Source organism: Achromobacter sp. Marseille-Q0513 (genome assembly GCF_018195695.1).
Lineage (GTDB): Bacteria > Pseudomonadota > Gammaproteobacteria > Burkholderiales > Burkholderiaceae_B > Achromobacter.
This window is the reverse complement of the sequence record NZ_JAGTJY010000002.1, coordinates 57,672-113,085: the sequence shown is the minus strand read 5'-3', so window position 1 is coordinate 113,085 and position 55,414 is coordinate 57,672. Positions and strand designations below refer to the sequence as shown.

The following is a 55,414-nucleotide window of genomic DNA, read 5'->3' as shown; positions in this document are numbered from 1 at the left end:
ACCGCTTCCTGGCCGCGCAGTCGGGACCGGCGCGGGTGGACCTGGCGGCAACGCGCCGGGTGCTGGTGCGGCTGCAGCGCACGCTGGCGCCCGAGCCGGGCTCGGTGTTCCGCCTGCTGGCGCGTCCGCCGGCCTGGCTGCAGCCGCGCGACGTGCAGGAACTGCGGGAGTCGACGGAGGAATTCTCCGTCGTGCTGGGCGACATGGCGGGCCTGATCGAGCGCATCAGGCTGCTGCAGGAAGAGATCGCGGCGCGCCTGCAGGAGCAGAACAATCGCACGCTGTTCACGCTGACGCTGGTCACGGTCCTGGCGCTGCCCATCAACATCATGGCCGGCCTGTTCGGCATGAACGTGGGCGGCATTCCGCTGGCCGAGGACCGCGGCGGTTTCTGGATCATCTGCGCGCTGGTGGCGGTGTTCACCGCGGCGGTGGCCTGGGTGGCGCACCGCCGGCGCCTGAGCTGACGGCCCGTTAGAGCCGCCGGCAGACCGCCTCGGCGAACTGGCGCGTGCCGGCCGTGCCGCCGAGGTCGCGCGTGGCCACCTTGTCGGTGTTGATGGTGGCGGAGATGGCTTGCTTCAACCGCTGGGCGTCGCCGGCCCGGCCTACATGCTCCAGCATCATGGCGGCGGCCAGCATCAGCGAAATCGGATTGGCCACGCCCTTGCCCGCGATGTCAGGCGCCGAGCCGTGCACCGCCTCGAAGATGGCGGCGTCCCTGCCGAAGTTCGAGCCCGGCGCCATGCCCAGGCCGCCGACCAGGCCGGCCAGCTGGTCGGACAGGATGTCGCCGAACAGGTTGGTGCACAACAGCATGTCGAAGCGCCAGGGATTGAGTACGAGCTGCATGGCGCAGGCGTCCACGATCATGTCGTCCACCTCGACCCTGCCTTCGTACTCCTTGGCGACATGCTTGCAGGCCTCTAGGAACAGGCCGGTCAGCGCCTTGAGGATGTTGGCCTTGTGGACCACGGTGATCTTCTTGCGGCCATGCCGGACCGCGTACTCGAACGCGAAGCGGGCAATGCGCTCGCTGCCTTCGCGCGTATTCATGCCGGTGCAGACGGCCGCCGCGTGCGGGTCGTTGCCCTGCGGGATGTAGAACTCGTGCGCGACATAGAAGCCGCCCAGGTTTTCCCGGATCAGCACCAGGTCGATGTCTTCGTAGCGGCCGGGCACGATGGTGTTGACCGGGCGGACGTTGCCGAACAGCTCGAATTCCTCGCGCAGGCGCACATTGGATGAGCGAAAGCCCGTGCCGACGGGCGTGGTCAGCGGTCCTTTCAGCGCCAGCCGGCGCTCGCGGATGCTGGCCAGCGTGGCGGCGGGCAGCGGATCGCCCGCGCTGGCGACGCCGGCCATGCCGGCCTGCTGCACATCCCAGTCGAACGGGCTGCCCAGGGCGTCCAGCACCTGCACGGTGGCTTCGACGACTTCCGGGCCGATGCCGTCTCCGGGTATCAGGGTTGCGGGGATACGGGACGGAGAAGTCGGGTTCATGGCATCACCTTGGTAGTTCGACCGGAGCAGTCGTCCGGGCATTTTTACCATGGCGACACGGCGGCGAGGCCGCGTCCTGCCGGCCCGGCGGCTGGCCGGGAGGACGCGCTGCCGTTAAGTCAGACCTAAAGGTCAGTTGCATGGGGACTAAATCACAGCGGGGGCGCGGCTTCTTATAGTGATTGCTTCCGCAGTTTTCCGGAGTGTCCATTCCATGTCTGTTACAAACGCCGGCGCCAGCCCCGATCATCCCCGTTCCGACGCGGAGGACAGTTTTCCCCAGGCGGTGCTGTTCGACCTGCTGACCGCCTTGCTCGATTCCTGGACGGTCTGGAACACCGCAGCCGGTTCGGAGCCGCAGGGACGCGCGTGGCGCGCGGAGTACCTGCGCCGCACTTATGGCTGCGGCGCCTACCTGCCTTACGAGCAATTGGTGGCCGAGGCCGCCGAGGCGGTCGGCCTGCCCGCTTCCGCGCCCGCCGCGCTGGAGGCGAACTGGGGGCTGCTGCCTGCCTGGGACGGCGCGCGCGAGCTGCTGACGGCGCTGCGTCCGCATTGCCGGCTGGGCGTGGTCACCAACTGCTCCAGGGCGCTGGGACATCGCGCCGCCGCGCTGCTGGGCGTGGACTGGGACGTGGTCGTGACGTCGGAAGAGGCGGGCTACTACAAGCCGGACCCGCGGCCTTACCAACTGGCGCTGGCGCGGCTGGACGTGCAGCCCGGGCGCGCCGCCTTCGTCGCGGGCTCCGGCTACGATCTGTTCGGCACCAGCCGCGTGGGCCTGCGGACCTATTGGCACAACCGCGTCGGCCTGGCGCTGCCGCCCGGCGCGCCCGAGCCGGAACGCCAATCGCCGGGCCTGGCCGAGGCGCTGCCGTGGCTGGCGCGCTTTGGCGCCTGAAAGCCTGCCGGCGCACGGCATCGGCCGGCCGCCGTCGGTCGCAAGGACGAGAGCGGCCTCTACAAAATGTTGCGCGCGGCTCCGGCGCGCTTGCTAGCATGGATCAGCCGGAATCTTCCGGCGGATCCGACTGGTAAGTGGAGGTTGTCATGAACTCAAGAACAATGTTCAACCGTATCGCTGTCGTCGTTGTTTCGGGAGGGCTGCTGGCGGGCTGCGCCACGCAGCAGCAGAACAATACCGCCATAGGCGCGGGCGCGGGCGCGGCGGTGGGCGCGGGCCTGGGCGCCCTGATCGGCAATGGCAAGGGCGCCGCGATCGGCGCGGGTATCGGCGCCGTGGCGGGCGGCCTGGTCGGCTACAACTGGAAGGTCGTGAAGGACGATGTGCAGAAGTCCGGCGCGTCCTCGCTGGGAATCGACGTGGTCGAAATGCCCGACGGCAGCCTCAAGGTCAACATCCCCAGCAATGTCTCGTTCGATACCGACAAGACCCAGCTCAAGCCGGCGCTGCTGCCCGTGCTGGATTCTGTGGCGCGCTCGCTCAACCAGCACCAGGAGCTGCGCGCCAAGGTCGTCGGCCATACCGACAGCACCGGGGCGATGGCGCATAACCAGACCCTGTCGGTCAATCGGGCCAAGAGCGTGACCGACTACCTGGCGCGCCAGGGCGTGGCCGCCGGCCGCCTGTCGGTCGAGGGCCGCGGGCCGAACGATCCGATCGGCGACAATGCCACCGCCGAGGGGCGCGCGGCGAACCGGCGGGGGGAGATCTACCTGTACGCCGTCAAGCAATAGGCGCGACCGCGGTCCGGCGAGCGAGGCGGCGGGCGCGGGGCGCCGCCGCCTTGATTCATTTGATAGCCAGGAGTCCACCATGAGCATGTTTCCGCCCGCGCGCATCGGCGCCCAGATCGCGGTGGCCGCGTTGAGCGGCTGGCAGGCCGTCGCCGAGCGCGACGCCATCGAGAAGCGCTATCGCTTTGCCAACTTCAATGCCGCATTCGCCTTCATGGCGCGCGCCGCCATGTTCGCGGAAAAGCTGGACCATCATCCTGAATGGACCAACGTCTACAACCGGGTGGATGTGCTGCTGACCACGCATGACGCCGGCGGGGTCACCGAGCTGGATGTGCGCATGGCGCAGTTCATGGACGAGGCGGCGCAGCAACTGGGCGCCACGGCGCCGAAGGCGGCGTGAAGGGCCGGCTCCTGGCGGAGCCGGAATGGGCGCGGGAGCCGCGCCCGGCGGGGACGATCAGTTGCGTACGTAATAGATGCGCATGGCCTGCTGCTTCTGCGCGCCGTCCATCACGCGCAGCACCACGACCTTGGGCGTGAAGCCGTCGGGCAGCTTGAGCTGGCCGAGCGCGTAGTCGTAGCGGTCCACGTTCAGCGTCGGGCCTTCCGGCGTGATGGTGGCGACGCGGCCGTTGGGGTAGCTGCCATCGATGGAGAAGGTCAGGGTGCCCTTGAACGGCGCGCCCTGGCGCTCTTCGCGCATCACCAGCACCTGGAAGTCGAGCAGGCCGGGCGCGCGCTTGAACGTGGCCGAGCGGATGCCCAGGTTGCCGCCGCGCGGATCGGCCGGCATGGCGTCCTGGAACAGCACCAGTTCCTTGTTCAGCGCGTCGATCTTGCTGCGGGCCTCGGCCAGGTCGGACGTGAGCTTTTCATGGCCGGTCTTGTTGGCATCGCGCTGCTGGGTGGTTTCTTCCAGCTGGGATTGCAGGCGCTGGCGTTCCAGGTTGGCGGCGCTGAGCTCGCTGTGCAGCTGTTCGGATTGTTCCACCGTCAGGCGCTGCGGGCCGTAGTTGGTCTGCAGGAAAAGCACGCCGCCGGCGCCCAGGCCGATGCCCACCAGAAGCAGCACCAGCCAGCGCGGCATGCGCCGCGTGCGTTGGCCCGGCTGATAGACGGAGGGCTTGAATACGGCCCGTTGCGATTTTCCAAACATCCCCAAATTCCTAGAAAAACTCTGCGACGTATGCGGCAGACGCGCCCGAGGCGCGCCAAAGCGTCAGAGGATACCCCGCCAGCGAGGGTGGTTGGGCGCGCGGACAAGCCTGGTTGCGCACCTTGATATTGTGAAATATGTGGACATCAGCAGGGCTTGCCGCCGAGTTCGGCGTCCAGTTCGGCCAGCCGTTCCGGCGTGCCGACGTCGGTCCACCTGCCCGTGTGGCGCGCGCCGCGCACCGCGTTGCGCGCCATGGCCTGGCGCAGCAGGGGCGCCATCCGGGCTGCCGTGCCGCGGGCCAGGCCGGCGAACAAGCCAGGATGGTAGACGCCGATGCCGGAGAAGGTCAAACGCGAGCCGTCGCCATCATGGACCCGTCCGTCCGGCTCCAGCACGAAATCGCCGCCGGGGTGGTGCTGGGGATTGTCCACCAGCAGCAGCCAGGCGCTGTCCGGCTGCAGGTCGGCGGCCAGGGCGTGGGCGGCGTCCGGCTGCCAGTCGCACCAGACGTCGCCGTTGACCACCAGGAAGGGCGCGTCGCCCAGCAGCGGCAGCGCCTGGGCGATGCCGCCGGCGGTTTCCAGCGCAGTCTGTTCGGGCGAATAGCGTATGCGCACGCCGTAGTTCGATCCGTCGCCCAGGGCCTGTTCGATTTCGTGGCCCAGCCAGGCGTGGTTGATGACGATGTCCCGGATGCCGGCGGCGGCCAGGCGCCGCAGGTGCCAGACGATCAGGGGCTGGCCGCCGGCCGGCAGCAGGGGCTTGGGCAGCCGGTCGGTCAGCGGGCGCATGCGCTCGCCGCGGCCGGCGGCCAGGATCATGGCCCGCATCAGAAGGTATACCCGACTTTGGCTTCGCGGCCGTCCAGCGTGTCCAGCAGGCGCAGCAGGGGGGTGAACACGCCGTAGCGCTGCGCCACCTGCCGGACATAGCCGTTCACGCGGGGCATGTGATCCAGGTAGTGCTTCTTGCCGTCGCGGTGGTTCAGGCGCGCGAACACGCCCAGGATGCGCAGGTTGCGCTGCAGGCCCATCCATTCATAGGCGCGGTGGAATTCGGCGAAGTCGGCATCCACCGGCAGGCCGGCGGCGCGCGCCATTTCCCAGTAGCGGATCGCCCAGTCCAGCTGCTGGGGCTCTTCCCACGTGGTGCGGGCGTCGGTCACCAGCGAGGCCAGGTCATAGGTGATGGGGCCCGCCAGCGCGTCCTGGAAATCGATGATGCCGGGATTGGGGCCATATTGGGGCTGGTCGCAGACCATGAGATTGGGCGAGTGGTAGTCGCGATGGACCAGGACCGTGGGCTGTCCCCCGTTGCTGGCGGACAGCAGGGCGAAGATCTTGTCCAGCGCGCTGCTCATCTTGTCGTCCAGCGTCACGCCGTGATGCCGGCTCACGTACCATTCCGGAAAGAGTTTGAGCTCCTCCGCCAGCCGGGCCGTGTCGTAGGGCGCCAGGCCGGTGACCGGCGCCTGCTGCATCTTGACCAGGGCGGCCAGGGCTTCGCGGTACAGCGTCTGCAGCTCGCGGTCGCCGATGCCGGCGCGGATGCGCTCGACGTAGTTCTGCTGGCCCAGGTCGGACAGCAGCAGCAGCCCCTGGCCGAGGTCCTGCTCCAGCACGGCAGGCACGTTCAGGCCAACGCCGCGCAGCAGCCCGCCCACATGCAGGAACGGGCGGCAGTCTTCGTGCTCGGGCGGGGCATCCATGACGATCAGCGTCCGGTCGCCCGCGTCCAGCCTGAAATAACGGCGGAAGCTGGCGTCGGCGGAAGCCGGGCGCAGGGTGTCCACGGCCAGGTTCAGGGAGGCGGGCAGGCCGGTCAGCCAGTTGCGGATCTGCGTCAGGCGGGGGTCTAGAGGGGTTTTCAAGAAAGATCCGTGTGGGAAGGACGATATTGCGGAATTTTGCGTCCGGCGCACATAAGTCTGGGCGCATGGCGCGGCTTCTCTATAATACCGGGTCATTTCCGTTGGCTTTGGCTCCCTGCGAGCGCCAGTGCCGGCTTCTTCCATCGTCGATAAGGGCTTTTTTCACTCGTGCGCAAGGTTCGGTGGTTGATCCTATCTGCTGTCAGCGTTGCCGGGGCCGCTCAGGCCCAGGGCAGCCAAGGGACGGCCGCGTCAGAAACGCCCGCCGCTTCGGCGCCCGTGCTGCGCACGTCCCCCGGCCTGCGGCTGCACAGCCTGCCGGACGGCAATATTCCCGCATATCTCGAAGCCGATTCAATCGACGGCGATCCAGATTCCGACCTGACCCTGACCGGCAATGCGCAGGTGCGCCGCATCGACGGCGTCATCAAGGGCGACCGCATCAACTATCGCAAGGACAGTGGCGAGGTCGACGTCGAGGGCAGCGCGCGCATGATGCGCGACGGCACCCTGGTGACGGGTCCGCGGGCCAAGTTCAACGTCGACAAGTACACGGGCGAGATCGAGAAGCCGAATTTCTGGATGGGCGCCACCGGCGGCTTCGCCGTCGCCGAACACGCGGACATCTTCAGCAAGTCGCAGATGCGGCTGCACACCGTGACCTACAGCGGCTGCAACTGCGAGAAGCCGTCGTGGTACATCAAGGCCACCACGGTCGACGTCGACTTCGACGAGAACGAAGGCGTGGCGCGCAACGGCGTGCTGTATTTCAAGGACGTGCCGATCCTGGCCTCGCCCTACATGACCTTCCCGGTCAAGAAGGAACGCAAGTCGGGCTTCCTGATGCCCACGTATGGCACGACCAGCCAGAGCGGTCTGGATATTTCGCTGCCGTACTACTTCAACCTGGCGCCGAACTATGACATGACGCTGGTGCCGCGCTATTTCTCGAAGCGCGGGATGCAGCTGGGCGGCGAGTTCCGGTATATGGGCTCTGGTTACGGCGGCGCGATGATCGGTACCTATCTTCCCAGCGATCAATTGAGGGACCGCGATCGTTGGATGTTCCGTTGGGCACATCAGCAGATCCTCGGCAACGGTTTCTACACCGACTGGGACTACGCCAAGGTCTCGGATGACAACTACTTCCGAGACATTTCCCAGCTCGGATTGAACCAGGCGTCCACGACGCTGTTGCCACAACGCGGGCGGATAGGCTGGAGCTCGAATTATTGGAGTGCCTACGCACAGGTCTACAAGTACCAGACATTGCAGGATCCAGATGCGCCGCTTGCGCCGCCTTATGACAAAGTGCCCGAGTTTTATTTGCGTGGCGCCCGTTATGACTGGGGTGGCTTCGATGTGGACTGGACGTCCACCGCCGTTCGTTTCCGTAGACCTTTGCTCGGCGCTACTCGCTATGGCCCGGACGGTGACCGTCTACAATCCTATCCGACGGTTTCGTATCCGATTGTCCGGCCCGGCTGGTTCATTGTTCCCAAGGCAGGCGTGAATTTCACGCAGTACCAGACGAATTGGTATCGCACCGATTGGGCCTACATGCCTGGTTCGTCGAATTATGCGCGCAATGCTTCGCGCACCGTGCCGATATTCTCTCTGGACGCGGGCCTGGTGTTCGACCGAGAGACTACGCTGTTCGGCAAATCGTCCATTCAGACACTGGAGCCGCGGCTGTATTACCTGCGAGTGCCGTACCGCGACCAGAGTCATTTGCCGGTCTACGACACCTCGCTCGCCGATTTCAGTTTTTCCCAGGCATTCGAAGAGAACATCTACACTGGTGGCTGGGATCGGATCGCCGATGCGAATCAGCTGACCGCGGCTTTGACCACGCGTTGGCTTGATGCGGAGACGGGTTTCGAGCGCCTGTCGCTGTCTGCCGCACAGCGTATCTATTTCTCGGATCAAAGGGTCATCCTGCCTGGCGAGACGCCGCGCAAGAATGTGCGTTCGGATTTCCTGGTCGCGGCCAGCGCAGCCCTAACGGACACGCTTTCGACCGACGTGGCTGCCCAGTACAACCCCTATGACAGCAAATGGTCGCGCGCCTTGATGAGCGCTCGCTGGTCGCCGCAGCGCTTGACCACGGTTGCCCTGGCGTATCGTTATCAGCGCGATCCCTTGCCCAACGTCAATTACCAGCCTCAGGGCCAGAACCAGATCAGCCTGGCGGTTCAATGGCCACTCACCAAGCGCTGGTATGGCGTGGGCCGCGTGGACTATTCCCTGCGTTCGGGTCCCAACTCGACGATCGCCGATTACAACGACTCCCCCCGCGTCACCCAGGCCATTGCCGGCCTGGAATACAAGGGCGACTGCTGCTGGGTAGGCCGCGTGGTCTATCAGCGTTACGCGGTGTCGGCCAAGGACGCCAACTCCGCCGTGTTCTTCCAGCTTGAGCTGACCGGTCTGGGCGCCCTGGGCACCGACCCGATGAACCTGCTGAACAGAAGTATCCCCGGCTACAGCCGCATTACCCCGCCTGTGCCGAACGGGACCACATTTGAAAGGTATGAATGATGCGTAGGTTGCACTCCTTGCGCCGCCTGTCCGGCAGCGCTCTGCTGTTGGCCCTTTGCGCCGGCTTGCCGGCCGCTCATGCGGCGGAGCCCGCCGGCAAGGGCGGCGGCAAGCCCGCCGCCGCGCAAAAAAGCGCGGCGCCCGCGCAGTCCGAGCAGTTCGTCGACGGCATTGCCGCCGTGGTCGACAAGGACGTGATCACGCTGCGCGAACTGCATGATGCGTCGCTGCGCATCGCCGGCGACCTGAAGGCGCGCGGCATCCAGGTGCCTGACGGCCAGACCTTGCAGCACCAGGTGCTGCAGCGGCTCATCATGGAACGCGTGCAGCGCCACGAGGCCGATCGCATGGGCATCCGCGTGGATGACGCCCAGGTGGATCAGGCCACCCAGGCCATCGCGGCGCGCAACAAGATCGGCGTGGAGCAGCTGCGCAAGGAAATCGAAAAATCGGGCGTGTCCTGGGACAACTACCGCAAGTCCCTGCGCGACGAAATCCGCATGGACCGCCTGCGCCAGCGCGCCGTCGATTCCACCATCGTGATTTCGGACGCGGAAGTCGATGCCTTCCTGCGCGACCAGCGCCGCAACCCGGCGTTCGCCGCGCAGGCGCAGGCCGAGCCTCAGCCTCAGCCGCAGGCGCAGCCGGAACCCGCGCCCGAGCAGGCGGCGGCGCCCAGCGGGCCGATGCTGTACGCGCTCGCGCAGATCCTGGTGCGCGTGCCTGAAGGCTCGTCGCCTGAGCAGCTGACTGTGTTGCGCAAGAAGGCCGAGGGCCTGCTGGCCCGCGCCAAGCGCGGCGACGATTTCGCCAGCCTCGCGGCCGCGTCCTCCGACGGTCCCGAGGCGCTGCAGGGCGGCGTCATGGGCGTGCGTCCGCTGGACGGCTGGCCCGACCTGTTCGTCAAGGCGGTCGGCAATCTGCAGAAGGGCCAGGTCAGCGCCCTGATCCAGAGCGGCAACGGTTTCCACATCATCAAGGTGCTGGACCGCGGCACGGCGCAGCCGGCCCCGGCCCGCACCGCCCGCGCGCCCGCGCCGGCCCCGGCGCCGCAGCCCAAGCCCCAGCCGCAGCACGCGCAGCAGCCGGCATCCATGCAGGTCACGCAGACCCGCGCGCGCCACATCCTGATCAAGACGTCCACGGTCATGAGCGACCAGCTGGCGCGTCAGCGCCTGGAGCAGGTGCGCCAGCGCCTGGTGGCGGGCGATGCCAAGTTCGAGGACATGGCGCGTCAATATTCGCAGGACTCGACCGCGCCGCAGGGCGGCGAGCTGGGTTGGCTGAATCCCGGCGAAACCGTGCCGCCTTTCGAGGCTGCGATGAACGCGCTGCAGCCCGGCGAGCTCAGCCAGCCGGTGCAATCGCCGTTCGGCTGGCACCTGATCCAGGTCGAAGAGCGACGCCAGCATGACGCGACCGACGAAATGGCGCGCATGAAGGCCCGCCAGATCCTGTTCGAGCGTCGCGCCCAGCCCGCCTTCGAGGATTGGCTGGACCAGTTGCGCGCCCAGGCCTACGTGGATAACCGCCTGGAAAAGCAACAACGCATCCAACAGAACAACCGCTAGGCCGCTCATGTCTCAACACCAGGCGCGCAAGCGCTTTGGCCAGAACTTCCTGACCGACGACAGCGTCGTCGAGTCCATCGTCCGGGCGGTCGCGCCCGCCCGTGGCGATGCGGTGGTTGAAATCGGGCCCGGCCTGTCCGCGCTCACCCGGCCGCTGCTGGAGCGGCTGGATCGTCTCACCGTGGTCGAGATCGATCGCGATCTGGCCGCGCGGCTGCGCAAGCAGTTCGAGGCCGACCGCCTGACGGTGGTCGAGGCCGACGCGCTGACCGTGGATTTCGCGCAGTTCGGCCCTGGACTGCGCGTGGTCGGCAATCTGCCGTACAACATCTCCAGCCCGCTGCTGTTCCACCTCATGGCCTCGGCCGACCACATCCGCGACCAGCATTTCATGCTGCAGCGGGAAGTGATCGATCGCATGGTGGCCGAGCCCGGTTCCAGCGACTACAGCCGCCTGTCGGTGATGCTGCAATCGCGCTACCGCATGCACAAGCTGTTCGACGTGCCGCCCGAGGCCTTCGACCCGCCGCCCAAGGTGGTGTCGGCAGTCGTGCGCATGATGCCCTTGCCCGGGGATCGCTTGCGTCCCGTCAGCGCCAAGACGTTCGAGACGGTGGTGGCGCGGGCGTTTTCCCAGCGCCGCAAGATGCTGCGCCGCGTGCTGGCGGACTGGGCGCCGCAGGTGCCCTGGGAAGCGCTGGACATCGCGCCCACGGCGCGCGCCGAGGACGTGTCGGTGGACCGGTACATCCGCCTGGCCGATGCGCTGGTCGCGGCGGGCGTGCTGCAGGCCGGCTGAGCGCCAGGCCGTTTCTTCGCGGCCACTTCCCGAAGGCTCGCCTGCCGCTGGCGCGGCAGGCTGGCGCCGTGTGCTACAGCATGCGCTTCTGCGCGGCCATCCATAGCTGCATCACGTCGCGCGCGCGATCGTGCAGCAGGCGTTCGGCGTCGTTGAGCGCCTGCTGCAGCGTGATGGGGCCGGGCGCGAGGCTGAACGCCGCGCTGATGCCGCAGGCGTGCAGGGCCTCGTAGCCTTCGCCCAGCGAGCCGGCCAAAGCCACCACGGGCACGCCTGCCTGCCGGGCGATCCGGGCGACGCCGGCCGGCGTCTTGCCGCGCAGCGTCTGCGCATCCATCCGGCCTTCGCCGGTGAACACCAGCGTGGCGCCTTCCACGACTTGCGCCAGTCCGCCCAGCTCGGCCACGATCTCCACGCCGGGGCGAAAGCGTGCGTCCAGGAAGGCCTTGGCCGCGAAGCCCAGGCCGCCCGCGGCGCCCGCGCCGGGCGCATCGCGATGGTCGGCCTCCAGGCTGCGCGCGCAGATGTCGGCAAAGCGTGCCAGCGCCTGGTCCAGCTCCCGCACCTGTTCGGGCGTCGCGCCTTTCTGCGGACCGAACACGTGCGACGCGCCCTGCGGGCCGCAGAGCGGATTGTCCACGTCGCAGGCTACGTCGATGCGCACGCCGGCCAGCCTGGAGTCGAGTCCGCGGATATCGATGGCGGCGATCCGCGCCAGCGCGCCGCCGCCGGGCGGCAGGCTGTGTCCCTCGGCATCCAGCAGCCGCGCGCCTAGCGCGGTCAGCATGCCGGCGCCGGCGTCGTTGGTGGCGGAGCCGCCCAGCCCCAGGATGATATGGCGCGCTCCAGCATCGAGCGCGGCCAGGATCAGCTCGCCCACGCCGTGGCTGCTGGCGCGCATCGGGTCGCGGCGCGCGGGCGCGATCAGTTCCAGGCCGGAAGCGGCGGCCATTTCGATGACGGCCGTGCCGTCGGCCAGCATGCCCCAGGCCGCGTCGACCTTGTGGCCCAGCGCATCGTTCACGGTCTGCATGCGCGCCTCCCCCGAGGCGGCGGCGAGCACTGCCTCGACCGTGCCCTCGCCGCCATCGGCCATGGGCACGCATACGGTCTGTGCGCCAGGAAAGGCGGCTTTCACGCCGCGGGCGATGGCCTCGGCCGCGGCCGGCGCGGAAATGCTTTCCTTGAACGAGTCGGGGGCGATGACGATTTTCACGATGCGGACAGGCCTGGTCAGGATAGGTGGCGTTCATGATACCCGCGCTGTCGCATCGCGTCGTACCATAGCGTTTCCGTTGTTTCTTGCGAGATAGGATTCCCATGCCCGTACTGCGCCGCACCAAAATTGTCGCCACCCTGGGTCCGTCGACGTCGACGCCCGAGCGCATCGAGGCCCTGATCCGGGCCGGGCTGGACGTGGCTCGACTGAACTTCTCGCACGGCAGCGCCGACGATCACCGCGAACGCGCGCGCCTGGTGCGCGAGATCGCGGCGCGGCAGGGCCGCTACGTCGCGATCATGGGCGATCTGCAAGGACCGAAGATCCGCATCGCGCGCTTCACCGACAAGCTGGTGCAGCTGCAGGTGGGCCAGCCCTTCACGCTGTCGCGCGTCCATCCCAAGGAAGCGGGCACGGCCAGCATCGTCGGCATCGACTACCCGGAACTGGTGCAGGACTGCCGCGTGGGCGACGAGCTGCTGCTCGACGACGGCCGCGTGGTACTGGTGGTGGACAGCGTCGAGGGCGATGAGGTCCACACCACCGTCACGGTGGGCGGCCCGCTGTCCAACAACAAGGGCATCAACCGCCGCGGCGGCGGCCTGTCGGCGCCCAGCCTGACCGACAAGGATCGCGTCGATATCAAGCTCGCCGCCGAGATGGAACTGGACTACGTGGCGGTCTCGTTTCCGCGCTATGGCAGCGACATCGACGAGGCGCGGACCCTGCTGCACGCGGCCGGCAGCGATGCCTGGATCATCGCCAAGATCGAGCGCGCCGAGGCCGTGGCCGACGACGAAGCGCTGGACGCGCTGATCCGCGCCAGCGACGGCGTCATGGTGGCGCGCGGCGACCTGGGCGTGGAAGTGGGCGACGCCGAGCTGGTGGGCATCCAGAAGCGCATCATCCAGCACGCGCGCACGCTGAACAAGGTCGTGATCACCGCCACGCAGATGATGGAGTCCATGATCTCCAGTCCCATGCCCACGCGCGCCGAAGTCTCGGACGTGGCCAACGCCGTGCTCGACTACACCGACGCCGTGATGCTGTCGGCCGAGAGCGCCTCGGGCCAGTATCCGGTCGAGACGGTGCAGGCCATGGCGCGCGTCTGCCTGGGCGCGGAAAAGCACCCGACCTCGACCCAGTCGCACCATCGCCTGGGCGAGACCTTCACGCGCTGCGACGAGACCATCGCGCTGGCCGCCATGTATGCGGCCAACCACTTTCCCGGCGTCAAGGCCATCATCGCGCTGACCGAAAGCGGCCACACGCCGCTGATCATGTCGCGCATCCGTTCGGGCGTGCCGATCTATTGCTACAGCCCGCACAGCGTCACGCAGAACCGCGTGACGATGTTCCGCGGGGTCTACACGATTCCGTTCGCGCCGTCCGAGTACGAGCCCGCCGACCTGAGCAATGCGGCCATCGACGAACTGCGCAAGCGCAATCTGGTGCAGAGCGGCGATTGGGTCATTCTGACCAAGGGCGATTTCTACCGCGACAGCGGCGGCACCAACGGCATGAAGATCCTGCTGGTGGATTGACGCGGGTGGGGCGGGCCGCGTCAGACCGGGTCGCCTCAGGCCCGGCCGTGCAAGGCCGGGCCGGGCCTGGCTCGACAACGCCGCCGCCGGCCCGCCGGCGCGGCGCTCAACCGAAGAACCAGTAGCACACGCCGATCGCGGCCAGCACGCCGGCTGCGTCGGCCACCAGCGCGCAGGCCACGGCGTGGCGCGCGCGCAGGATGCCCACGGCGCCGAAGTACACCGCCAGCACGTAGAAGGTGGTCTCGGTGCTGCCCTGCACCACGGTGGCCAGCAGCGCGGGGAAGCTGTCCACGCCGAAGTGCGTCATGGTCTCCAGCATCAGCGCGCGCGCCGCGCTGCCGGAAAAGGGCTTGACCAGGGCGGTGGGCAGGGCATCCACGAAGCGCGCGTCCCAGCCCGCCTGCGCGGCCAGCCAGCGGATGCCGTCGAGCAGGAAGTCGAGCGCGCCCGAGGCCCGCAGCATGCCCACCGCGCACAGCATGGCCACCAGGTAGGGCAGCAGGTTCTTGGCGATGTCGAAGCCTTCCTTGGCGCCCTCGACGAAGGCCTCGTACACCGGCACCTTCTTCCAGGCGCCGGCCAGCAGGAACAGCAGCAGGATGCAGAACAGCGTCAGGTTGCCCAGCAGCGAGGACAGCGTGGCGATGGCGGCGGCCGTCATGCTGGCCAGCAGCGCCATGAAGCCGCCCAGCGCCAGCGCGGCGCCGCCCAGCCAGGCCAGCACCACCGGATCCGTCAGTTTCAGGCGCTGGCAGAACGCCACCGCCAGGAAGCCGGCCAGCGTGGAGGCGCAGGTGGCCAGCAGGATGGGCAGGAACACCAGCGTCGGATCGGCCGCGCCCTGCTGCGCGCGGAACATGAACAGCGACACCGGCAAGAGCGTCAGCGACGAGGCATTGAGCACCAGGAACAGGATCTGCGCGTTGCTGGCGGTGTCGGGCTTGGGATTGAGCGATTGCAGCTCGCGCATGGCGCGCAGGCCGATAGGCGTGGCCGCGTTGTCCAGCCCCAGGCCGTTGGCGGCGAAGTTCAGCGTGATCAGGCCGATGGCGGGATGGTTGCGCGGCACCTCGGGCATCAGGCGCGCGAATAGCGGACCCAGCAGCCGCGCCAGCCTTTCCACCAGGCCGGCTGCTTCAGCGATGCGCAGAAAGCCCAGCCATAGCGTCAGCGTGCCGAACAGCAGCACCATCACTTCCACCGACACGCGGGCCATGTCGAACAGGCTGGCGATCATGGCGCGGAAGACCTCGGCGTCGCCGATGGCGAGCCAGCGGTAGAACGCGGCCGCCGCGGCGGCGAGAAAGAAACTCAGCCAGAGTTTGTTCAGCATGTCTTGGGCCTGATGGTACGAAAAATGGGCCGCGCGGCGTCGGCCCTGCACGCCTGGGCGCAGGGCGCGGCTCGACTGGGCGCCCGGGCATTGTCGCAGAGTCGGACGGCCCACGCGTGGTCGCGCGCCCGCAATTCTGGTACTTTGACCCGATGCGCCCCTGGGCCAGCGGCCCCGGGACGACGACAGCAAAAGGGGAGCCCATGGATTTCAACGCCTGGCGCCGGCGCCGCGTTTCCGAACCTGCCTACCGTTGGGCGCGGCGCGCGCTGCCGCCCATGTCCGCGACCGAGCGCGAGGCCATCGAGGCCGGCGACACCTGGTGGGAGGCCGATCTCTTCAGCGGCAATCCAGACTGGCGCAAGTTGCTGGACGTGCCGGCCGCCACGCTGACGCCGGAAGAGCAGAAGTTCATCGACGGCCCCGTGGCGCAGCTGTGCGCCATGCTGGACGAATGGGACATCAGCTGGAACCGCCGCGACCTGCCGCCCGAGGTCTGGGCCTTCCTGAAGTCGCAGCGCTTCTTCGGCATGATCATCCCGCGCCGCTACGGCGGCCTGGGCTTCTCGCCCTACGCGCATTCCGAGGTGGTGCGCCGCATCTCCGCCTGCTCGGTCACGGCGGGCGTCACCGCGATGGTGCCCAACTCGCTCGGACCGGGCGAGCTGCTGATGCAGTTCGGCACGCCGGCGCAGCGCGACTACTGGCTGCCGCGCCTGGCTGACGGGCGCGAGATTCCCTGCTTCGGCCTGACCAGTCCCGAGGCCGGCTCGGACGCCGCGTCCATGACCGACACCGGCGTGGTCTGCCGCCAGGTGGTGGACGGGCGCGAGCTGATCGGCATCCGGCTGAACTGGCACAAGCGCTACATCACGCTGGGGCCGGTGGCCACGGTGCTGGGGCTGGCCTTCAAGCTGTCCGATCCCGACGGCATCCTGGGCGAGATGCGCGACATCGGCATCTCGGTGGCGCTGGTACCGGTCGATGCGCCGGGCGTGGAAATCGGCCGGCGCCATCTGCCCGCCATGCAGGCCTTCCAGAACGGCCCCAATCGTGGCCGCGACGTGTTCGTGCCGCTGGACGCGCTGATCGGCGGCGAGGAGCGCGCCGGCCACGGCTGGCAGATGCTGATGAGCGCGCTGGCGGCCGGACGCGGCATTTCACTGCCCTCGCTGTCGGCGGCGGCGGCCGCGCTGGGGGCTCACGCCACCGGCATGTACGCGCGCGTGCGCGAGCAGTTCGGCCTGCCGGTGGGACGCTTCGAGGGCGTGCAGGAAAAGCTGGCCAACCTGGCCGGCAACGCCTACCTGGTCGAGGCCGCGCGCCGCCTGACCTGCGCGGCGCTGAACCAGGGCGTCAAGCCGGCCGTGGTGTCCGGCATCATGAAGTATCACGCGACCGAGCGCATGCGCCAGTCGGTCAACGACGCCATGGACGTGCACGCGGGCCGGGGCGTGATCGACGGGCCGCGCAACTACCTGGGTTCGCTGTACCGCGCCGTGCCCATCGCCATCACGGTCGAGGGCGCCAACATCCTGACGCGCAACCTGATCATCTTCGGCCAGGGCGCCATCCGCGCGCATCCCTACCTGATGCCCGAGATGCTGGCGCTGGGCAATCCGGACGAAGAGCGCGGCATGGAGGTCTTCCACGACGTGTTCTGGCGTCATCTGCGGCACGCGGGCATGACGACCTTGCGCGCCATCGGGCGGGCCTGGACCGGCGGCATGCTGGCGCCCACGCCCACGGCGGGGCCGACGGCACGCCACTACCGCAGGCTGGGCCGCTACGCCGCGGGGTTCGCGCTGTTGGCCGACGCCGCGCTGGCCAGCCTGGGCGGCGCGCTCAAGCGCCGCGAGCTGATCTCCGCCCGGCTGGGCGACATCCTGTCCGAGCTGTACCTGCTGTCGGCCGTGCTCAAGCGCTGGGAAGACGAAGGCCGCAAGCACGACGACCTGCCGCTGGTGCGCTGGTGCATGGAGCAGGGCGCGGCGCGTATCGAGACGGCAATGGATCAGGTGCTGTCCAACCTGCCGGGTCGGGTGCTGGCCTGGGGGCTGCGGGCAGCCATCCTGCCCCTGCGGCTCGCCAAGGGGCCGGACGACGCCTTGACGCGCGAATGCGCCGAGCTGTTGCTCAAACCCTCGCCCACGCATGACCGCCTGGCGGCGGAACTGCAACGCGAGCCTGGGCCGGACCCGCTGGGTCAGCTGACGCGCGCGTTCGCACTGGCGGAAGCGGTGCAGCCGCTGCGCGACCGACTGCGCCAGTCAGGCCTGCGCGACTGGCGCGAAGCCCATCGGCAGGGCGCCATCACCGATGCGCAGGCGGCGCAGCTGGAGGCCGCCGAGGCATCGGCGGCCGAGGTGCTGCAGGTGGATGATTTCGCGCCGGAGGAACTGTCGCCCGGCGCGGGACGCGACAATGCGCAGCCCAGCGGCGATTGAGGCCGCCGTGTAGCGGCGTCCTCAATCGTCCTTGTTCGGGTCCATGCCGGGGAACAGGATCTCGGTGTAGCCGAACTTGCTGAAGTCCTGGATGCGGGACGGATACAAGCGCCCGATCAGGTGGTCGCATTCATGCTGCACCACGCGGGCGTGAAAGCCCTCGGCCTCGCGCTCGATCGGCTGGCCCTGCGGATCCAGGCCGGTGTAGCGGATATGGCGGTAGCGCGGCACCAGGCCGCGCAGGCCAGGCACCGACAGGCAGCCTTCCCAGCCGTCTTCCATCTCGTCGGACAGCGGCGTGATGACCGGATTGCACAGGATGGTCTGCGGCACCGCCGGCGCGTCGGGATAGCGCTCGTTGCGGTCGAAGCCGAAGATCACCAGCTGCAGGTCCACGCCAATCTGCGGCGCGGCCAGTCCCACGCCCTGGGCGGCGGCCATGGTCTCGAACATGTCCGCGACCAGCGCGCGCAGCTCGGGCGTGCCGAAATGCTCCACGGGCGCGGCCACGCGCAGCAGCCGAGGGTCGCCCATCTTCAGGATGGTGTGGATCATGGGCGTCAGTCCACTCGGCCTTTTTTCTGGATGAATTCGATCTTGTAGCCGTCGGGGTCTTCGACGAAGGCGATGACCGTCGTGCCGTGCTTCATCGGGCCGGCTTCGCGGGTGACCTTGCCGCCGCGTTCCTTGACCTTGTCACAGGCTTCGTAGGCATTGTCGACTTCCAGGGCGATGTGGCCGTAGCCGCTGCCCAGGTCGTACTTGTCGGTGTCCCAGTTGTGGGTCAGCTCGATGACGGCGCCTTCGGCCTCGTCCTGGTAGCCGACGAAGGCCAGCGTGAACTTGCCGTCCGGGTAGTCGTTGCGGCGCAGGACGCGCATGCCGAGCACGTTGGTGTAGAAGTCGATGGACTTGTCGAGGTTGCCGACTCGCAGCATGGTGTGTAGCAGGCGCATGTTGGTGTTTCCTATGCGGTCAGGGTGGAAGGGAGCACCGGCTTCTGGCCGGCGGCGGTCCCGCGGATGCCGAGTTCGGACAGCGCCTCGCCCATGGCCTGGACGGCTTGCCGCATCTGATCGGCCGAGAAGGCGCCGATGCAGCCGACACGGAACGAAGGCTGTTCGGTGTTCTTGAAATTGCTGAGCACGTAGCCGCGGCGCTTGAGCGCGTCGACGAAGGCCTGCAGGTCCCAGGCCGGCGTGTCCGGGGCCAGCACATTGACGACGATGGGGCCCTGCAGCGCCGGCGGCAGCCAGGGCGTCAGGCCGATCTCGCCCACGCCTTGGTACAGCGCGCGCATATTGGCCGTGTAGCGCGCCAGGCGGGCCTCGCGGCCTTCCTCATGATAGCGCGCCAGCGCGACGGCGAAGGCGGCCAGCGTGGGCGCGGGCGGGGTGAAGCGCGGCCCGGCATTGGGCTGCAGGCTTTGCTGATAGATGTCGGCCAGGTCCAGCGACCAGCTGCCGGCGCGGCCCTGCGCGGCTTCCAGGCTGTCGCGCCGCGCCACCACGAAGGCGGCGCCGGGCAGGCCCTCCAGGCACTTGTTGGCGGTCAGCGCCACCGCGTCCACGGCCGGCAGGTCCGACAGATCCAGCGGTAGCGCGCCGAAGGCCGAAACGGCGTCGACGATGACGCGCCGTCCCAGCGCCTGCGCGACGCGGGCGATGGCGGGAGCATCGTGGCAGATGCCGCTGCTGGTTTCGCTGTAGACCAGGGCCACGTGGCTGATCGTGGGGTCCTGTTCCAGGGCATGGGCCACGGCCTGAGGATCGATGCGGTCGCGCACGCCCACGTACAGCGGCACGGCCACGCGGCCGGCCTCGGCGGCGAGCCGCTGCAGGCGGCTGGCATAGGCGCCGGTGGACGGCACCAGCAGGCGTCCGCCCGGCGGCATCAGCGTGCGGATCGCGGCCTCGACGGCGAAGTGGCCGCAGCCGGGCAGGGCCAGCGCGGCATGTTCGTCGGGCCGCGCGCAGGCGGCGCGCAGCACGCCGGCGCAGACCTGGCGGTAGAGTTCGCGGAAATCGTTGTCCCAGGGCGCATAGTCCTGCGCCGCGGCGGCCCTCACCCGCGCGTCGGTGGTCACCGGGCCGGGAATCAGCAGCAGCATCGTCGTGTCTCCAAGGCGCCTCAGAATTGAGGCAGGGATGCCGGATCGTGGCGCCGCAGGATGTTCTTGGCGTCCTCGAAATCGGGCAGGATCTGGCCCACTTCGCGCCAGAAGTCCTGGCTGTGGTTCATTTCGCGCAGGTGGGCCAGCTCGTGCGCGATCACGTAGTCGATGATGGCCGGCGCGAAGTGGATCAGGCGCCAGTTCAGCATGATGTTGCCGTCGCTGGTGCACGAGCCCCAGCGGGTCGCGGCGGAAGACAGTCGCCAGCGGCGGATCTTCAGGCCGCTGATCTGCAGGAAATGCGCCAGGCGCGCGCCGAACCAGGCGCCGGCGCGCTGCTGCAGCCAGGCCTGGGCGGCGTCGCGGATGCGGCCCTGGTCGGCGTTGGCGGGCAGGGCCAGCCACAGCGTGTCGCCGTCCCGCGGGGCGTCGGCGTCGCCCGAGAGCGCGGCCTGGCGGCTGTCGCCGCCCACGCCGATGACGATGCGCCGGCCCAGGTAGGGCAGCTCGCCGCCGGCCTGCCAGCGCGTGTGCGCCATGGCCAGCTGCTGCTTGCGGGCGTGCCATTCGCGCAGCTTGTTCAGGATCCAGCGGGCTTTCTCGCGCACCGCGTCGTCGATCTGGCCCAGCGTGACCCAGTTGGGCGCGGTGACGCGCAGGCCGTCGTCGGTGATGACGAAGCCGATGCTGCGGCGGCGCGAGCGCAGCAGCACGAAGCCGATGGGCTGTTCGTCGGTGTTCACCTCGCGCCAGCGGGCGCCGGGCGGCAGCGGATCGGGGCTGGGCGTCGGCACGCGGGCCGAGGCATTCGGGGACAGTGTCAGCAGCGGTTCGCCCGAGTGGGCGGGGGACGGATCTGCAAGACGCGTCGGGGACGGCGCTTCAGGCGCGGGGCGCGGCCCGGGCGTCGCGCGCGGCGCGGCGTCCGCCGGCGGCGCGCCTTCCGGCGCGCCGGTTTCCCGCGAGTCGAACAGGAGTTCGAGCTGAGCGCTGCTAGACATACCTTTCAGGGTTGAGACGCCGCATTTCCCCTTCGATCCAGCCCTGGACCTTCTGGTTCAGTTCCTCGGGGGTGAGTCCCTGGGATTCTATCGCGGGTCCGATGGACAGCGTAACCAGTCCCGGACGCTTCACGAAGGCGTTGCGGCGCCAGCATTCGCCCGCGTTGTGAGCCACCGGGATGACCTTGGCGCCGGTGCGCGAGGCCAGCAGCGCGCCGCCCATCTTGAAGCGGCCGGCCTGGCCCGGCGGCACGCGCGTGCCTTCCGGGAAAAGCAGCGGCCAGCGGCCCTCGTCCATGCGCTTGCGACCCTGGGCGACGACCTGCTCGAAGGCGTCGCGGCCCTTGCTGCGGTCGATGGCGATCATGCGCAGCAGCGCCAGGCCCCAGCCGAAGAACGGCACCATGTGCAGTTCCTTCTTGTAGACGAAGCAGACTTCGCGCGGCATGTATGCGGGAAAGAACAGCGTTTCCCAGGCGGACTGGTGCTTGGACAGGATCACGGCCGGGCCCTCGGGCAGGTTTTCCCAGCCCTTCACCTGCCAGCGGATGCCGCAGATCACGCGCGCGCCCCAGATGGCCAGGCGCGGCCAGCCCACGGTGAGCTTGTAGCGCAGGTGCAGCGGCAGCGGCGCCCACAGCACGCAGGCGAAGGCGTAGGGAATGACCGTGACGATCAGGAAAATGGCGTAAAGCAGTGAACGGAGCCGGGCCATCGGGTCAGGCCTCTTTGTCTTGCAACAGCAGGTCGACCACGGCCGTCAGGTCGTCGCAGATGCGCGTGCCGGGCGGCAGGCCGCCCTTGGCCTGCGTCTTCGCGCCATTGCCGGTCAGCACCAGCCAGGGCGCGCAGCCGGCGGCCGAGGACGCCTGCAGGTCGCGCAGCGAATCGCCCACCGCCGGCACCGCGTTCAGGTCGACGTCGTAGCGCGCGCCGATCTGCTCGAACATGCCGGGCAGCGGCTTGCGGCAGACGCAGTTGTCGTCCGGCCCGTGAGGGCACAGGAAGACGGCGTCGATGCTGCCGCCGGCGGCTGCCAGCTCGCGCCGCATCTTGGCGTGGATGGCGTTGAGCGTGTCCATGTCGAACAGGCCGCGCGCCAGGCCCGACTGGTTGGTGGCGACCACCACCTTCCAGCCGGCCTGGGTCAGGCGGGCGATGGCCTGCAGGCTGCCGGGCAGGGCGATCCATTCGTCGGGACTTTTGACGAAGGCGTCGCTGTCCTGATTGATGACGCCGTCGCGGTCGAGGATGATCAGTTTCACTGTGCCAGCCTGGAAATGTCGGCCACCTGGTTCATCAGGCCATGCAGCTGGCCCAGCAGGGCCAGCCGGTTGGCGCGCACGGCCGGGTCCTCGGCCATGACCATGACGTCGGCGAAGAAGGCGTCCACCGGCTCGCGCGCCTGGGCCAGCGTGCGCAGGCTGGCGGCGAAGTCGCCGGTCGCGAACTGCGCCTCGGCCTGCGGGCGCAGCGTCGCGACCGAGGCGGCCAGCGCCTTTTCAGCGGGCTCGACCAGCGCGGCGTCGTTCACCTGGCCGATCTCGCCCTCGGCCTTCTTGAGCAGGTTGCCGATGCGCTTGTTGGCGGCGGCCAGGCTGGCGGCTTCCGGCATCTGCGCGAAGGCGGCCACGGCGCGCACGCGCTCGCCCACCTGGTGCAGCGGCGGCGTCAGCGCGATCACGGCTTCGACAGCGTTGCGGTCGGAATCGGCGATCAGCTGGTTGCGGTAGCGTTCGTAGATGAAGGCGCGCACCTCGGCCAGCGTGTCGGCGGGGATCTTGCCGGCCGGGAAGGTGCCGGCGGCCAGGTCGAGCAGGCCGTCCAGCGACAGCGGGCCGTCCTGGTTGATCTTCAGCCAGCCGCCGGCGGCCAGCTGCTCGAAGGCGCTGATCAGGCCCAGCGCGGCGCGGCGCAGGCCGAAGGGATCGCGCTCGCCGGTGGGCGCCAGGCCGATGGCCCAGATGCCGACCAGGGTTTCGGCGCGCTCGGCGATGAACAGCGTCGCGGCGGTCAGCGTGTCGGCGCTGACCGGGGCGTCGCAGCGGTTGCGGTATTGGGTGCGCAGCGCCTCGACCACGCTGGCCGGTTCGCCGTCGCCGGCCGCGTAGTACGCGCCCATGATGCCTTGCAGCTCGGGGAACTCGCCCACCATGTTCGAGCCCAGGTCGGCCTTGGCCAGCAGGGCGGCGCGGTCGGCGGCCGAGACGTCGCCGCCCAGCTGCTGCGCCACGCCCCGGGCGATGGCGCGCACGCGCTCGACGCGCTCGAGCTGGGTGCCCAGCTTGTTGTGGTAGACGATAGAGCCCAGCTGCTCGACGCGCGCGGCCAGCGGCGTCTTGCGGTCGGTGTTGAAGAAGAACTGCGCGTCGGCCAGGCGCGGACGCACCACGCGCTGGTTGCCTTCGACGATGTTCACCGGATTGGCCGTGAGCATGTTGCTCACGATCAGGAAACGGTGCGTCAGGCGGCCGCTGGCCGGGTCGAACAGCGGGAAGTACTTCTGGTTCAGGCGCATCGTCAGGATCAGGCATTCCTGCGGCACTTGCAGGAATTGCTCCTCGAACTCGCCCACGTAGACGGTGGGATGCTCGACCAGCGCGGTGACTTCGTCCAGCAGCGCGGCGACTTCCGGGTCGTCGCCCAGCGTGGCCGACAGGCGGCCGGCGTGGTCCAGCAGTTGGCGCTCGATGTCGGCGCGGCGGCCTTCGAACGAGGCCATGACGCGGCCCTTGTCGGCCAGCGTGGCGGCATAGGCGTCGGCGTCGGCTATCGCCACCGGGCCGTTGCTCATGAAGCGGTGGCCCAGCGTTTCGCGGCCGGCGGCCAGGCCCAGCGCGGTCACGGGCACCACGTCGGCGCCGTGCAGCGCGATCAGGCCGTGGGCCGGACGCACGAACTTGACGGTGGTCACGCCGTCGGCCAGTTGGTAGCGCATGACCTTGGGAATGGGCAGGCCGTCGATGGCGGCGGCGATGCCTTCCTGCAGGCCCGTGGCCAGCGCGGCGCCGGGGGCGGTGCCTCGGGCGACCAGGTAGTCCTGCTTGCCGTCGGATTCGCGTTCCAGCGTGGCCAGGTCGATGTTCTCCAGGCCCTTGGCGGCCAGCTTCTTCTGCAGCGCGGGCGTGGCCTTGCCGTCCTCGGTCAGGCCGATCTTCACCGGCATCAGCTTCTCGGCGTAGGCCTGGTCAGGGGCCTGCGCCAGCACGGCCGACAGGCGCACCGCCAGGCGGCGCGGCGTGGCATAGGCCTCTGCCGAGCAGCCTTCGGCCAGCAGGCCGTGGCGCGCCAGCGTGGCGCGCACGCCTTCGGCGTAGGCCTGGCCCAGCTTCTGCAGGGCCTTGGGGGGGAGTTCTTCGGTCAGCAGCTCGACCAGCAGGGGGCGGATGTTCGTCGTCATTTATGCAGTCTCCCCGGCGGCCTGGTCGCGGTCCAGCATGGGGAAGCCCAGCCGCTCGCGGGAGTCGTAGTAGGCCTGGGCGACAGCGCGCGACAGGTTGCGGATGCGGCCGATGTAGGCGGCGCGTTCGGTCACGCTGATCGCGCCGCGCGCGTCCAGCATGTTGAAGGTGTGCGCGGCCTTCAGCGTGGCCTCGTAGGCCGGCAGGGCCAGCGGCACGTCCATCAGGCGCTTGGCTTCGGCCTCGTAGTCGTTGAAATGCGCGAACAGCATCTGGGCCGAGGAATGCTCGAAGTTGTAGGTGGACTGCTCCACTTCATTCTGGTGGAACACGTCGCGGTACAGCACGCGGCGGCCGTTGGCGCCTTCGGTCCAGACCAGGTCGTACACGCTCTGCACGTCCTGCAGGTACATGGCCAGGCGTTCCAGGCCGTAGGTGATCTCGCCCGTGGTCGGCGTGCAATCCAGGCCGCCGACCTGTTGGAAATAGGTGAACTGGGTCACTTCCATGCCGTTCAGCCAGACTTCCCAGCCCAGGCCCCAGGCGCCCAGCGTGGGGTTTTCCCAGTCGTCCTCGACGAAGCGGATGTCGTGTTCGGTCGGGTCGATGCCCAGCGCCTTCAGCGAGCCGATATACAGGTCCAGGATTTCCGGGGGCGCGGGCTTGAGCACCACCTGGTACTGGTAATAGTGCTGCAGGCGGTTGGGGTTCTCGCCGTAGCGGCCGTCCTTGGGGCGGCGCGAGGGCTGCACATAGGCGGCGCGCCAGGGTTCCGGGCCGATGGCGCGCAGGAAGGTGGCGGTGTGCGAGGTGCCGGCGCCGACTTCCATGTCGTAGGGTTGCAGCAGGGCGCAACCCTGCTTGTCCCAGTATTCCTGGAGCGTAAGGATGATTTGCTGAAAAGTGAGCATAGGATTCTTGGAAATCGGCCGCGGGGCAGGGACTGCCCATGGCGTGGCAAACCGGGCATTTTAACGGGCCCGGGGCGGGGCCGGGCGCGTGGGCGGGAATGGGGCCGGATCAGGCGCCGCCGGGGCCGGCGCGCGCCTGGCGGACACCCCGGCCGGGCGCGCCTGCGCCGGCAAACCAATGGTCGTATGATTCCGGGTTGTACCCAAGTCTTATATAAAACTGGAACTCGATTCCGGCAGACCCGAAAAAAGGAGTTGTCCCATGTCCGACCTGATCACGGTGGAAGTCACCGACGGCATCCAGATCATCACGATCAACCGTCCCGAGGCCAAGAACGCCATCAACCTGGAAACGGCGCAGGCCATGGCGGCGGCGCTGGATCAGCTCGACAGCCGCGACGACGTGCGCATCGGCATCCTGACGGGCGGCGGCGGCACCTTCTCGTCGGGCATGGACCTCAAGGCCTTCGCCAAGTCCGGCCAGCGTCCCTATGTCGAGGGCCGCGGTTTCGCCGGCCTGACCGAGCGCCCGCCCAAGAAGCCGCTGATCGCGGCCGTGGAAGGCTACGCCCTGGCCGGCGGCTGCGAAATGGCGCTGGCGTCCGACCTGATCGTGGCCGCCAATAACGCCAAGTTCGGCCTGCCCGAGGTCAAGCGCGGCCTGGTGGCCGGCGCCGGCGGCATGCTGCGCCTGCCGCGCCGCCTGCCGTACCACATCGCCATGGAAGTGATCCTGACCGGCGACATGTTGCCCGCCGAGCGCGCCCATGCCTTCGGCCTGGTCAACCGCCTGACCGAGCCGGGCGGCGCCCTGGCCGGCGCGCTGGAGCTGGCCCGCGCCATCGTCGAGAACGGCCCGCTGTCGGTGCAGACCGCCAAGAGCATCGTGGCGCAATCGGGCGACTGGTCGCAGGACGAGATGTTCGACCGCCAGCGTCCGCTGACCGCGCATATCTTCACCTCGGCCGACGCCAAGGAAGGCGCCACCGCCTTCGCCGAGAAGCGCAAGCCGGTTTGGCAAGGTAAATAGGACATGCCCCCACGCCGCACTCGCTACGCGAGCTTGCTGCCCCCCGAGGGGGCTTTTTGCCTCGGGGCGGCCCAGCGGCAAAAATAGTGCTTTCCCCTTTCCGTGCAGCCGGTCGCCCCGGCCGCGTTTTCACGTTTTCCCTTTAGACAGCAAATTCGCCATGTCCGTCATCATCAAGGAAGAAGACCTGGTCCAGTCGATCGCCGACGGGATCCAGTTCATCAGCTACTACCATCCGGTGGACTACATCCGCCACCTGGCCCGCGCCTACGAGCGCGAGGAAAGCCCCGCCGCGCGCGACGCGATGGCGCAGATCCTGACCAACTCGCGCATGTGCGCCGAAGGCAAGCGTCCGCTGTGCCAGGACACCGGCATCGTCAATGTGTTCCTGAAGGTCGGCATGGACGTGCGCTTCGACACCAAGCGCAGCCTGCAGGAGCTCTGTGACGAAGGCGTGCGCCGCGGCTACCTGAACCCGGACAATCCGCTGCGCGCCTCGGTGCTGGACGATCCGCTGTTCGCCCGCAAGAACACCCGCGACAACACGCCCTGTATCCTGCACGTCGACCTGGTCCCCGGTGACAAGGTCGACGTGCAGATCGCGTCGAAGGGCGGCGGTTCCGAGAACAAGACCAAGTTCGTCATGCTCAACCCCAGCGACTCGCTGGTGGACTGGGTGCTCAAGACCGTGCCGACCATGGGCGCGGGCTGGTGCCCGCCCGGCATGCTGGGTATCGGCGTCGGCGGCACCGCTGAAAAAGCCATGCTGATGGCCAAGCAGTCGCTGATGGAAGACATCGACATGTACGAGCTGCTGGCGCGCGGCCCGCAGAACAAGCTGGAAGAGCTGCGCATCGAGCTGTACGAGAAGGTCAACGCGCTGGGCATCGGCGCCCAGGGCCTGGGCGGCCTGACCACGGTGCTGGACGTCAAGATCAACACCTTCCCGACCCACGCCGCCTCCAAGCCCGTGGCCATGATCCCGAACTGCGCCGCCACCCGCCACGCCCACTTCGTGCTGGACGGCTCGGGCCCGGCGCGCCTGGATCCGCCCTCGCTGTCCGAGTGGCCGGAAGTGCACTGGGCGCCGGACTACAACAAGTCCAAGCAGGTGGACCTGAACACGCTGACCAGGGAAGAGGTCGCCAGCTGGAAGCCGGGCCAGACCCTGCTGCTGTCGGGCAAGATGCTCACCGGCCGCGACGCCGCGCACAAGCGCATCCAGGACATGCTGGCCAAGGGCGAGCAACTGCCGGTGGACTTCACCAACCGCGTCATCTACTACGTGGGCCCGGTCGATCCGGTGCGCGACGAAGTGGTCGGCCCGGCCGGTCCCACCACCGCCACCCGCATGGACAAGTTCACCGAGATGATGCTGGCGCAGACCGGCCTGATCTCCATGATCGGCAAGTCCGAGCGCGGCCCGGTCGCCATCGAGGCGATCCGCAAGCACGGCTCGGCCTACCTCATGGCGGTGGGCGGCGCGGCCTATCTGGTGTCCAAGGCGATCCGCGAAGCCCGCGTGCTGGCCTTCGAGGACCTGGGCATGGAAGCCATCTACGAGTTCGACGTGAAGGACATGCCGGTGACCGTGGCGGTGGACGCCCAGGGCATCTCGGTCCACAACACCGGACCGAAGGAATGGCAGGCCAAGATCGGCAAGATCCCGGTCGCCGTGGCCTGACCCTTCCTGATCCCGCGCGGCCCGGCATCCGGGGCCGTGTGCCTTGCCCGATCCCCGCGCGGCGTCATGCCGCGCGGGGATTTTTCATTCATGGATCGCGTCGCCCGAGAATCGTGAGTCGCGCGCGAGCCGCCCATTGTGCGACGCCGGCATCCTCGCTCCGCAGCGTCGCTTGGTCAGCGCGAGGCCAGCGCCTGCTTGAAGGCCGCGATCTCATCCACGGACTTGCCCAGCACCTCGCGCAGCACTTCCTCGGTGTGCTGGCCCAGCAGCGGCGGCGCGCGGCGGTAGGCCACCGGCGTGTCGGAGAAGCGCAGCGGGCTGGCGGTGACCGCCGCGACGCCGCCCGCCGGATGCGGCAGGTCGCGGCGCAGCTGCCGAGCCACCGCCTGCGGATGCGCGAAGGCCTGGGCGATGTCGTTGATCGGACCGCAAGGCACGCCCGCCGCTTCCAGCTTGTCGATCCAGTCGTCGCGCCGGCCCTGCAGCATGATGGCCGACAGCAGCCCGACCAGCTCGTCCCGGTTGCGGATGCGCAGGCGGTTGGTGGCAAAGCGCGGATCGTCGCCCAGTTCCGGCGCGCCGATGGCGGCGCAGTAGGCGCGGTACTGCGATTCGTTGCCGGTGGCCACGATCAGATGGCCGTCGCGGGCGGCGAACACCTGGTAGGGCACCACGTTCTGGTGCGCGTTGCCCGCGCGCCTGGGCGCGACGCCGCTGTGGAAATAGTTGGAGTTCTGGTTGGCCAGCAGCGCCACGTGGCTGTCCAGCAGCGCGATATCCAGATGCTGGCCCAGGCCGCTGCGCTGGCGCTCCTGCAGCGCGGCCAGGATCGCCACGGTGGCGTACATGCCGGTGACGATGTCGGTGACGGCCACGCCGGCCTTCTGCGGTCCGCCGCCGGGCAGGTCGTCGCGCTCGCCGGTGATGCTCATCAGTCCGCCCAGCCCCTGGATCATGAAGTCGTAGCCGGGCCTCGCGGCGTAGGGACCGTCCTGGCCGAAGCCGGTGATCGAGCAATAGATGAGGCGTGGATTCAGCGCCTTCAGGCTGGCGTAGTCCAGCCCGTACTTGGCCAGGCCGCTCACCTTGAAGTTCTCGACCAGGATGTCGCTGGCCGTGGCCAGCTCGCGGATCAGCGCGGCGCCCGCGGGCGTTGCCATGTCGGCCTCGACCGAGCGCTTGTTGCGGTTGGCGCTCAGGTAATAGGCCGATTCCTCGGTGTCGCGACCCTGGCCGTCCTTCAGGAAGGGCGGTCCCCAGGCGCGCGTGTCGTCGCCGGTGGCCGGGCGCTCGATCTTGATCACGTCCGCGCCCAGGTCGGCAAGGTTCTGGGTGCACCAGGGGCCGGCCAGGATGCGCGACAGGTCCAGGACGCGGATGCCGTCCAACGGCGCGCAGCGCGCGGCCTGGCCGCCGGCGGACGCGTCGTGTGTTTCAGGATCCATGCGCCGGCTCATGCCCGCACCTCGGCGGTGCCATGGCTCATGACCACGACGCCGCGCTCCAGCGCGCGCGCCAGGAAGCGGAGCTGGCCGTCGGGCAGGCGCCAGATGTCGCATTGCAGCGTCTCGCCGGGATAGACCGGCGCCGAGAAGCGCGCGTTCAGGCTGGCCAGGCGCGAGGCGTCGTATCCGCAGCAGGCGCGGACGATGGCGTGCGCGGCGACGCCGTAAGTGCAGAGCCCGTGCAGGATGGGGCGCGGATAACCCGCACGCCGCGCCACCTCGGGATCGGCGTGCAGCGGATTGCGGTCCGCGTTGAGCCGGTAGAGCAGCGCCGCCTGCGGCGCGATGCGCAGTTCGCAGCGGTGGTCTGGCACGCCTTGCGGCGTGGCGGGCAGGGGAGCGGGGCCGTCGTCGCCGCCGCCGAAGCCGCCGTCGCCCCGGCAGAAGGTGGTCTGCGTCAGCGTGGCCAGGCAGGCGCCGGCCTCGTCGTGCAGCGTGCGCTCGGTGATCACCAGCGCGCCCTTGTCCGCGCCCTTGTCGACCACATGCGTGTTGCGGCTGCGGCCGACGATCACGCCGGAGGCCGGCAGCGGCGCGTGCATGGCCAGGCGCTGCTCGCCGTGCACGACCTTGACCCAGTCGATGCCGGCGCGCGGGTCGCGGACCCAGAAGCCGGGATAGCCCAGCACCACGCTCATGGTGGGAAAGGCCAGCAAGTCGCGCTCGTACACATAGCGCAGCTGGCGTTCGTCCTCGGGGTCCTGGCCCAGGCCGATGCCCAGGGCATACAGCATGGCGTCCTTCTCGTCGTAGCGCTGGCGCACCTCGTCGAAGCGCCAGTCCTTCACGGTTGCGTAGTCCAGCGGCATGGCGTCTCTCAGATGGGGTCCCAGTCGATCACGTCGGGCGAGCGTTCCAGCGCATAGAAATGCTTGCGCATCGCGGGCATGGCGATCTCGCCGATGCGTTCCGGCGTCCAGCCCTCGCCGTGGTGCACGCTGCGCAGCGGCCTGGGCTGGCTCATCAGCATGATCTCGTTGGCGCGCACGGCGAAGACCTGCGCGTTGACGGCGGCAGCGGCGTCGCTGGCCAGGTACACCGCCAGCGGCGCGACCTTGCCGGCCTCCATCTTCTTGAGTTTTGCCACGCGCGCCTTCTCGTCGTCGGTCTCGGCGGGGATGGAGCTGGTCATGCGGCTCCAGGCGAAGGGCGCGATGCAGTTCGAGCGCACGTTGTAGCGCGCCATGTCCAGCGCGATGGACTTGGACAGCGCCACCACGCCGAGCTTGGCCGCCGCGTAGTTGGCCTGGCCGAAATTGCCGATCAGGCCCGAGGTGGACGTCATGTGCACCAAGGCGCCGGATTCCTGCTCGCGGAAGTAGGGCGCGGCCGCGCGGCTCATGTAGAACGAGCCGTTCAGGTGGACCGCGATGACCTGCGCCCACTCGTCCTCGCTCATCTTGTGGAACACCCGGTCGCGCAGGTTGCCGGCATTGTTGATCACCGCGTCGATGCGGCCGAACGCGTCGACGGCGGCGCGCACCACGCGGCTGGCGCTGTCGTAGGCGGCCACGCTGTCGGTGCTGGCCACGGCCTGTCCGCCGGCCGCCGCGATCTCGCGCGCCACGGCCTGGGCCGGGCCGTCGCCGCCGCCTTCGCCGGCGAGCGAGACGCCGATGTCGTTGACCACGATCCTGGCGCCGGCCTGCGCCATCGCCAGCGCGATCTCGCGGCCGATGCCGCCGCCCGCGCCCGTCACCACCACCACCTTGCCTGACACGATGCCGCTCACTGGACTTCCCCTATTTGTGGAAAACAGTTCCGCATCCCAGCCCGGGTTTCCAGTCTGGTTCGCGGGTTTTCATCATGGTAGATTCGGCCGGGCATACACAGAATTCAAAATTAGAGATGCCCCCCTTCCGCGTGGTGGAACATGAGACATGACCTGACCGACCTGCGTTTATTCGTGAACGTGGGCGAAACCCTCAACCTGACGCGCGCCGCAGAGCGCACGTTCCTGTCGCTGCCCGCTGCCAGCGCGCGCGTCAAGAACATGGAAGAAGCGTTCAAGGCCCGGCTGCTGGTGCGCATGGCCACCGGCGTGGCGCTGACGCCGGCGGGCGAAGTGCTGCTCAAGCATGCCAATGCGGTCTTCCGGCAACTGGAATGCCTGAACGCCGACCTGCAGCCCTACGCCAGCGGCCTGAAGGGCCGCCTGCGCCTGCTGGCCAACACGACCGCCACCAATTCCTTCCTGGCCGATGCGCTGTCGACTTTCCTGGCCGAGAATCCCGACGTGGACGTCGAGCTCGAGGAAAAGATCTCCGGCGATATCGTGATCGCGATCCGCGCCGGCGCGGGCGACCTGGGCATCGTGGCCGGCAACATCGACGTCGAGGGGCTGGACGTGACGCCGCTGTTCCGCGACGAGCTCACGGTCGTGGCCGCGCTGGACCATCCGCTGGCCAGCCTGAAGTCCGCGCATTTCGCCGACCTGATCGACGCCTACCAGTTCGTCGGCATTCATCCCAACAGCGCCATCCAGGCGTTCCTGGAAGACATCGCCAGCGGCCTGGGCAAGCGCATCTGCCAGCGCGTCCACGTAGGCAGCTTCGAAGCGGTATGCCGGATGGTCGAGGCCGGCGCCGGCATCGCGGTGGTGCCGCGCGCCTGCGCCGCGCGCTACAGCCGGCCGGGCGCGCTGCACGTGCTCAAGCTCGACGATCCGTGGGCGCTGCGCGACCGCTTGCTGTGCCGTCAGCGCGGCCGCGACCTGCCCAGCTTCGCCGAGTGCTTCATCGGCCACCTGCAGCGCGCGGCGCAGGCGCAGTAGCGCGGGCGTGGGGTGTAAGTGGGTCCGATTCTCGACGGCGCCTGAAACGGCCTGTTGACCGGACTGCGCGTGTGCGCGAAGAGGGGCTTCCAGAAATGCGTAGCGGAGATTTCCGCCGATCGGAAAATAATAAATCCGCGCTGGATATCCGGCGACAAGAACGAGATCCTGGAGATTGCCGTGTTCAATCCTCAACGCCGCCGCGTCGTCGCGGGGCTGGGCGCCGCCTGCGCCGCCGCCGCATTCCCTGCCGTCCGCGCCGCGTCCGCCTGGCCCGGCCATGCCGTCACCTTCATCGTGCCGTTTCCCGCGGGCGGCCCGGTGGACGCCACGGCACGGTTCGCCACCCAGCCGCTGGGCCGGCTCTGGTCTGTGCCCACGGTGGTGGACAACAAGTCCGGCGCCGGCGGCATCGTGGGCGCGCAGTTCGCCGCGAAGGCGGAGCCCGATGGCTACAGTTTTTTCTTCGCCTCCATCCATCACGCCGTGCTGCCCAGCCTGCGCGACAACCTCAGCTACGACATCCAGCGGGATTTCGAGCCCGTGGGCATGGCGGCGGTGTTTCCCATCGTGCTCGTGGTGAACCCTGCGCTGCCGGTGCGCAGCGTGGGCGAGCTGGTCGCCTATGCCAAGGCCAATCCGGGCAAGCTGTCGTTCAGTTCGTCCGGCACCGGCGGCGGCACGCATCTGGCCGGCGAGTTGTTCAACGCCATGGCCGGAACCAGGATCCAGCACGTGCCGTATCGCGGCAGCGCGCCCGCCATGCAGGACCTGGTGGGCGGGCAGGTGCAGCTGATGTTCGCCGACGGGCCTTCGGCCGTGCCGCAGCTCAAGGCAGGCAAGGTGCGCGCGCTGGGCGTGGGCAATCCGCAGCGTTCGGCGTTGCTGCCGGACGTGCCCACCATCGCGGAATCCGGCTTGCCGGACTACGAGGCTTATTCGTGGAGCGGCATGATGGCGCCGCGCGGCACGCCGGCGGCCATCGTCGCCAAGGTGAACGCGGACCTGATACAGGTGTTGTCGGATCCCGCCACCGCCAGCAGCATGATCGCCGCGGGCGCCGAGCCCAAACCGGGCACGCCGCGGGCGTTCGGCGATTTCGTCGCGGCCGAGATCGGAAAGTGGCGCGAGGTGATCCGCAAGGCGGACATTCGCGTGGAATGAATGCGCCGCGAGCCGCGTCCAGCATGGACGGGGCTCGCGGCCCGGGCGACGCGGCGGTGGTTCAGGAACGGGCAGCGCGCATCAGTTGGCCTGGATGTTGGCGCTGCGTATCACGTCGGCCCACAAGGCATATTCCTTGTCGATGCGCTCCTGCAAGGCGCGCGAATCGCCGGCGTTGATGGTGTAGCCGCCGTCTGTCATTGCCTGGCGGAACGCGGAATCGCTCGAGACCTGGGCCAGCGCCTCGGTCAGCCGCTGGCGCACCGGGTCCGGCAGCTGCTTCGGGCCGACCAGCGCATACCAGCCCACCACCTCATAGTCCTTCAGGCCGGCCTCGATCATCGTGGGAACGTCGGGCAGCTCGGGATTGCGAGTGCGAGACGTGACGGCCAGCGCGCGCGCCTTGCCGCTCTTGATGAAGGGGATCGCGGTGCTGGTGATGTCGAACATGAAGGTGATCTTGCCGCTGATCACATCCACCATGGCGGGAGAATTGCCGCGATAGGGCACGTGCAGCATGGGCGCGTCGGCCTGCTTCTTCAACAGCTCGGCCGACAGGTGGTTCGAGGCGCCGATGCCGGCCGAGCCGAACGACACCGCGTCCGGATGCTTGCGCGCGTAGTCGACCAGCTCCGGCACGCTGGCGGCCGGCACCTGCGGGCCGATCAGCAGCACATTGGCATAGTCCACCACCAGGCCGACCAGCGAGAAGTCCTTGCGCGGATCGAACAGCGTGCTGCGCTGGACCAGCGGAGACATGGTCAGCGTCGGGCTGGCGGCGAAGCCCAGCACGTAGCCGTCGGGCGTGGCCTTGGCGGTGGCGTCCGAGGCGATCATGCCGCTGGCGCCGGCGCGGTTTTCCACGATCACGGGCTGTCCCAGCTTGTCGCCCAGGTATTTGGCGAAGACGCGCGCCGTGGTGTCCACGGGACCGCCAGGGGCATAGCCCACCAGCAGGCGGATGGGCCGGTCGGGATAGGCGCTCCAGGCCGGTGTCGCGGCCAAGGCCGCGACGGTGGCCGCGGCGGCGAACAGGGTCTTGAGGTTCACGCTGTGTCTCCTTGTGTGCGCCGGCCGGTCGCGCCGCGGAACAGGCTCCGCGGCTACGCCAGCCGGTCTTTCAGCGGCTGCTTCAGGATTTTTCCGCTGACTGTGGTGGGCAGGACATCGATGGGAATGATCTGCGCGGGCCGCTTGTAGGGCGCGAGCTGGGCGCGCAGGTGCAGCATCAGCAGGCGGGTGTCCAGCGCGGCGCCGGGCAGCGGCTCGACGAAGGCGACGACCTCCTCGTTGTGGTCTTCGGTCTGGCGTCCGACCACCGCCGACAGCCGCACGCCCGGAAAGGCGTTGATGACCGATTCCACCTCGATGGGATACACATTGAAGCCGGAACGGATGATCAGATCCTTGGTGCGTCCCGCGATGAACAGCGCGCCGTCGGCGTCCGCGTAGCCGATATCGCCGGTATCCAGCCAGCCGCCGGGCAACAGCGCGCGCGCCGTCTGCTCCGGATCGCGGTAGTAGCCCAGCATCACGCCGGGCCCCCGGATCAGGATGGCGCCGCGCTCGCCCGGTTCGGGCGTGGCGCGGTCCGGGCTGCCGATGCGCCATTCCACGCCGTCCACCGCATAGCCGCACGAGCAGTCCTGGCGCGGCCTGTCCATGTCGGTGATGAACATGGAGCCGGCGTATTCGGTGATGCCGTAGCCGTGGTGCATGGGCAGCCCGAAGTACCGTTCGGCGTCGCGCTTGAGCGTGGGATCCAGCGCGGCGCCGCCGGTATAGAGATATCGCAGGTTCGGCGCGCGCAGCTCGCCGCGCGGCGGCGCGGACGCCAGCAGTCGGCTGAACATCGTGGGCACGCCCTGCAGGATGCTGAGGCCGGGCTGGCGCAGCGCGCGGTACACGTCCTCGGTATCGAAGCGGCTGCGGACCACCAGGCTGGCGCCGGCGTGCAGCGTGGCCATCAATACCGTGGCGATGCCGAAGATGTGCGACAACGGCAGCGCGGCATAGCCGATGTCATGGGGCGTCAGCCGCCGCGATGCCGCCGAGATCCGCGCGAAATGCAGCAGGCCACGGTGCGGCACCATCACTCCCTTGGGCGCGCCGGTGGTGCCCGAGGTGTAGATCAGGGTGGCAACGGCGTCGGCCAGCTCGCCGGTTTCCGCCGCGGCCGGCTCGGATGCGTGGCCGACGTCCACGCCGACGCCCCAGGCAGGCAGTGCGACGGGCGTGGCGCCGGCGGTTTCGGCGTGGTCGCGGGCGGCGGACGAGACGCCGCTGGTATACAGCGTCAGCCGGGGCCGCGCGTGTTGGCGGATGCTGGCGACTTCGCGCGCCGACAGGCGCGCGTTCACGCCCACCTGCCAGGCGCCGGCCAGGCTGCAGGCGAACAGCGACACGACCATGGCGGCGCAGTTTTCGCCCACCAGCATGACGCGGTCGCCGCGCGTCACGCCCTGGCCGGCCAGCCAAGCCGCGGCTTCCTGTGCGCGCTGCCACAGCTGGCCGTAGCGGACTACGCCGCCGCCTTCCTCGTACAGGCAGACGGCGTCGGGCTGGCGCTGTGCTTGCCGGGCTAGGATGTCGTGGATGCGGTCGGGGGAGTCGGAATGGGGCATGGAATGTCGCGGGTTCAAAGCGTGGCCTGGGTGCCGAGGATGGCGGTGGATTGGCTGGACAGCGTGCCGCCGTTGCCATGCACCAGCGCCAGCGCGGCGCCGGACACCTGGCGCGCGCCGCATTCGCCGCGCAGCTGGCGCACCGCCTCGATCATGATGAATACGCCGTACATGCCGGGATGCACGCAGCACAGCCCGCCGCCGTTGGTGTTGACCGGCAGCCGGCCGCCCGGCGCGATGGCGCCGCCGGCGATGAAGTCGCGCGCCTCGCCCTTGGCGCAGAATCCCAGGTCTTCCAGGAACAGCAGGGTATTGATGGTGAAGGCGTCGTACAGCTCGACCACATCGATGTCGGCGGGCTTCAGCCCGGCCATCTCGAAGGCGCGCCGGCCCGACTCGGTGGCGGCGGTGACGGTCAGGTCGTCCATCGATGAGATCTGGCGATTCCAGACCGAGGTGGCGTTGCCCAGCACATACACCGGCGGCCGGGGCAGGTCGCGCGCGCGTTCGGCGCGCACCAGCACGTAGGCGCCGGCGCCGTCGGTCACCAGGCAGCAGTCGCGCGCGCTGAGCGGATCGGACACCATGCGCGCGGACAGGATCTGTTCCAGCGTGGCCGGTTCGCGCAGTTGGGCCTCGGGGTTGAGCTGGGCCCATTGATTGGCGGCCAGCGCCACCTGCGCCAGGTCTTCGCGGCGCGTGCCGTACTGGTGCATGTGGCGGGCAGCCGCCAGCGCGTAGGACGACAGCGGGCTCAGCGGCTCGTAGGGCGTCTCGTAGGGTTGCGGATCGAACTGCCTGCGCACCCGGCCGATCTCCGCGCGCGATAGCGCCGACGTGCGCTGCGTGCTGCCGTAGCAGACCAGTACCGCCTGGCACTGGCCCGAGGCCAGCGCGTGCAGCGCCGGCAGCAGATGGGCCACGAAGCTGGAGCCGCCCAGCATGGTGCTGTCGATGAAGGTGGGCCGTATGCCCAGATGCTCGATCACGGGCATGGCCCACATCGGCGCGGCCACGCTGGCGGTGCAGATGCCGTCGATATCGCGCATGGACAGGCCGGCATCGGCCACGGCGCGCTGCGCCGCCTGCACCAGGATTTCCATTTCGGTATAGCCCTGGGCCTGTCCCAGGCCGGCGTGGCCCACGCCGGCCACGGCCACCGCGCCTCGCAGATCGTGCAGTTTCATGTGGCCTCCTGTTGCGGCGCGAACACCAGCAGGCCCTGGCCGTTCTCGGACGCAATCCGGGCGCGCACGGACATGCCGATGCGTACCGCCTCCGGTGGCACGCCCTCGACGCGGCTCATCAGCCGCACGCCTTCCTTCAGGTCGACCAGCGCGACGTTGTAGTCGCCGCCGGCTTCGGGCTTGCGCCGCACCACGGTGGTCGAATAGACCACGCCGGCGCCGTCCGGCTCGAACCAGGACAGGCGGTCGGCGCCGCAATGGGGGCAGATCATGCGGGGATGGAACACGGCCCGTTCGCAGCCGTCGCAGCGCTGGATGAGGAAGATGCCCCGGTCCAGCGCCCGGCGGTGGAGGGCGTCGGCGCCGCAGTTGGCGGGCGGGCTGTCGATGGCGGTCATGAGGTCGGGACGAGAGCGTTGGACATGGCCGCTAGTGTCCGCAGCGTGGCGCGCTTCGGCCATTCTTCATTGCTGAAGCAGGGCTTTTGCGCGTCCGTAGGGCGACCCTCTCTGCCTGCGCGGAAGGCGGTCTTCGGCAGAGGCAGATTGCCGGGTCGCCAGCGCGCGTGGCTAGATACCGGAAAAGGAGACAGACATGAACCTGACCTGGACGCCCGAGCTGCGCCGCTTCCGCGAGGAGGTCGCGGCCTTCGCCGCCGCCAGCCTGCCGCCGGATATCCGCGACAAGGTGCTGCGCCATCAGCGGCTGGAACGCGACGACTACGTGTGCTGGCACCTGGTCCTGGCCGACCGGGGCTGGGGCGCGCCCACCTGGCCCGTCGAGCACGGCGGCACCGGCTGGAACGCGCTGCAACGGCTGATCTTCGAGGTCGAGTGCTTCAAGGCGGGCGCGCCGAGGCTGCTGCCTTTCGGCCTGTCCATGATCGGACCCGTGCTGATGAAGTACGGCAGCGCCGCGCAGCAGGCCGAGCTGCTGCCGCGCATCATCCGCGTGCAGGACTGGTGGTGCCAGGGCTATTCGGAGCCGGGCTCGGGTTCGGACCTGGCCTCGCTCTCGACCCGCGCCGAACGCGACGGCGGCGAATACGTGGTCAACGGCCAGAAGACCTGGACCACGCTGGCGCAATACGCCGACCGCATGTTCTGCCTGGTCCGGACCGATCCCGGGGCGCGCGCCCAGCGCGGCATTTCCATGCTGCTGCTGGACATGCGCGCGCCGGGCGTCAGCGTGCGCCCGATCCGCACGCTGGACGGCGGCTGCGACGTCAACGAAGTCTGGCTGGAAAACGTGCGCGTGCCGGCCTCCAATCTGGTGGGGGAAGAGAACCAGGGCTGGACCTACGCCAAGTACCTGCTCGGCCACGAGCGCACCGGCATCGCCGGGCTCGGGCATTGCCACCGCGAACTAGGCATCCTGAAGCGCATGGCGGGGCAGGCGGTTTCCCGGGGCCGTCCGTTGCTGCAGGACAGCCGCATGCGCGACCGCATCTCGCGCATCGAGGCCGACATCATGGCGCTGGAGATGCTGCTGCTGCGCGTGGCCGCCGGCGACGGCGGCGCGCCGGGCGCCGAGGCGTCGGTGCTGAAGATACGCGGCTCCGAAATCCAGCAGGACCTGGCCATGCTGCAGATGGAGGTGGCCGGCCCGGACTGCTGGCCCTACGACCCGGACTGGATGCTGGCGGGCGCGGACTGGCACGGGCCGGGGCCGGAGATGGCGGCCGCCGCCGGCGCGGGCTACGCCGACATGCGCAAGACCTCGATCTACGGCGGCACCACGGAAGTGCAGAAGGGCATCATCGCGCGCCACGCGCTGGGGCTGTGACATCCGGATGCCGGTCGCCGGATGCTCGTCAACGGCAGCCCGTCGCGGGCAGCCCGTCGCCCCCCTCCCACAAGGAAAACCACGCATGGATTTCATCTATACCGAAGAACAGCGCATGCTGGCCGACAGCCTGCGTCGACTGGTGGCGCAGGACTGGACACAGGCATTGCGCCGCAAGCGCCAGGAGGCGGGCGCGCTGGACGCAGGGGCGTGGGACGCGTTGGCCGGGCTTGGCGTGCTGGGCCTGAACATCGCCGAGGATTGCGGCGGTTTCGGCGAGCCGCCAGCCAGCCTGCTGCCGGTGCATCTTGAACTGGGGCGCGGACTGGTGTCCGAGCCGGTCATTCCCAGCGCCGTGATGGGCGCGGCCCTGGTGGCGGCTTGCGGCGAGGGCGCGCGCCGGCGCTGGCTGCCGGGCATCGCCTCGGGCGAGTGCATCGCCAGCGTGGCCTGGCAGGAGCCGGGCCGGCGCTATGACCCCGATCCCGCGAATTGCCGCGCGTCGCGCGACGGCCTGGGCTGGCGGCTGGACGGCGCCAAGCATCTGGTCTGGCACGGCGCGGCCGCCGCCGTCTGGCTGGTCTGCGCGCGTGGCGAGGATGGCGCGCCGCTGCTCCTGGCCGTGCCGGCGGGTATCGCCGGCGCGCGCGTGACCGACACGCCCACGCTGGACGGCGCGCGTTGCGCGCGGCTGGACTTCGACGGCGTCCGGCTGGACGCGGAAGCGCTATTGGCGCAGGGCGAGCCGGCGCGACAGGCGCTGGCCGAGTCCCTGCATTGGGGCACGGCCGCGCTGTGCGCGCATGCGGCCGGGGCGATGGAGCGCCTGCTGGAGATCACCGTCGACTATCTCAAGACCCGCAAGCAGTTCGGCCAGCCCTTGGCAAGCTTCCAGGCGCTGCAGCATCGCGTCGCCGAGATGTACGTGGCCAAGGAGCTGGCGCTGTCCATGGCCTATGTGGCGGCGGCCGCGTTGACCGAGGACGACCCGCTACAGCGCCGCCGCATGCTGGCGTCGGCCAAGCTGCAAACGGCGCGCGCCGGCCGGCAGCTGGCGCAGGCGGCGGTGCAGCTGCATGGCGGCATGGGCATGACCGACGAGCTGGAGGTGGGCGACTACTTCAAGCGGCTGACCGTCGCCGACCAGCTGCTGGGCGATAGCGCCGAGCAGCTGGCGGTGCTGGAAGCGCTGGCGCGGGAGGAGGAGGGAACATGAACGATGTGGCGGACGTTGGCAACGGCGAGGCCGGATATGCGCAGATCCGTTTTTCGTTGCGCCGGTGCGTGGGCCGCATCACGCTGAACCGGCCCGAGCGGCTGAACAGCTTCACCGAGGCCATGCATGCCGAACTGGCCCGCGCGCTGGACACGCTGGAGGCCTGCGAGGGCCTGCGCGGATTGATCGTGACCGGCGCGGGCCGGGGCTTTTGCGCCGGCCAGGACCTCTCCGAACGCAAGCCGCCCGCTGCCGGCGAGCGTCGCGACCTGAGCGTGGGGCTGGAGACGCGCTACCGGCCGCTGATCCTGCGGCTGCGCGCGTTGCCGGTGCCGGTGGTGTGCGTGCTCAACGGCGTGGCCGCCGGAGCGGGCGCCAGCCTGGCGCTGGCCTGCGACGTGATCTACGCGGTGGAATCGGCCCGCTTCGTGCAGGCCTTCAGTAAGATCGGCCTGTTGCCCGACGCGGGCGGCACCTGGTTCCTGCCGCGATTGGTCGGCTCCGCCCGCGCGATGGGCGCGGCGTTGTTCGGCGAGTCCGTCAGCGCGCGGCAGGCTGAGGCCTGGGGCCTGATCTGGCGCGCGGTGCCCGACGAGGCGCTGGCAGCGACGCTGGCCGAGATCGAAGCCACGCTGGCGGCGGGGCCGACGCGCGCCTACGCGGCGGCCAAGCAGGCGTTGCACGCGTCTAGCGGCAATACGCTGGCGCAGCAGTTCGACCTGGAAACCCGGTTGCAGCGCGAGCTGGGATACACCGACGACTACCTGGAAGGCATGCGCGCCTTCGCCGAAAAGCGTCCGCCGGCGTTCACCGGGACTTGAGCGGGGCCTTCGCGCTGCGGGGGGATCTTGCCGCTTGCGGCCTGGCTGCCTGAGTCTCTGCCGCCTGCGTCTCGGCAGCCTGCGTCTTTGCTGCCGGAGTCCTTGCCGCCGGCGTCCTGGCGGCAGCGCGCGGTTTGGCTGAAGCTCGCACAGCTTCGTCCGGCCGCGCCGTGTCGCCGGCCTCGTCGCGCGCCTGCTGTATCTGCGCGATCAGTTCGCGCGCACAGCCTGGCAGGGCGTCGATGTCGCGCAGCAGCAGCTTGCGCTCGCGCACCACCCAGGGTTCGTCCAGCTCGACCACGCGCAGGCCCTGGCTGGCGCCATAGCGCCGCGCGGCCGAGTCGGGGATCACGCCCACGCCGACGCCCGCCTGCACCATGCGGCAGATGGAATCGAAGCTGTAGAGCTGGATGCGCTGGGGCAGGCGCTGGCCCGTCATTTCCAGCTGTTCGCGCAGGAAGGCCACCAGCGTGGAGCCTTCGTGCATGGTGATGAAGGGATAGCTGACGGCCTCGGCCAGCTTGACCTTGGCGCGGTCCTGCAAGGGGTGGCCGTTGGGCGTCACCAGCACCAGGCGGTCGGTGCTGAAATGGATGGCCTGCAATTCAGGCGCGTCCACCGGGCCGGCCACGATGCCCAGGTCGGTGGTGCCGTCGCGCACGCCGCGCACGATGTCGCGCGTGAGCCGCTCCTGCAGGTCCACGGTCACGCCCGGATGCCCGGCCAGGTAGCGGGCCAGCAGGTCGGGCATGAACTCGGTGACCGCCGTGGTGTTGGCGAAGATGCGGATATGGCCGGCGTCGCCGTCGGCCTGTTCCTGGAAGTCGTGCTTCAGGTGGTCCACCTGGCGCAGGATCACGCGCGCATGCTGCAGCAGGCGCTGGCCGGCGGGCGTGATCTCCACGCCCCGGCTGTCGCGGTAGAGCAGGCGGGTATTGAGCTGGTTCTCCAGCGCCTTGATGCGCACGCTGACCGCGGCCAGCGACAGATGGGCGCGCTTGGCCGCCTGCGTCAGGCTGGGGGATTCGGCGATGTGGATGAACAGACGGAGGTCGGGCAGATCGAAGTGCATGCGCCATATTAGTGATCCGTGGCGCGACGCGCCAGCCGTGCGAGCCTCGGAATCTGTCTGGCGGAGACGGTCCCGAGCGGGGCAGCGCGGAGCCGGCTTTGCCGGTCCGCGGCTGCGCCCCCTTGAGGGGGAGCGCGCAGCGCTCGGGGGTGGTGCCCCTAAAGGCGGGCTTGAGCAAAAATGAATTCACAGGGAGCGCGCATTCCAGGCATGCTCATGCCATGCAACCCTCGACCAAGGATACCGGCATGACCTCCAACGACCCCGCCGCCTGGATCGGCAGCAGCGAGCGCCTGGCCGACGCGCTCGATCCCGGCCATGCCGCGCGCATCGCCGCCGCCCTGGGCGGGCCGGCGCTGGCACACGGCGACGCGTTGCCGCCGCTGTGGCAATGGGCCTTCTTCATCAGCGCCGTGAGCCAGGATGGGCTGGGGACGGATGGCCATCCCTCGCGCGGCGGTTTCCTGCCGCCCGCGCATGACCGCAACCGCATGTGGGCCGGCGGCCGGGTCGAATTCGTCCGGCCGCTCAGAGTCGGCGTGCCGGCCGAGCGCCTGTCCACCGTGGCCGACGTCAAGGAAAAGACCGGCCGCACCGGTGCGCTGCTGTTCGTGACCGTGCGCCACGAATACCGCCAGGACGGCGAGGCCGCGATCCTGGAGGAACAGGACATCGTCTACCGCCAGCCCACGCCGCCCAAGCTGTCCGGGTCCGAGCCTGCGCCCGAGGCGCAGTGGCGCGACCGGGTCGAGCCGACTTCCGTGCTGCTGTTCCGTTATTCAGCCGTGACCTTCAATGGTCACCGCATCCACTACGATCATCCGTATGTCACCACTGTCGAGGGCTATCCCGGCCTGGTGGTGCACGGGCCGCTGATCGCCACCGAGATGGTCGCCGCCTTTGTCCGCGCCCATCCCCAGGCCAGGCTGAAGCATCTGTCGTATCGCGGCCTGCGGCCGTTGATCTCGCCCACGCCCTTTCACGTCGCCGGCCGGCTGGACGGCCCGGGCCTGGCGCGGCTGTGGGCCGAGCAGGACGGCACCCTGGCGCACCAGGCCGAACTGAGGTTCGAGGCATGAGCGCGCCCGCCCCCCGCCCGCTGGACGGCATCACCGTCGTCAGCCTGGAACACGCCATCGCCGCGCCGTTCTGCACCCGTCAGCTGGCCGACATGGGCGCGCGCGTCATCAAGATCGAGCGCCCCGGCGCGGGTGATTTCGCGCGCGGCTATGACGAGCGCGTGCGCGGCCTGTCCTCGCACTTCGTCTGGACCAACCGCTCCAAGGAAAGCCTGACGCTGGATCTCAAGCGCGACGAGGCCGGCGACGTGATGGAACGCCTGCTGGCCGGCGCCGACGTGCTGGTGCAGAACCTGGCGCCGGGCGCGGCCGCGCGGCTGGGGCTGTCGTTCGAGGCGCTGCATGCGAAGTACCCGCGCCTGATCGTCTGCGATATCTCCGGCTATGGCGAAGGCGGCCCGTACCAGGACAAGAAGGCCTACGACCTGCTGATCCAGAGCGAGAGCGGTTTCGTGTCCGTCACCGGCACGGCCGACGGCCCGTCCAAGGCCGGTTGTTCCATCGCCGACATCGCCGCTGGCATGTATGCCTATTCGGCCATCCTGAACGCGCTGCTGCTGCGCGGCAGGACCGGCGAGGGCAGCCGCATCGACGTGTCCATGCTGGAAAGCATGGTCGAGTGGATGGGCTATCCCATGTACTACGCCTTCGACGGCGCGCCGCCGCCGCTGCGCGCGGGCGCGGCCCACGCCACCATCTATCCCTACGGGCCGTTTCCCGTGGGCGGCGGGGCCACCATCATGCTGGGGCTGCAGAACGAGCGCGAGTGGCGCGTGTTCTGCGCCCAGGTGCTGCGCCAGGCCGAACTGGCCGAGGATCCGCGCTTCCTGTCGAACTCGCAGCGCACCGCCAATCGCGAGGCGCTGCGCACGCTGATCGTCGACGCCTTCGCCGGCCTGGACATCGGTCAGGTCACGCAGCGGCTGGAGGACGCACAGATCGCCAACGCCCGCGTCAACGACATGGCCGGCGTCTGGGCGCATCCGCAGCTGCAGGCGCGCCAGCGCTGGCGCGAGGTCGCCAGCCCGGCCGGGGCGCTGCCGGCGCTGCTGCCGCCCGCCAGTAACAGCGCCTACGCGCCGCGCATGGATCCCGTGCCGGCCGTGGGCGAAAACACCGACGCGGTGCTAGCATCATTGGGGTACGCGCCCGACGAGGTGGCGCGACTGCACGCCGCGGAGGTCGTATGAGCCATCCCATCGTTCGTACCGCGCTGTTCGTGCCGGCTTCCCGGCCCGAACGCATCCCCAAGGCGCTGGCCAGCGGCGCGGACGCCGTGATCGTGGACCTGGAAGATGCCGTCGAGCACCTGGCCAAGGACAGCGCGCGCGAAGCACTGTGCGACTTCCTGGGCACGCATCCGCAGGCGCGCCTGTGGGTGCGCATCAACGACGCCTCCACGCCCTGGCACGAGGACGATCTCAAGGCGCTGCGCGGCAAGGCCGGCGTGACCGCCATCTTGCTGCCCAAGGCCGAGAGCCTGGCGCAGGCGCGTCACGTGGCCCAGGCCGGATTGCCGGTCATCCCCATCATCGAGACCGCGCGCGGCGTGCTCAACGCCGCCGAGGTCGCGGGCACGCCCGGCGTGGCGCGGCTGGCCTACGGCGGCCTGGACTACGCCCTGGACCTGGGGCTGGCGCCGGATACGCCGGGCGCCGAGATCGTGCTTGACCATGCCCGCATCCAGGTGCTGCTGCAGACCCGCGCGGCCGGGTTGCCGCCGGCGCTGGACGGGGTGTTTCCCGGCGTGCAGGACACCGCCGGCCTGGCACGCGCCGCGTCCAGGGCGCAGCAGATGGGCTTTGGCGGCATGCTTTGCATCCATCCGGCCCAGGTGCCGGTGATCCACGGCGTTTTCGCGCCGGCCGCCGCCGAGCTGGACTGGGCGAGGCGCGTGCTTGCCGCGCATCGCGACGGCGGGCCGGGCGCGTTCATGCTGGACGGACGCATGGTGGACGCGCCGGTCATCGCGCGGGCCAGGCAGGTGCTGGCGCAAGCGGGCGAGTCGGTTTAGCGCTTGTCGGCATCGCGGCCCCGGCCGGAGGCCGGGCCTGTAGAGATGATTGGCCGGTTGCGTGGCCGTGCCACACTGGTTACGGGCTGCCCGGCGCGTTGCCGGGCGCGGGCCAGTCGCTGCTGGCGTGCGCGCCCCGGCTCTCGCGTCGCCGCGCCGCGGCGGCGACGATCAGGTCGCACACATCCAGCTGGTTGCGCAGCGCCTGCCAGCGGGCGTCCTTGGCAGGATCCGCGTCTGGCGGCAGTTCTCGACGCCATGTCGCGATCTGTTCCGCCGCGCCGGCCAGCCCCTGATCGCTGCGCACGATGCCCGCTTCCCGCTGCATCAGGCGCCGTAGCGCCGCGCGGATCGTGTCGGGGGCGCGGGGCGCGTCCGGAGCGGGCCGCGCGGCAGGACGCGAGAGCGTTGACGCCTGCGCTGCCCTGCGTGGCGTTGACGGCGCCGCCAGGACTCCAGCATTGGTTGCGTCGCCCGATGCGGCGATGGCCCTTGCGGCCGCCCGTCCCATCACCACGCATTCCAGCAGTGAATTGCTGGCCAGCCGGTTGGCGCCATGCAGGCCGGTGCGCGCGACTTCGCCCACGGCTCGCAAGCCGGCGATGCCGGTGGCGCCGTCCACGTCCGCGCGGACGCCGCCGCAGGCATAGTGCGCGCAGGGCGCGACCGGCATGGGCTGCGTGGCGATATCGATGCCGTGCGCGGCGCACAGCGCCGTCACGGCGGGGAAGTGCCGGTCCAGCCAGGCGCGCGGCCGGTGCGAGATGTCCAGGTGCACATAGGGCAGATCGCCGCGCGACATTTCGGCCCAGATCGCGCGCGCGACGATGTCGCGAGGCGCCAGTTCCGCGCGGGAGTCGTGCGCGGGCATGAAGCGTTCGCCGCCCGGCAGGCGCAACACCGCGCCTTCGCCGCGCAGCGCCTCGGTTACCAGGCCGGCCGCGCGGCCATCCACCTGTAGCGCTGTGGGATGGAACTGCACGAACTCCATGTCCGCCACCTGGCAGCCCGCGCGCCAGGCCATGGCCACGCCGTCGCCGGTCGCGGCATCGGGGTTGGTGGTCTGGGCATAGACCTGGCCCAGTCCGCCCGTCGCCAGCACCGTATGGCCAGCCTCCCAGGGGATGATGGCGCCGTCGCCGACGCGCACCCGCGCGCCGAGACAGCGCCGGGGCGCGCCGGCATCGGCGGATTCGGCCAGCAGCAGGTCCAGCGCGGCCGCATGTTCGATCAGCCTGATGTTGGGCCGCGCGCGGCATTGCCGCAGCAGCGCGGCGTGCACGGCCCGCCCGGTGGCGTCGGCCGCGTGGGCGATGCGGCGCGCGCCGTGGCCGCCCTCGCGCGTCAGGTGCAGCGAGCGGCCATCCTCGTCCAGCGTGAAGGGCACGCCGAGCCCGAGCAGCCAGTCGATCGCCGCGGGGCCTTGCGCAAGGATGCGGCGCACGGCGTCGGCGTCGCACAGCCCGGCGCCGGCGATCAGCGTGTCCTGGACGTGCGCCTCGATGCTGTCGTCCGGCGCCTGCGCCGCCGCGATGCCGCCTTGCGCCCAGGCGCTGGCGCAATCGTCGGCGGGCCCCTTGCTCAGCATGGTCACGCGCAGATGCGGCGGCAGCGACAGGGCCGTGGCCATGCCGGCCAGGCCGGCGCCGATGACGAGCACGTCTGTCGATTCCGGATGCATGGAGGTGTCCTCAGGCCGGGCCGAAGTGGCGGTACAGCGCGCCGTCGCGCGCGAAGTCGCCGCTGCTGCGCACCGGCTGGCGAGCAGCGGCGGCGAAATCCAGCATGCGTTCGATGGGCCGGCGCGCGGCCAGCGCGATGGCCGGATCCAGCTCGATCTCGCCTCGGCCCGAGGCCAGGGCCTGTTCCACGCCGTCCAGCGCATTCATCGCCATCCAGGGACACAGCGCGCAGCTCTTGCAGGTCGCGCCATGGCCGGCGGTGGGCGCGGCCAGGAAGGTCTTGCCCGGATGGCGCTGCCGCATGTCGTGGAGGATGCCCTGATCGGTGGCGACGATGAAGGTGTCGGTGTCGAGCCTGCCGGCGGCGGCGATCAACTGCGTCGTGGAGCCGACCACGTCGGCCAGCGCGGCGACGCCGGCCGGCGATTCGGGATGGACCAGGATGGCTGCTTGCGGATGCTCGCGCGACAGCGCGGCCAGTTCGTCGGCCTTGAATTCGTCATGCACCACGCAGGAGCCGTGCCACAGCAGCATGTCGGCGCCGGTCCGCGCCTGGATGTAGGCGCCCAGGTGGCGGTCGGGCGCCCATAGGATCTTTTCGCCTCGGGCGTGCAGGTGCGCCACGATGTCCTGTCCGACCGAGGACGTCACGACCCAGTCGGCCCGCGCCTTCACCGCGGCGCTGGTGTTGGCGTAGACCACCACGGTGCGGTCGGGATGGGCGTCGCAATGGCGGCTGAACGCGTCGGCGGGACAGCCCAGGTCCAGCGAGCACGTGGCCTCGCCGTCCGGCATCAGCACGCGCTTGTGCGGGCTGAGGATCTTGGCCGTCTCGCCCATGAAGCGCACGCCGGCCACCACCAGGGTGGACGCGGGATGGCTGGCGCCGAAGCGCGCCATTTCCAGCGAGTCGCCGACGCAGCCGCCGGTTTCGCGAGCCAGGTCCTGCAGCGGGCCGTCCACGTAGTAGTGGGCGATCATGACCGCGTCGCGCTCGCGCAGCAGGACGCGCAGCCGGTCGGCGGCCTGGCGTTGCTGCTCGGGGCTCTGCGGCGCGGGCACGCGGGCCCAGGCCTGGCCGACGCCACAGGCGCCGGCGGAAGCAGGGTGATCGAACGCGACGGACTTGATGGACATGGCTGTCTCCGGTTCCGGAATGGGTTCGGGAAAATTATACTCATATTGAGTATTAATGAAAGCGCCCGAAAGCGATGCCCGATTCCGCCGGTTCCAGACTTGCATCATGCCGGCGCGGTATCGCGGCGGCGTGGGCGCGGGGAATGGCGTAGCATGGTGCGGCTCTGGCAAGGGCTGCCAGCATCCGCGCGGCGGTTCCCGGCCACGACCATCATCCCTTTGCAACGCGATCGCCGCCTCGTGGCGGCGCGACCTACAAGGCAGGAACATGAGCTGCACGTCCCTATTCATCGGACATACCTACATCGACGTCACCCTGTTGGCCGATCACTGGCCGACCGGGGACGAGAAGAGCGTGGCCAGCGACTACGCGGTGTCCTTCGGCGGCAATGCCGTGACGGCGGCTTTCGCCTGCGCCAAGCTGGGCTCCGCGCCCGATCTGATCTGCTCCATGGCGCCGGACTGGCTGGGCCACATGTATGCCGACATGGCGGCGGCCCACGGCGTGGCGCTGCACACGCGCCAGGTGCGCCGGTCCTCGCTGTCCTGCATCATGCCGAACCATGGCAAGCGCGCCATCGTGCGCGCCCGCGATGCCGATTACCTGAACGATTTCCCCCGCCTGGACATCAGCGGCTACCGCGCGTTGCACCTGGACGGCCATCAGCCTGACGCGGCGCTGCATTACGCGCGCGCCTTCCGCCAGGCCGGCATCCTGACCTCGCTGGACGGCGGCGGCGTGCGCGAGAACACCGACGAGTTGTTGCGCTACATCGACGTGGCCGTATGCGCCGAGCGCATGTGCGAGCAGATGGGGTTGCCGCCGGAAGGCCTGCTGGAATTCCTGCAGGCCCGGGGTTGCCGCGTGGGCGCGGTCACGCTGGGCGAGCGCGGCATGCTCTGGTATGGCGAGGACGGCAAGATCCGCGAACTGGCTTCACTGGATGTGCCGGCCGAACGCATCGTGGACACCTCGGGCGCGGGCGACGTGTTTCACGGCGCCTATGTCTGGTCGTACCTGAATCGTCCGGAACTGCCGTGGTCGGAGCACTTCACGTTTGCCCGCGCGGCGTCGGCGCACAAGATCCAGCATCTGGGCAACGAGGCGGGGCTGCCCGGCGTGGAAGATGTTGAACGCGCGATGATGGAATTCAAATAGAGGGTCCCCCCGAGCGCTGCGCGCCTCCCGCTACAACGGGGCGCCGCTACGGGCCGGCCGAGCCGGCACCGTGCGGCCTCGATTCGGGGAGGCCGGTGTGGGGCCGGGCGTTGTGCCTGGCCTGGATGTCGGGACGGGGAGGCGGCTGCCTCGCGGCGCCTTTACAGCGGGGAGATGGGCTGGTCGTGGATGTCGGCCAGCCAGTCGGCGGCCGGGCGGCCGGCGACGCGCAAGTCGGGGAACAGGTCCAGCAGCGGACGCAGCACGAAAGCGCGCAGATGCATGCGGGGATGCGGCAGGACCAGGCGCGGGTCTTCGAGGGACTGGTCGCCGTGGAGCAGCATGTCCAGGTCCAGCGTGCGCGGCGCGTTCTTGTAGGGGCGCTCGCGGCCGTGGCGCAGTTCCAGGGCCTGCAGCGCGTCCAGTAGTTCCAGCGGCGTCAGCGTGGTGTCCAGCGCCGCGGCGGCGTTGACGAAGTCGGGGCCGGTGGCCTCGACCGGAGCGGTGCGGTAGAAGCGCGAGGCGGTCACGGCGGCGATGCCGGGCGTCTGGCGCAGTTCGTCCAGCACCGTCTTGAGGGTGGCCGCGCTGTCGCCCAGGTTGGCACCCAGCGCGATATAGGCGCGCACGCGATCCGCGCTCATCGCTTACTCCGACGCCGAGCCGCCGCGCGGCGAGCGGCGGGGACGGCGGCGGCGACGGTTGGCCGAGGTCGGTGCCGGGGCATCGGCGGGATCGCGCGGCAGGCGCGACACTTCCTCGATCATCTCGCCGCGCAGGTCGTCGTCGGCATTGGCCAGGTCCATCCACCATTGCGCCAGCACGCTGTCGAATTCGCCGGCGGCGGCGCGCAGCTGCAGGAAATCGCAGGCGGCGCGGAAGCGCGGCTGCTCGATCATGCGGTAGATGGTCTTGCCCATGCGGCGCTCGAAGCGCGGCTGCATGAACCAGATCTCGCGCATGTCCGACGAGAAGCGGCGCTGGATGGCCAGCTTTTCGGTCTGCTCGTCGAGCACCGAGTCGGCGGCTTGCGACAGCGCCGGGATAGTGTGCTCGCCCTGGGCGCGCAGCTGCTTCCAGCGCACCTCGACCTGTTGCCACAACAGCGCGGCGAACAGGAAGCTGGGGCTGATGGTCTTGCCGGCGCGCACGCGGGCGTCGGTGCGCTCCAGCGCCAGCTCCACGAAGTGTTCGCCGCCGGGCTGTTCCAGCACCACGTCCAGCAGCGGCAGCAGGCCCTTGTGCAGGCCGTCGGCGCGCAGCTGGCGCAGGCAGTCCATGGCATGGCCGCAGGTCAGCAGCTTGAGCATTTCGTCGAACAGGCGCGAGGCCGGCACGTTCTCGATCAGGTCCGCCATGGTGCCGATGGGCTGGCGCGTGGCCGGGTCGATGGTGCCGTTGAGCTTGGCGGCGAAGCGCACCGCGCGCAGCATGCGCACCGGGTCTTCGCGGTAGCGCTTGGCCGGGTCGCCGATCATGCGGATCTGGCGCTTCTTCAGGTCGGACACGCCGTGGTGGTAGTCGATGACTTCCTCGGTGTGCGGATCGTAGTAGAGCGCGTTCATGGTGAAGTCGCGGCGCGCCGCGTCCTCGGCCTGCGAGCCGAACACGTTGTCGCGCAGGATGCGGCCATGCTCGTCGGTTTCCTGGTCTTCCGAGGCGGGAGCGCGGAAGGTGGAGGTCTCGATGATCTCCTGGCCGAACACCACGTGCACCAGCTGGAAGCGGCGGCCGATGATGCGGGCGCGGCGGAACAGCGGGCGGATCTGCTCGGGCGTGGCGTTGGTGGCCACGTCGAAGTCCTTGGGCTCCAGCCCGACGATCAGGTCGCGCACGGCGCCGCCGACGATATACGCGTCATAGCCGTGCTGGCGCAGCACCTCGCAGACCTTGATGGCATGGCGCGAGACGTTGCGGCGGTCGATGCCGTGCTTGTCGCGGGCGATGCGCAGCGGTCCGCGATTAGCGGGCGCGAACAGGCGGCCGACGAATTTTTTTATGGTTTCGGTAATCATCAGGGTTCAGGACTTGGAGTCTTCCATGTGATCGAACAGATCGATCACGCGCCAGCCGCGTTCCTGGGCGATCTTGCGCAGGGCGGGGCTGGGGTTGGCGGCGACCGGCTGGCTCACCTTTTCGAGCAAGGGCACATCATTGACCGAATCGCTATAGAAAAACGATTCGGGGAAATCCGTAAGCGCCGTGCCCATGCCGGCCAGCCATTGGTCCACGCGCACCACCTTGCCTTCCTTGAAGCTGGGCGTGCCGTGGATGCGGCCGGTGTAGCGGCCGTGGCGGTATTCGGCGTCGGTGGCGATCAGGTGGGGGATGCCGAAGGCGCGGGCGATGGGGGCGGTGACGAAGCCGTTGGTGGCCGTGACCACCGCGCACAGGTCGCCGGCCTGCAGGTGCTCGTCGACCAGCGCGCGCGCGGCGGGCGTGATCGACGGGCGGATTACTTCCGCCATGAAGGCCTCGTGCCAGGCGGCCAGCTCATAAGGCGGATGCGCGGCCAACAGGCCCAGCATGAATTCGGCCGCCTGCTCGGCGGTCAGCTCGCCACGGTTGTAGCGCTCCATCAGCTCGTCGTTGCGGCGCCGGGCCTCGTCCGGATCGCCGGCGCGGCCGGTGCGCGCCAGGTAGTCGGCCCATTGATAGTCGCTGTCCAGCGGCAACAGGGTGTGGTCCAGGTCGAACAGGGCGAGACGTGGGGAGGTCATTTGGGTTGCGAGTCGGGGTCCGCGAGCATGGCGCGCAGCAGGGGCAGGGTGATGGGGCGGCCGTTGGCCAGGGAATAGCGGTCCAGCGCGTCGATCAGCGCTGCCAGCTTGCGGATGTCGCGCTCGTGGTGCGTCAGCATCCAGTTGATGATCTCGGGCGCCAGGTGCATGCCGCGCTCGGCAGCCTGGGCGGACAGGGCGGCCAGCTTGTCGGCGTCGGACAGCGGATCCAGGCGGAACACCAGGTCCCAGCCCAGGCGGGTGCGCAGGTCCTCGCGCAGCGGCATGGACAGCGGGGCGCGGTCGCCTGCCACGGCCAGCGCGAAGGCGCGGCCGGTGGCGGCGGATTCGCGCCAGCGGTTGTACAGGGCGAACAGGCCGGCCTGCCGGTTGTCGTCCATGCGGTGCACGTCGTCCACCGCCACGAACTTCGGCATCGGCGACTTGGAATCGGCGCCGGCCAGCACGCGCAGCATGTTCTCGCCGTTGGCGGCGTGGATGTAGACGGCGTCGGGGCGCGCGGTGAGCGCGCGCAGCAGATGGCTGCGGCCGCAGCCGGCCGAGCCCCATATGTAGAGCGCCCGGCCGGGGGCGAGCGTGCGCACCGCCGCGAGCGCTTCCCCGTTGGGGCCGGCGATGAAATTGTTCAGCGAAGGCGCTGGCGCAGGAAGAACGTCGAGCAGCAGCTGGCGGTTCATGGGAAGCTATTCAATCAGGCTTGCTTGCGGAGCGGTCCGGACATCCGGATCCGCGCCACGGGACTCGCGCGGGCTGCCCGGTTGCGGCCAGGCCGCGCGCCGTGTCGCCAGGCCCGTCGCCGACGCCGCCAGGCCACGCTGGCGGCAGGATCCGGCAACGGATTCCCGCAGTAAAAATCAGGTCAAACAGAATGGGTCAAGAATCGGGTCAATCGGTTGACCAAAACGGCTGGCCAAAACCGATATCGGCCAACCCTACACTTTAAACCACCTGAGGGGCGGTGTCGCGCCAGTCCGCCGTTCAGGCCCTGGCTCCCGGCGGATTCCGGGGGCTTTGGGGGGTGTCGGCGCCGGCTTGTGGCCAGCTTCGGGCCGCGGCGTCGTAAAATGCCGGGCAACCCACCCCAATTCCCAGCAATTGTTACATATCCCACGGCATTTCTCATGACGAATCAACCCTCCGCTCCCCTGACCTACCGCGACGCTGGCGTCGATATCGATGCGGGCGACGCCCTGGTCGACCGTATCAAGCCGCTCGCGGCCCGCACCATGCGTCCCGGGGTCCTGGCCGGTATCGGCGGCTTTGGCGCCCTGTTCGAAGTGCCGAAGCAGTTCAAGGAGCCGGTGCTGGTGTCGGGCACCGACGGCGTGGGCACCAAGCTGCGCCTGGCGTTCGAGTGGAACCGTCACGACACCGTGGGCATCGACCTGGTCGCCATGAGCGTCAACGACATCCTGGTGCAGGGCGCCGAGCCGCTGTTCTTCCTGGACTACTTCGCCTGCGGCAAGCTGTCCGTGGATACGGCGGCGTCCGTGGTGGGCGGCATCGCCAAGGGTTGCGAGCTGTCGGGATGCGCGCTGATCGGCGGCGAGACCGCCGAAATGCCCGGCATGTACCCGGACGGCGAATACGACCTGGCCGGCTTCGCGGTGGGCGCGGTGGAAAAGTCGGCCATCATCGACGGCAAGTCGATCAAGACCGGCGACGTGGTGCTGGGCCTGGCGTCCAGCGGCGCGCACTCCAACGGCTATTCGCTGGTCCGCAAGATCCTCGAGCGCGCCAACGCCCGCCCCGATCAGGACTTCCATGGCCAGCCGCTGGTCGACGTGGTCATGGCTCCCACCCGCATCTACGTCAAGCAGGTGCTGGCCGCGCTGGCCAAGCACGGCACCGCCATCAAGGGCCTGGCCCACATCACCGGCGGCGGCTTGCTGGACAACGTGCCGCGCATCCTGCAGCCCGGCCTGTCGGCCAAGCTGCACCGCGACGGCTGGGAAATGCCCAAGCTGTTCCAGTGGCTGCAGCAGCAGGGCGGCGTGGAAGACACCGAAATGCACCGCGTCTTCAACTGCGGCATCGGCATGGTGCTGGTGGTCGATGCCGCCCAGGCCGACGCCATCGCCGCGACCCTGCGCGAGCAGGGCGAGACCGTCAACCGCATCGGCGAGATCGTCGAGCAGCAGGACGGCATGGCGCAGACCTTCGTGGTCTGAGCATTGGTTCTTTTTCCTCGAGAAAAAACCCGCCTTGGCGGGTTTTTTTATGCTCTTGTCATGCAGGCCAGTCTAACCGGCAGGTTTGATCATTGGCTCTATCGCACCAACTTCTTGATATCGCGCGTCGGCTGGTGGCGGAGAGGTGTTTTCATCGTTTTTTGCCTGTTTGATGGCGTATTCCATTAGCTCTTGCACGTATGCTCGTCGTTCACTGGAAATCGCTATATGAAACAAGATAAGAATGAAGGACCCTGTCAAAATAGTGGGCATCCACAGCCAGGTATTGCTATTGCTCTCAAGGAGTTTTTGTGCTGAGACTGATACCGCGATAAATGCGGGAAAAAGTCCGAGTTTCCGCAGTTCGCCTGCGAGTAGCGTAGTGCGTCGTTCCGTAATTCCCCAACGATGACGGCTATGCAGGAGTGCATATTCAAGTAGTGGCTTTGGATAGCTACATAGTGTCTTGATGTGATCGGCGTCTCGTATAGCATCCTCGCTGGATAGTGGAAGTGCTCCGTCCGCTATTCGTTGTTTGTTTCGCCAGAATAGTTGCATACCGACAGCCATGAACGTTGCAAGGTAGAGCAGGCTCACTATTATCAAGACAACCGAGAGGATAAGGCCCACAGTCTGTGTGTTTTCGCCGTCAGGGAAGGAGTATCTGTAAAGAACTCCAAGTATCACTATGAGAAAAGTAGCTCCTAAATAAATTCTCAAGCCCCAACGTTCAAATCTGCGCACTAAGGCGCTCTTTTCTGGCGCCACGGCAGGGCGGTCTTGTGCCATGGCCTCCAATTTCTGGATGAGTGTGTCGATCTTGTCAGGTGCCAACATGAATAATTCCTCCAGCCTTGTGATTGGTTGCCAAGTGCATGGTTGGGCTGATCGTCTTGGTGTGTCTTGACGGGTTTATTCGCCAACACGACTCTACCAGTGGATTTTGGCAATTTATGTATTTATCTGGCGGAGAGATTGCTGCTTTATATGGGCTTATGAGTGCGTCTTCTCTCACCTGAAAAGGCGAGTGACGATCTCTTGGCAGTCCAATGCTGGTAGCCGGTCGCGCTGCGGCCGACTCATTACACAATACTGATCCTAGGCACCGCTAGCCAGCGCGGCGGCCACCGCGTCTATCGTGCGCGCCACCGCGTCCCGTGCCAGGCAATCGACGATGACACGCTCAGGCTGCGCCCGCAGCCAGGTGATCTGGCGCTTGGCCAGCTGACGCGTGGCGGCGATGCCTTGCTCGCGCGCGCCGGCCAGGTCGATCTCGCCGTCCAGGTGCGCCCAGATCTGGCGGTAGCCCACGCAGCGCACCGAGGGCAGGCCGGGATGCAGGTCGCCGCGCGCGCGCAGGGCGCGCACTTCGTCGATCAGGCCCTGCGCCAGCATGGCGTCGAAGCGCTGTTCGATGCGCGCGTGCAGCGCGGCGCGGTCCGAGGGTTCCA

Annotated in this window: 50 protein-coding genes and 1 pseudogene (2 of these 51 only partly in view); 21 read left to right on the top strand and 30 right to left on the bottom strand. The window is 69.0% G+C overall.

Annotation, left to right across the window (positions count from 1 at the left end):
• On the top strand, positions 1-467 hold the 3' end of the coding sequence (locus KDH83_RS01190; RefSeq protein ID WP_212312270.1) for a transporter. It extends 559 nt beyond the left edge of the window; the window shows 467 of its 1,026 coding nt (coding positions 560-1,026); the start codon falls outside the window, past its left edge; it ends in the stop codon at positions 465-467.
• A 7-nt stretch (positions 468-474) separates the two neighbouring features.
• Here the strand turns inward: KDH83_RS01190 and KDH83_RS01185 are convergent, their stop codons facing one another.
• Complete coding sequence (locus KDH83_RS01185) at positions 475-1,503, bottom strand: isocitrate/isopropylmalate family dehydrogenase (protein ID WP_212312269.1); 1,029 nt, start codon at positions 1,501-1,503, stop codon at positions 475-477.
• Positions 1,504-1,717: 214 nt separating this feature from the next.
• Between KDH83_RS01185 and KDH83_RS01180 the strand changes: the two genes are divergently transcribed.
• The 3 genes from KDH83_RS01180 to KDH83_RS01170 all read left to right on the top strand — a co-directional run bounded on the left by KDH83_RS01180 (position 1,718) and on the right by KDH83_RS01170 (position 3,604).
• Positions 1,718-2,404 carry an HAD-IA family hydrolase gene (locus KDH83_RS01180; protein WP_212312268.1) on the top strand — a complete coding sequence of 229 codons (687 nt, stop codon included), beginning with the start codon at positions 1,718-1,720 and terminating at the stop codon, positions 2,402-2,404.
• A gap of 149 nt (positions 2,405-2,553) precedes the next feature.
• Positions 2,554-3,201 (top strand): OmpA family protein, encoded by a 648-nt coding sequence (locus tag KDH83_RS01175; RefSeq protein ID WP_212312266.1) that lies wholly within the window; start codon positions 2,554-2,556, stop codon positions 3,199-3,201.
• A 79-nt stretch (positions 3,202-3,280) separates the two neighbouring features.
• A complete protein-coding gene (locus KDH83_RS01170) occupies positions 3,281-3,604 on the top strand; it encodes a 4a-hydroxytetrahydrobiopterin dehydratase (RefSeq protein WP_103272536.1) in 324 nt (107 codons plus the stop codon).
• Between the two features lie 57 nt (positions 3,605-3,661).
• Here the strand turns inward: KDH83_RS01170 and KDH83_RS01165 are convergent, their stop codons facing one another.
• The 3 genes from KDH83_RS01165 to KDH83_RS01155 form a co-directional block, all read right to left on the bottom strand.
• Positions 3,662-4,360 (bottom strand): DUF6776 family protein, encoded by a 699-nt coding sequence (locus KDH83_RS01165; RefSeq protein ID WP_212312264.1) that lies wholly within the window; start codon positions 4,358-4,360, stop codon positions 3,662-3,664.
• A 146-nt stretch (positions 4,361-4,506) separates the two neighbouring features.
• Positions 4,507-5,193 (bottom strand): N-acetylmuramate alpha-1-phosphate uridylyltransferase MurU, encoded by a 687-nt coding sequence (gene murU, locus KDH83_RS01160; RefSeq protein WP_212312262.1) that lies wholly within the window; start codon positions 5,191-5,193, stop codon positions 4,507-4,509.
• The gene (locus tag KDH83_RS01155) at positions 5,193-6,233 is read right to left on the bottom strand and encodes a phosphotransferase (RefSeq protein ID WP_249204740.1); all 1,041 of its coding nucleotides are present in this window, start codon (positions 6,231-6,233) and stop codon (positions 5,193-5,195) included. The genes murU and KDH83_RS01155 overlap by 1 nt, the downstream gene beginning before the upstream one ends.
• A 168-nt stretch (positions 6,234-6,401) precedes the next feature.
• On the opposite strand from KDH83_RS01155, the gene KDH83_RS01150 reads away from it, so the two are divergent.
• The 3 genes from KDH83_RS01150 to rsmA are packed head-to-tail and all read left to right on the top strand — an operon-like array spanning position 6,402 to position 11,144.
• Positions 6,402-8,774, top strand: coding sequence for an LPS-assembly protein LptD (locus KDH83_RS01150; RefSeq protein WP_212312259.1), 2,373 nt, complete (start codon positions 6,402-6,404; stop codon positions 8,772-8,774).
• Positions 8,771-10,345 carry a peptidylprolyl isomerase gene (locus KDH83_RS01145; RefSeq protein WP_212312258.1) on the top strand — a complete coding sequence of 525 codons (1,575 nt, stop codon included), beginning with the start codon at positions 8,771-8,773 and terminating at the stop codon, positions 10,343-10,345. The genes KDH83_RS01150 and KDH83_RS01145 overlap by 4 nt, the downstream gene beginning before the upstream one ends.
• Before the next feature lie 7 nt (positions 10,346-10,352).
• Positions 10,353-11,144, top strand: a complete 792-nt coding sequence (gene rsmA / locus KDH83_RS01140; RefSeq protein ID WP_212312257.1) for a 16S rRNA (adenine(1518)-N(6)/adenine(1519)-N(6))-dimethyltransferase RsmA — start codon at positions 10,353-10,355, stop codon at positions 11,142-11,144.
• 73 nt (positions 11,145-11,217) lie between these two features.
• Here rsmA and KDH83_RS01135 read toward each other — a convergent pair whose 3' ends face one another.
• Positions 11,218-12,360, bottom strand: coding sequence for a glycerate kinase (locus KDH83_RS01135; protein ID WP_212312256.1), 1,143 nt, complete (start codon positions 12,358-12,360; stop codon positions 11,218-11,220).
• Between the two features lie 104 nt (positions 12,361-12,464).
• Here KDH83_RS01135 and pyk point away from each other — a divergent pair, with 104 nt between their 5' ends.
• Positions 12,465-13,907 carry a pyruvate kinase gene (gene pyk / locus KDH83_RS01130; protein WP_212312255.1) on the top strand — a complete coding sequence of 481 codons (1,443 nt, stop codon included), beginning with the start codon at positions 12,465-12,467 and terminating at the stop codon, positions 13,905-13,907.
• 106 nt (positions 13,908-14,013) lie between these two features.
• Here the strand turns inward: pyk and KDH83_RS01125 are convergent, their stop codons facing one another.
• Entirely contained in the window at positions 14,014-15,243 is a 1,230-nt protein-coding gene (locus tag KDH83_RS01125) for a spore maturation protein (RefSeq protein WP_212312253.1), read from the bottom strand.
• Between the two features lie 203 nt (positions 15,244-15,446).
• On the opposite strand from KDH83_RS01125, the gene KDH83_RS01120 reads away from it, so the two are divergent.
• Positions 15,447-17,690, top strand: coding sequence for an acyl-CoA dehydrogenase (locus tag KDH83_RS01120; RefSeq protein WP_212312251.1), 2,244 nt, complete (start codon positions 15,447-15,449; stop codon positions 17,688-17,690).
• A gap of 21 nt (positions 17,691-17,711) precedes the next feature.
• Here KDH83_RS01120 and def read toward each other — a convergent pair whose 3' ends face one another.
• The 8 genes from def to glyQ are packed head-to-tail and all read right to left on the bottom strand — an operon-like array spanning position 17,712 to position 25,116.
• Entirely contained in the window at positions 17,712-18,245 is a 534-nt protein-coding gene (gene def / locus KDH83_RS01115) for a peptide deformylase (protein ID WP_212312249.1), read from the bottom strand.
• Between the two features lie 5 nt (positions 18,246-18,250).
• Positions 18,251-18,646 (bottom strand): lactoylglutathione lyase, encoded by a 396-nt coding sequence (gene gloA, locus KDH83_RS01110; protein WP_103272548.1) that lies wholly within the window; start codon positions 18,644-18,646, stop codon positions 18,251-18,253.
• An 11-nt stretch (positions 18,647-18,657) separates the two neighbouring features.
• Entirely contained in the window at positions 18,658-19,800 is a 1,143-nt protein-coding gene (locus KDH83_RS01105; protein ID WP_212312247.1) for a 2-aminoethylphosphonate--pyruvate transaminase, read from the bottom strand.
• Positions 19,801-19,820: 20 nt separating this feature from the next.
• Entirely contained in the window at positions 19,821-20,804 is a 984-nt protein-coding gene (locus KDH83_RS01100) for a SprT family zinc-dependent metalloprotease (RefSeq protein WP_212312245.1), read from the bottom strand.
• The gene (locus KDH83_RS01095) at positions 20,797-21,519 is read right to left on the bottom strand and encodes a lysophospholipid acyltransferase family protein (protein ID WP_212312244.1); all 723 of its coding nucleotides are present in this window, start codon (positions 21,517-21,519) and stop codon (positions 20,797-20,799) included. The genes KDH83_RS01100 and KDH83_RS01095 overlap by 8 nt, the downstream gene beginning before the upstream one ends.
• 4 nt (positions 21,520-21,523) lie before the next feature.
• Positions 21,524-22,069, bottom strand: coding sequence for a D-glycero-beta-D-manno-heptose 1,7-bisphosphate 7-phosphatase (gene gmhB / locus KDH83_RS01090; RefSeq protein WP_212312243.1), 546 nt, complete (start codon positions 22,067-22,069; stop codon positions 21,524-21,526).
• Positions 22,066-24,204, bottom strand: a complete 2,139-nt coding sequence (glyS, locus tag KDH83_RS01085; protein ID WP_212312242.1) for a glycine--tRNA ligase subunit beta — start codon at positions 24,202-24,204, stop codon at positions 22,066-22,068. Before glyS ends, gmhB begins: the two co-directional genes overlap by 4 nt.
• Positions 24,205-25,116 carry a glycine--tRNA ligase subunit alpha gene (gene glyQ / locus KDH83_RS01080; protein WP_212312241.1) on the bottom strand — a complete coding sequence of 304 codons (912 nt, stop codon included), beginning with the start codon at positions 25,114-25,116 and terminating at the stop codon, positions 24,205-24,207.
• Between the two features lie 262 nt (positions 25,117-25,378).
• Here glyQ and KDH83_RS01075 point away from each other — a divergent pair, with 262 nt between their 5' ends.
• Both KDH83_RS01075 and KDH83_RS01070 read left to right on the top strand, forming a co-directional pair.
• Positions 25,379-26,146, top strand: coding sequence for a crotonase/enoyl-CoA hydratase family protein (locus tag KDH83_RS01075; protein ID WP_212312240.1), 768 nt, complete (start codon positions 25,379-25,381; stop codon positions 26,144-26,146).
• A 160-nt stretch (positions 26,147-26,306) separates the two neighbouring features.
• A complete protein-coding gene (locus KDH83_RS01070) occupies positions 26,307-27,830 on the top strand; it encodes a fumarate hydratase (protein ID WP_212312239.1) in 1,524 nt (507 codons plus the stop codon).
• A gap of 176 nt (positions 27,831-28,006) precedes the next feature.
• Here KDH83_RS01070 and KDH83_RS01065 read toward each other — a convergent pair whose 3' ends face one another.
• Genes KDH83_RS01065 through KDH83_RS01055 form a run of 3 tightly spaced genes read right to left on the bottom strand, consistent with a single transcriptional unit; the run spans position 28,007 to position 31,070 of the window.
• Positions 28,007-29,278, bottom strand: coding sequence for a CaiB/BaiF CoA-transferase family protein (locus KDH83_RS01065; RefSeq protein ID WP_212312237.1), 1,272 nt, complete (start codon positions 29,276-29,278; stop codon positions 28,007-28,009).
• Positions 29,279-29,286: 8 nt separating this feature from the next.
• Complete coding sequence (locus KDH83_RS01060) at positions 29,287-30,147, bottom strand: MaoC/PaaZ C-terminal domain-containing protein (RefSeq protein WP_212312236.1); 861 nt, start codon at positions 30,145-30,147, stop codon at positions 29,287-29,289.
• An 8-nt stretch (positions 30,148-30,155) separates the two neighbouring features.
• The gene (locus tag KDH83_RS01055) at positions 30,156-31,070 is read right to left on the bottom strand and encodes an SDR family NAD(P)-dependent oxidoreductase (protein ID WP_212312235.1); all 915 of its coding nucleotides are present in this window, start codon (positions 31,068-31,070) and stop codon (positions 30,156-30,158) included.
• Between the two features lie 141 nt (positions 31,071-31,211).
• Here KDH83_RS01055 and KDH83_RS01050 point away from each other — a divergent pair, with 141 nt between their 5' ends.
• Entirely contained in the window at positions 31,212-32,111 is a 900-nt protein-coding gene (locus KDH83_RS01050; protein WP_212312234.1) for a LysR family transcriptional regulator, read from the top strand.
• Positions 32,112-32,291: 180 nt separating this feature from the next.
• Complete coding sequence (locus tag KDH83_RS01045; RefSeq protein WP_212312233.1) at positions 32,292-33,275, top strand: tripartite tricarboxylate transporter substrate binding protein; 984 nt, start codon at positions 32,292-32,294, stop codon at positions 33,273-33,275.
• Positions 33,276-33,356: 81 nt separating this feature from the next.
• Here KDH83_RS01045 and KDH83_RS01040 read toward each other — a convergent pair whose 3' ends face one another.
• Genes KDH83_RS01040 through KDH83_RS01025 form a run of 4 tightly spaced genes read right to left on the bottom strand, consistent with a single transcriptional unit; the run spans position 33,357 to position 37,484 of the window.
• Entirely contained in the window at positions 33,357-34,325 is a 969-nt protein-coding gene (locus KDH83_RS01040) for a tripartite tricarboxylate transporter substrate binding protein (RefSeq protein WP_212312232.1), read from the bottom strand.
• Between the two features lie 53 nt (positions 34,326-34,378).
• On the bottom strand, positions 34,379-35,899 hold the full coding sequence (locus KDH83_RS01035; protein WP_212312231.1) for a class I adenylate-forming enzyme family protein: 1,521 nt from the start codon (positions 35,897-35,899) through the stop codon (positions 34,379-34,381).
• Positions 35,900-35,913: 14 nt separating this feature from the next.
• Positions 35,914-37,086 (bottom strand): thiolase, encoded by a 1,173-nt coding sequence (locus KDH83_RS01030; RefSeq protein WP_212312229.1) that lies wholly within the window; start codon positions 37,084-37,086, stop codon positions 35,914-35,916.
• Positions 37,083-37,484: an OB-fold domain-containing protein gene (locus KDH83_RS01025; protein ID WP_212312227.1), complete on the bottom strand. Its 402-nt coding sequence runs from the start codon at positions 37,482-37,484 to the stop codon at positions 37,083-37,085. The genes KDH83_RS01030 and KDH83_RS01025 overlap by 4 nt, the downstream gene beginning before the upstream one ends.
• 196 nt (positions 37,485-37,680) lie before the next feature.
• On the opposite strand from KDH83_RS01025, the gene KDH83_RS01020 reads away from it, so the two are divergent.
• The 3 genes from KDH83_RS01020 to paaG all read left to right on the top strand — a co-directional run bounded on the left by KDH83_RS01020 (position 37,681) and on the right by paaG (position 40,908).
• Positions 37,681-38,871 (top strand): acyl-CoA dehydrogenase family protein, encoded by a 1,191-nt coding sequence (locus KDH83_RS01020; protein WP_212312225.1) that lies wholly within the window; start codon positions 37,681-37,683, stop codon positions 38,869-38,871.
• A gap of 85 nt (positions 38,872-38,956) precedes the next feature.
• The gene (locus KDH83_RS01015) at positions 38,957-40,087 is read left to right on the top strand and encodes an acyl-CoA dehydrogenase (protein WP_212312223.1); all 1,131 of its coding nucleotides are present in this window, start codon (positions 38,957-38,959) and stop codon (positions 40,085-40,087) included.
• Positions 40,084-40,908 (top strand): 2-(1,2-epoxy-1,2-dihydrophenyl)acetyl-CoA isomerase PaaG, encoded by an 825-nt coding sequence (paaG, locus tag KDH83_RS01010; RefSeq protein WP_212312221.1) that lies wholly within the window; start codon positions 40,084-40,086, stop codon positions 40,906-40,908. Before KDH83_RS01015 ends, paaG begins: the two co-directional genes overlap by 4 nt.
• A 196-nt stretch (positions 40,909-41,104) precedes the next feature.
• On the opposite strand, the pseudogene KDH83_RS01005 reads toward paaG, so the two are convergent.
• A pseudogene (locus KDH83_RS01005) lies at positions 41,105-41,980 on the bottom strand (LysR family transcriptional regulator); the annotation flags it as partial.
• Positions 41,981-42,228: 248 nt separating this feature from the next.
• Between KDH83_RS01005 and KDH83_RS01000 the strand changes: the two are divergent.
• Genes KDH83_RS01000 through KDH83_RS00990 form a run of 3 tightly spaced genes read left to right on the top strand, consistent with a single transcriptional unit; the run spans position 42,229 to position 45,073 of the window.
• A complete protein-coding gene (locus KDH83_RS01000) occupies positions 42,229-43,059 on the top strand; it encodes a MaoC family dehydratase N-terminal domain-containing protein (protein ID WP_212312220.1) in 831 nt (276 codons plus the stop codon).
• Complete coding sequence (locus KDH83_RS00995) at positions 43,056-44,249, top strand: CaiB/BaiF CoA-transferase family protein (protein ID WP_212312219.1); 1,194 nt, start codon at positions 43,056-43,058, stop codon at positions 44,247-44,249. Before KDH83_RS01000 ends, KDH83_RS00995 begins: the two co-directional genes overlap by 4 nt.
• A complete protein-coding gene (locus tag KDH83_RS00990) occupies positions 44,246-45,073 on the top strand; it encodes a CoA ester lyase (protein WP_212312218.1) in 828 nt (275 codons plus the stop codon). The genes KDH83_RS00995 and KDH83_RS00990 overlap by 4 nt, the downstream gene beginning before the upstream one ends.
• 79 nt (positions 45,074-45,152) lie before the next feature.
• Here the strand turns inward: KDH83_RS00990 and nadB are convergent, their stop codons facing one another.
• A complete protein-coding gene (gene nadB / locus KDH83_RS00985) occupies positions 45,153-46,754 on the bottom strand; it encodes an L-aspartate oxidase (RefSeq protein ID WP_212312217.1) in 1,602 nt (533 codons plus the stop codon).
• A 10-nt stretch (positions 46,755-46,764) separates the two neighbouring features.
• Positions 46,765-47,892, bottom strand: a complete 1,128-nt coding sequence (nadA, locus tag KDH83_RS00980) for a quinolinate synthase NadA (RefSeq protein ID WP_212312216.1) — start codon at positions 47,890-47,892, stop codon at positions 46,765-46,767.
• Between the two features lie 268 nt (positions 47,893-48,160).
• Here nadA and KDH83_RS00975 point away from each other — a divergent pair, with 268 nt between their 5' ends.
• On the top strand, positions 48,161-49,051 hold the full coding sequence (locus tag KDH83_RS00975) for a sugar kinase (RefSeq protein ID WP_212312215.1): 891 nt from the start codon (positions 48,161-48,163) through the stop codon (positions 49,049-49,051).
• Between the two features lie 161 nt (positions 49,052-49,212).
• Here the strand turns inward: KDH83_RS00975 and KDH83_RS00970 are convergent, their stop codons facing one another.
• From KDH83_RS00970 to hda, 4 genes are read right to left on the bottom strand one after another with little or no spacing between them, the layout of a single operon-like run.
• A complete protein-coding gene (locus KDH83_RS00970) occupies positions 49,213-49,695 on the bottom strand; it encodes a 2-amino-4-hydroxy-6-hydroxymethyldihydropteridine diphosphokinase (protein ID WP_212312214.1) in 483 nt (160 codons plus the stop codon).
• Between the two features lie 3 nt (positions 49,696-49,698).
• Positions 49,699-51,066, bottom strand: a complete 1,368-nt coding sequence (gene pcnB, locus KDH83_RS00965; RefSeq protein ID WP_212312211.1) for a polynucleotide adenylyltransferase PcnB — start codon at positions 51,064-51,066, stop codon at positions 49,699-49,701.
• A 6-nt stretch (positions 51,067-51,072) separates the two neighbouring features.
• The gene (locus tag KDH83_RS00960) at positions 51,073-51,771 is read right to left on the bottom strand and encodes an HAD family hydrolase (RefSeq protein ID WP_212312209.1); all 699 of its coding nucleotides are present in this window, start codon (positions 51,769-51,771) and stop codon (positions 51,073-51,075) included.
• Entirely contained in the window at positions 51,768-52,469 is a 702-nt protein-coding gene (gene hda / locus KDH83_RS00955) for a DnaA regulatory inactivator Hda (protein ID WP_103272578.1), read from the bottom strand. The genes KDH83_RS00960 and hda overlap by 4 nt, the downstream gene beginning before the upstream one ends.
• Before the next feature lie 444 nt (positions 52,470-52,913).
• Here hda and purM point away from each other — a divergent pair, with 444 nt between their 5' ends.
• Positions 52,914-53,963 (top strand): phosphoribosylformylglycinamidine cyclo-ligase, encoded by a 1,050-nt coding sequence (gene purM / locus KDH83_RS00950; RefSeq protein ID WP_103272579.1) that lies wholly within the window; start codon positions 52,914-52,916, stop codon positions 53,961-53,963.
• A 72-nt stretch (positions 53,964-54,035) separates the two neighbouring features.
• Here the strand turns inward: purM and KDH83_RS00945 are convergent, their stop codons facing one another.
• Positions 54,036-54,800, bottom strand: a complete 765-nt coding sequence (locus tag KDH83_RS00945; protein ID WP_212312207.1) for a hypothetical protein — start codon at positions 54,798-54,800, stop codon at positions 54,036-54,038.
• Between the two features lie 261 nt (positions 54,801-55,061).
• On the bottom strand, positions 55,062-55,414 hold the 3' end of the coding sequence (gene miaA, locus KDH83_RS00940) for a tRNA (adenosine(37)-N6)-dimethylallyltransferase MiaA (RefSeq protein WP_212312205.1). 613 nt of this gene lie beyond the right edge of the window; 353 of the gene's 966 nt are visible here — the last part of the coding sequence; its start codon lies off the right edge, out of view; it ends in the stop codon at positions 55,062-55,064.

Excerpts from the sequence above, each read along its gene's own strand:
- KDH83_RS00960 (WP_212312209.1), bottom strand. The coding sequence starts at position 51,771 with ATGACCTCCCCACGTCTCGCCCTGTTCGACCTGGACCACACCCTGTTG.
- KDH83_RS00995 (WP_212312219.1), top strand. The coding sequence starts at position 43,056 with ATGAGCGCGCCCGCCCCCCGCCCGCTGGACGGCATCACCGTCGTCAGC.
- KDH83_RS01170 (WP_103272536.1), top strand. The coding sequence starts at position 3,281 with ATGAGCATGTTTCCGCCCGCGCGCATCGGCGCCCAGATCGCGGTGGCC.
- KDH83_RS01050 (WP_212312234.1), top strand. The coding sequence starts at position 31,212 with ATGAGACATGACCTGACCGACCTGCGTTTATTCGTGAACGTGGGCGAA.
- KDH83_RS01105 (WP_212312247.1), bottom strand. The coding sequence starts at position 19,800 with ATGCTGCTGCTGATTCCCGGCCCGGTGACCACCGACGCGCGGGTGAGG.
- KDH83_RS01035 (WP_212312231.1), bottom strand. The coding sequence starts at position 35,899 with ATGCCCCATTCCGACTCCCCCGACCGCATCCACGACATCCTAGCCCGG.
- nadA (WP_212312216.1), bottom strand. The coding sequence starts at position 47,892 with ATGTCCATCAAGTCCGTCGCGTTCGATCACCCTGCTTCCGCCGGCGCC.
- KDH83_RS01060 (WP_212312236.1), bottom strand. The coding sequence starts at position 30,147 with ATGCCGCTGGACTACGCAACCGTGAAGGACTGGCGCTTCGACGAGGTG.
- gloA (WP_103272548.1), bottom strand. The coding sequence starts at position 18,646 with ATGCGCCTGCTACACACCATGCTGCGAGTCGGCAACCTCGACAAGTCC.
- KDH83_RS00990 (WP_212312218.1), top strand. The coding sequence starts at position 44,246 with ATGAGCCATCCCATCGTTCGTACCGCGCTGTTCGTGCCGGCTTCCCGG.
- KDH83_RS01145 (WP_212312258.1), top strand. The coding sequence starts at position 8,771 with ATGATGCGTAGGTTGCACTCCTTGCGCCGCCTGTCCGGCAGCGCTCTG.
- KDH83_RS01020 (WP_212312225.1), top strand. The coding sequence starts at position 37,681 with ATGAACCTGACCTGGACGCCCGAGCTGCGCCGCTTCCGCGAGGAGGTC.
- KDH83_RS01180 (WP_212312268.1), top strand. The coding sequence starts at position 1,718 with ATGTCTGTTACAAACGCCGGCGCCAGCCCCGATCATCCCCGTTCCGAC.
- KDH83_RS01185 (WP_212312269.1), bottom strand. The coding sequence starts at position 1,503 with ATGAACCCGACTTCTCCGTCCCGTATCCCCGCAACCCTGATACCCGGA.
- def (WP_212312249.1), bottom strand. The coding sequence starts at position 18,245 with ATGATCCACACCATCCTGAAGATGGGCGACCCTCGGCTGCTGCGCGTG.
- hda (WP_103272578.1), bottom strand. The coding sequence starts at position 52,469 with ATGAACCGCCAGCTGCTGCTCGACGTTCTTCCTGCGCCAGCGCCTTCG.
- paaG (WP_212312221.1), top strand. The coding sequence starts at position 40,084 with ATGAACGATGTGGCGGACGTTGGCAACGGCGAGGCCGGATATGCGCAG.
- KDH83_RS01065 (WP_212312237.1), bottom strand. The coding sequence starts at position 29,278 with ATGGATCCTGAAACACACGACGCGTCCGCCGGCGGCCAGGCCGCGCGC.
- purM (WP_103272579.1), top strand. The coding sequence starts at position 52,914 with ATGACGAATCAACCCTCCGCTCCCCTGACCTACCGCGACGCTGGCGTC.
- KDH83_RS01120 (WP_212312251.1), top strand. The coding sequence starts at position 15,447 with ATGGATTTCAACGCCTGGCGCCGGCGCCGCGTTTCCGAACCTGCCTAC.
- pcnB (WP_212312211.1), bottom strand. The coding sequence starts at position 51,066 with ATGATTACCGAAACCATAAAAAAATTCGTCGGCCGCCTGTTCGCGCCC.
- KDH83_RS01100 (WP_212312245.1), bottom strand. The coding sequence starts at position 20,804 with ATGTCTAGCAGCGCTCAGCTCGAACTCCTGTTCGACTCGCGGGAAACC.
- KDH83_RS00975 (WP_212312215.1), top strand. The coding sequence starts at position 48,161 with ATGAGCTGCACGTCCCTATTCATCGGACATACCTACATCGACGTCACC.
- glyQ (WP_212312241.1), bottom strand. The coding sequence starts at position 25,116 with ATGCTCACTTTTCAGCAAATCATCCTTACGCTCCAGGAATACTGGGAC.
- KDH83_RS01025 (WP_212312227.1), bottom strand. The coding sequence starts at position 37,484 with ATGACCGCCATCGACAGCCCGCCCGCCAACTGCGGCGCCGACGCCCTC.
- glyS (WP_212312242.1), bottom strand. The coding sequence starts at position 24,204 with ATGACGACGAACATCCGCCCCCTGCTGGTCGAGCTGCTGACCGAAGAA.
- pyk (WP_212312255.1), top strand. The coding sequence starts at position 12,465 with ATGCCCGTACTGCGCCGCACCAAAATTGTCGCCACCCTGGGTCCGTCG.
- nadB (WP_212312217.1), bottom strand. The coding sequence starts at position 46,754 with ATGCATCCGGAATCGACAGACGTGCTCGTCATCGGCGCCGGCCTGGCC.
- KDH83_RS01000 (WP_212312220.1), top strand. The coding sequence starts at position 42,229 with ATGACCTCCAACGACCCCGCCGCCTGGATCGGCAGCAGCGAGCGCCTG.
- KDH83_RS01015 (WP_212312223.1), top strand. The coding sequence starts at position 38,957 with ATGGATTTCATCTATACCGAAGAACAGCGCATGCTGGCCGACAGCCTG.
- KDH83_RS01175 (WP_212312266.1), top strand. The coding sequence starts at position 2,554 with ATGAACTCAAGAACAATGTTCAACCGTATCGCTGTCGTCGTTGTTTCG.
- KDH83_RS01125 (WP_212312253.1), bottom strand. The coding sequence starts at position 15,243 with ATGCTGAACAAACTCTGGCTGAGTTTCTTTCTCGCCGCCGCGGCGGCC.
- KDH83_RS01070 (WP_212312239.1), top strand. The coding sequence starts at position 26,307 with ATGTCCGTCATCATCAAGGAAGAAGACCTGGTCCAGTCGATCGCCGAC.
- KDH83_RS01075 (WP_212312240.1), top strand. The coding sequence starts at position 25,379 with ATGTCCGACCTGATCACGGTGGAAGTCACCGACGGCATCCAGATCATC.
- murU (WP_212312262.1), bottom strand. The coding sequence starts at position 5,193 with ATGCGGGCCATGATCCTGGCCGCCGGCCGCGGCGAGCGCATGCGCCCG.
- KDH83_RS01030 (WP_212312229.1), bottom strand. The coding sequence starts at position 37,086 with ATGAAACTGCACGATCTGCGAGGCGCGGTGGCCGTGGCCGGCGTGGGC.
- KDH83_RS01095 (WP_212312244.1), bottom strand. The coding sequence starts at position 21,519 with ATGGCCCGGCTCCGTTCACTGCTTTACGCCATTTTCCTGATCGTCACG.
- KDH83_RS00945 (WP_212312207.1), bottom strand. The coding sequence starts at position 54,800 with ATGTTGGCACCTGACAAGATCGACACACTCATCCAGAAATTGGAGGCC.
- KDH83_RS00970 (WP_212312214.1), bottom strand. The coding sequence starts at position 49,695 with ATGAGCGCGGATCGCGTGCGCGCCTATATCGCGCTGGGTGCCAACCTG.
- rsmA (WP_212312257.1), top strand. The coding sequence starts at position 10,353 with ATGTCTCAACACCAGGCGCGCAAGCGCTTTGGCCAGAACTTCCTGACC.
- KDH83_RS01165 (WP_212312264.1), bottom strand. The coding sequence starts at position 4,360 with ATGTTTGGAAAATCGCAACGGGCCGTATTCAAGCCCTCCGTCTATCAG.